The organism is Vibrio sp. CB1-14 (assembly GCF_040412085.2).
Taxonomy (GTDB): domain Bacteria; phylum Pseudomonadota; class Gammaproteobacteria; order Enterobacterales; family Vibrionaceae; genus Vibrio; species Vibrio chaetopteri.
The window spans coordinates 173,015-230,685 of the sequence record NZ_CP115920.1; the positions used below are offsets into that span (position 1 = coordinate 173,015).

Genomic DNA, 57,671 nt, shown 5'->3' on the forward strand with positions numbered 1-57,671 from the left:
GTAACGATGGCCGGCGCAAAAGAGATACGTAATAAAATCGGTAGTGTGAAAAGCACTCAGAAAATTACGAAAGCGATGGAAATGGTAGCAGCTTCGAAAATGCGTCGTTCGCAAGACGCGCGTGAAGCTTCTCGTCCATACGCTGAAACTATGCGTAAAGTGATCGGTCATTTGGCTAACGCAAACCTAGAGTACCAACATCCGTACCTAGAAGAGCGTGAAGCCAAGCGTGTTGGTTATGTCATTATTTCTACCGACCGTGGTCTTTGTGGCGGCTTGAACATTAACTTGTTCAAAAAAGCTGTCCTAGAGATGCAGGATTGGAAACAAAAAGGTGCTGAAGTTGAGCTGGCTGTGATTGGCTCAAAAGCAACGGCATTCTTTAACAACAGCGGTGCTAAAGTAGCGGCACAGGTGTCTGGTCTGGGTGATGAGCCTAGTCTTGAAGACCTAATCGGTACTGTAGGCGTCATGCTGAAGAAATATGACGAAGGCGAATTGGATCGCCTGTACGTAGTGTATAACCACTTTGTGAACACTATGATTCAGGAACCAACGATCGATCAATTGCTACCTCTGCCTAAATCTGACAGTGACGAGATGCAGCGCGAACATTCATGGGGCTACATTTATGAGCCTGAGCCAAAACCACTACTAGACGCACTATTGCTTCGTTATATCGAATCTCAAGTGTATCAAGGTGTGGTAGAGAACCTTGCTTGTGAGCAAGCGGCTCGAATGATTGCAATGAAAGCTGCAACGGACAATGCGACCAACCTGATTGATGATCTAGAGCTTGTGTACAACAAGGCGCGTCAAGCGGCTATCACACAAGAACTATCAGAAATCGTTGGCGGCGCAGCTGCGGTTTAAGCTTAGGTAAAACGAAATAGATTAGAGGATTAACGATGGCTACAGGTAAGATCGTACAGATCATCGGTGCGGTAGTCGACGTAGAGTTCCCACAGAGCGACGTACCAAGTGTATACGATGCTCTAAACGTAACGGACTCTAAAGAGCGTCTTGTTCTTGAAGTTCAACAACAGCTAGGCGGTGGCGTAGTTCGTTGTATCGTAATGGGTAGCTCTGATGGTTTACGTCGTGGCGTAACAGTAGAGAACACAGGCGCGCCAATCTCAGTACCAGTAGGTACTAAGACTCTTGGTCGTATCATGAATGTACTTGGTGATGCGATTGACGAGTGTGGTGAGATCGGTGCAGAAGAAAGCTATGCGATTCACCGTGAAGCGCCAAGCTACGAAGAGCAATCTAACGAAGTCGCTCTTCTAGAAACGGGTGTTAAAGTAATCGACTTGGTTTGTCCATTCGCTAAGGGTGGTAAAATCGGTCTATTCGGTGGTGCAGGTGTAGGTAAGACCGTTAACATGATGGAGCTTATCAACAACATCGCACTGCAACACTCAGGCCTATCCGTATTTGCGGGTGTAGGTGAGCGTACTCGTGAAGGTAACGATTTCTACTTTGAGATGCAGGAAGCAGGCGTTGTAAACGTTGAAAACCCTGAAGAATCAAAAGTAGCAATGGTTTACGGTCAGATGAACGAGCCACCAGGTAACCGTCTACGTGTTGCTCTGACTGGTCTAACAATGGCAGAACGTTTCCGTGACGAAGGTCGTGACGTACTACTGTTTGTTGATAACATCTACCGTTACACACTTGCAGGTACAGAGGTATCGGCACTTCTAGGTCGTATGCCATCTGCAGTAGGTTACCAGCCAACTCTTGCAGAAGAGATGGGTGTACTACAGGAGCGTATCACGTCAACTAAGACTGGTTCTATCACGTCTGTACAGGCGGTATACGTACCAGCGGATGACTTGACTGACCCGTCTCCAGCAACAACGTTCGCGCACTTGGATGCAACGGTTGTACTTAACCGTAACATCGCTGCTATGGGTCTATACCCAGCGATTGACCCACTAGATTCAACATCTCGTATGCTTGATCCTCTAGTTGTTGGTCAAGAGCACTACGAGGTTGCTCGTGGTGTGCAGCAAACACTGCAGCGTTATAAAGAGCTGAAAGACATCATCGCGATCCTAGGTATGGACGAGCTATCTGAAGAAGATAAGCAAGTTGTATCTCGTGCTCGTAAGATTGAGCGCTTCCTAACTCAGCCTTACCACGTAGCGGAAGTATTTACTGGCGACCCTGGCATCTACGTACCTCTTAAAGAGACTCTACGTGGCTTCAAAGGTCTACTAGCTGGTGACTACGATGACATTCCAGAGCAAGCGTTCATGTACTGCGGTACTATCGACGATGCTATCGAGAATGCTAAGAAGCTATAAGGCTAAATAGGAGGCGATATGGCAGCAATAACCTTTCACCTAGACGTAGTAAGCGCGGAGAAAAAGCTTTTCTCTGGTCGCGTAGAAACGTTCCAGGTGTCCGGTAGCGAAGGTGAACTTGGTATTTTCCATGGTCACACACCGCTGCTGACCGCTATTCAGCCTGGTATGGTGCGTATCGTTAAACAGCACGGCCACGAAGAGTTCATTTATGTCTCTGGTGGTATTGTAGAAGTTCAGCCTGGTACAGCGACTGTACTGGCTGATACGGCTATCCGTGGTGAAGAACTAGACGCAGCGAAGGCAGAAGAAGCCAAGCGCAAAGCTGAAGAATCTATTTCTAATCAGCATGGCGACATGGACTTCGCGCAAGCGGCCAGTGAACTGGCTAAAGCCATTGCTCAGCTTCGAGTAATCGAACTGACAAAAAAACGTCGTTAATCTAGCTCGATTAGATTGACCGCGATGAGAAAGGCGACCGTTAGGTCGCCTTTTTGCTTATTTTTTATCGCAAATTTGCTTATCAACATTAACTCTTGTGCTATTCACAGCTAAAATAAGGACAGTTTTTTAACGTCAATGGTTTGATAATAATGAAGTTCAGCGCAGTTGTACTCGCCGCGGGAAAGGGAACCCGCATGTATTCCAATAAACCGAAAGTCTTGCATACCCTAGCGGGTAAGCCGATGGTGAAACATGTCATCGATACTTGTGAAGGTTTGGGATCTCAAAACATCCACCTGGTGTATGGTCATGGTGGCGACTTAATGAAATCGGCTCTCGAGCAAGAAACCGTCAACTGGGTTCTGCAGGCAGACCAACTGGGTACGGGTCACGCAGTTGACCAAGCATCATCTTATCTAGCCGATGACGAGAAAGTTCTGGTGCTTTATGGTGACGTCCCTCTGATTTCAGAACAAACCATTGAAAACCTATTAGATGCGCAGCCAACAGGCGGTATTGCACTGCTTACTGTCGTGCTGGATAACCCAATGGGTTATGGCCGCATTGTGCGTAAGAATGGCCCGGTAGTGGCTATCGTCGAGCAAAAAGATGCCACCGAAGAGCAGAAGCTGATTAAAGAGATCAACACAGGTGTAATGGTTGCAACTGGTGGCGATCTTAAGCGCTGGCTATCAGGCCTTAGCAACGATAATGCGCAGGGCGAATACTACTTAACAGACGTGATTGCAGCAGCGCACGACGAAGGCCGTGCAGTTGAAGCGGTGCACCCAGCGAATCCAATTGAGGTTGAAGGCGTCAACGACCGCGCTCAGTTAGCGCGTCTAGAGCGTGCATTCCAATCGATGCAAGCGCAGAAGCTGCTAGAGCAGGGCGTTATGCTGCGTGACCCAGCTCGCTTTGACCTGTGTGGTCAGTTGCAGTGTGGTATGGACGTAGAAATTGACACTAACGTCATCATCGAAGGTAGCGTAACGCTAGGTGATAACGTGGTGATTGGCACTGGCTGTGTGCTGAAAGACTGTGAAATCGATGACAACACCATTGTGCGGCCCTACAGTGTGATTGAAGGTGCGACCGTTGGTGAGAAATGTACCGTAGGTCCATTCACTCGCCTGCGCCCTGGTGCAGATATGCGCAATGACTCTCACGTGGGTAACTTCGTTGAGGTGAAAAATGCACGCCTAGGTGAAGGTTCTAAAGCGAACCACCTTACTTATCTTGGCGATGCTGAGATCGGTCAACGTACTAACGTTGGGGCGGGTGTGATCACCTGTAACTACGATGGCGCGAATAAGTTTAAGACCATTATCGGAAACGATGTGTTTGTTGGCTCAGACAGCCAGTTAGTCGCACCCGTGACGATTGCTGATGGTGCAACGATTGGTGCGGGTACAACCTTAACCAAAGACGTAGCTGAAGGTGAGTTAGTGATCACTCGCGCCAAAGAGCGCAAGATCACAGGCTGGCAGCGTCCAGTAAAGAAAAAGTAATGACGATTACACTCTGATAGTGAAAAAGGGTCTCATTGAGACCCTTTTTGGTTTCTGTGTACTTTATTAAAACCTTTTGCATGCCGTGCTGGTGGTTAATGACTCGGGATCGCTATCCTTTTTTCTAACCAGCGTACGGCTTGAGAAACCAATAGAATCAGCACTAAGTACTCCAATACCAGGAAGGTATAGATTTCTAATGGTAAGTACTCGTTAACCACCAGCTCATTGGCACGCCTGGTTAAGTCGCTTAAGCCAATCACACTGACCAGCGAAGACATCTTTAAGATGTAGACAAATTGATTCCCCAGCGGCGGCAGTATCTGCCTAAACGCCTGAGGTAAAATCACCAAGCGCATTTTCTGCCAATAGTTGAGCCCTAATGACTCTGCCGCTTCATGTTGACCGCGAGTCACGGCTTGAATGCCACCACGAAAGACCTCGGCCATAAAAGCACTTTCAGCGATAGTCAGTGCTATCACGCCAGCCCAGAAATGGTTGAGTGAAACGTCTAGTAGCGTCGGCATACCGTAATAGACCCACAGAAGCAGAACCAGAACCGGAATAGAGCGTATTACCTCAACATAGATGCGGTTGATAGCCCGTAACCAAGGTTTATTGGAAAGAGCAGGGAAGGCAACAAGTAGGCCTATCAGCATGGCAAACACCATACTCAGCAGTGACACATAGATGGTGTCCTTAAAACCTGCTAACAAGAATCCGAGGTTGGTTTTCCCTTGTTCGGTAGAAGGATCGAGTACATACCAGCCCCACTCATAGTCAGAACAACCACTTAGTAGCGGCAGGCACAACACAACAGCAAGTAATCGATAGCTCACAATCGTCCCTAAAATCTCTGAAATTTCCATCTGTTACTGCTATGTTATCAAGGATGTACCACGAATGTTTAATAATTTAAGGGACTATTCAATGAAGAAGTGGATTCTGGGTTTTATTATTACTTTTCTCTCTATTGGGCAGGTAGCGGCAGAAACCAGTCGCCTACAAAAGATCTTAGACTCAGGTGTACTTAGGGTAGGTACCACAGGGGATTGGAACCCGATGACCATGAAAGATCCGGCGACTAACTCTTATCGTGGATTTGATATTGATGTCACTACTGAGCTTGCCAAAGATCTTGGGGTCAAGGTTGAGTATGTCGCGACCGATTGGAAAACGTTGGTTAATGGTATCACTGCCAACAAGTACGATATCACGGGAAGCGCATCGCTTAACATGTCTCGCGCTAAGGTCGCGGGATACAGCCAGCCGTATTTTTACTTAGCTTTTGTGCCTGTGGTACAGAAGAAAGATCTTGAAAAGTACGCGGATTGGGCAGATTTCAACAAGCCTGGTGTTAAGGTTGCAGCGACGCTAGGGACGGTGCAAGAGAAGATGGTTAAAGATTTCTTCCCAGAAGCCGAACATATTGTCATTGAAGCACCAGCCCGTGATTTCCAAGAGCTTTTAGCGCGCCGTGCTGACGTCTCGGTGACCTCAAATGTGGAAGCTGCGACCTTGGTGACCAAGTTTAAGCAACTAGCGATAGTGCCAGTAGAAGAGCCTCGTAAGCCAACGCCAATCTCTATGCTGTTGCCGCAAAAAGACCAAGTATGGATTAACTACGTGAACCACTGGGTAGAGCTTAAGAAGACTCAGGGCTTCTTTGATGCCACTGCAGAGAAATGGGGACTGAAAAGTCTGTAAGTCCAGTCGATAATAAGTACGGTCGATAATTAGAAAGGGCAACCCGCATACTGTGCAAGGTTGCCCTTTTTTGTCTCTATTCGTCGCTAACGACGCGAGAGTTATCTGGAATCGTTAATTCCTCAGTGACCGCTGGGTTGGCAATAAGATAGCCAATCCACATTACTGCTAAGCAGCCAAGAATCACATAGCCAACCGCAGACTGCGCCAAAACCGCAAACGCAGCCACAATGGCACTGGCTAGACTGCTTACCCCTATCTGCAGGCTATTTTGCAGACCTGCAGCCGTTGCTGAGCAGTGTGCAGCACTTGATAGTGCACGGTTCACCACGATTGGGTAGAGGGCACCGTTAGCAACCGCCAGTAGACAGAATGGCAATAGGATTGGCCATACGCTGCTGAGCTCCCACTGACAGGCTACAAACACCATCAAAATAGCCACCGTTTCTAAACCAAGAAGCTGCTTGAGTACGGCATCATCACCGAGTTTTGCCACCAGTTTTTTACCCGCGTAGCCACCCACCATAAACGCCACGGTTTGTGGGATAAAGCTAAGGCCAATGTCTTTTGCCGAGTAACCAAGTTGGCTCATGATTTCTGGCATACCGGTTAGGTACGCAAAAAATGCCGCTGATGCTACACCGTACATGATCACATTGCCCATGTACTCTCTCGATCCAAACAGACTCTTAAGATCGGCGCTAATTGACGATCGTTTCTCGATAGATTTTGGCTGATCTTTAAGTGATAAAGTGATCATTGCAAGCAGTGCACCTGTGATCGCAAGAACCACAAAAATACTGTGCCATCCCCACATTTCAGTTAGCAATACACCAAGTTGTGGTGCAAGCGCTGGAGATAACGCAACTAGCGGCATGATGGTGGCAAAAATCTGTTGGCTGGTTTTCTTATCAAATTTATCAATAACCATAGACTGCCAGATTACCGCCGGTGCACAGACACCAATTGCTTGCAGCAGACGCAGTGATAGCAGTTGCCATACTTGCTCACTCCAAGCCAGACCAAATGACGCGATAGTAAAGATGGTCAGTCCAGCAAACAGTGTTTTGCGATGACCAAAGCGATCGCTGGCCAGTCCCCATACAAATTGACCCAGACCCATACCGACGAGAAATACCGTCAGCGATAGCGCGATCTGCTCTGGTCCAGTAGCAAAGTCCTGCTCAATAAGTTTAAACGCAGGCAAGTACATATCCGTGGCAATAAAGCCCAACATCGACAGTGCGGATAAGTAGATAAGTTGAAGTTTAGAGATTTTCATTGTTATTCCTTGAAATATTTTCACAGGAATGGTTTGGCGCCAGCCCATACTGCTGATGACGGGTATTCTATTTTTGGAAAAAAGAAAAATAAAACGCTATATTTTGTGGTTATTAATCAAAATTTTTGAAAGCTAGTTATGTACTCACGTTCTTCACTAGAAATGCTCGATGTGGTTGCGCATCTGGGGAGCTTCAGCGCGGCAGCGCAAGTGCTGCATAAAGTCCCTTCTGCGATTAGCTATAGTGTGCGCCAGATAGAGCAAGAGCTTGGTGTACAGCTCTTTACTCGTTTGCCACGCAAAGTCGAACTGACGCCAGCCGGGGAAGTGTTCATATTGGAAGCTCGACAGATGTTGCGTCGTATGGATGAGCTTACTCATCAAACTCGCCGTACAGCACAAGGCTGGCAAAGTAGCTTAAAGCTGACCTTAGATAATATCGTAAAGGTAGATAAACTCTCAGAGCTCATTGAAGACTTCTATCGCGAGTTTGAGTTTGCTGAGCTGCAGATCAATATGGAGGTCTACAATGGCGCTTGGGAGGCCATATCCCAAGAGCGCGCGGATATCGTCATCGGCGCCACATCCGCCGTGCCAGTGAGTGGCGAGTACGGAGTGAAAAAGATAGGTAGCCTAGATTGGGCTCTGGTGATGTCGCCAACTCATCCTTGCGCGCTTGTGGATGTATTGGATGAGTCGATCGCAAGCCAATATCCTGCCATCTGTATTGATGACACTTCACGCGAGCTGCCTAAGCGCCATACCGAACACTATCCGCAGCAGCGCCGATTGTTGCTACCGAATTGGTTTACTGCGATTGAGTGTCTGAAAAGTGATGTAGGAATAGGCTACATGCCAAGTCATATGGCGAGACCTCTCATCGAGCAAGGTTTGTTGGTTGAGCGTGTACTTCCGGATGCCAAACTTTCTAGTGAATGCTGCATGGTTTGGAGAAAGCATGAAAACCACAAGTTACTAGAGTGGTTACTCGACTACCTTGGTGAGGAAGGTAAGCTTTATCGAGATTGGTTAGCATAAAAAACGGGAAGCGATGGCTTCCCGTTGATTTTTACTAGTCAGACTAGGACAAGAAGAACTTATAAGACGGGTTATCCGTTTCATCTTTGCATTGATAGCCAAGCTCGCGAAGGTGGGTCGAGAACTCGCTAAGATCGCTGTCTTCAAGCTCAAAACCACACAGTACGCGACCGTAATCGGCACCGTGATTGCGGTAGTTGAACAGACTGATGTTCCAATGCGTACCAAGCGTGCTCAAGAATTTAAGCAGGGCGCCAGGGTATTCTGGGAACTCAAAACTGTATAAGCGCTCTTTGAGCTGTTTAGATGGCTTACCGCCAATCATGTAGCGAATATGCAGTTTCGCCATCTCATCATCAGAGAGATCGGCAACTGGATATCCACCAGTGCGTAGATCGTTGATTATGCCATCAAGTTCATCTTGGCCGCCAACCAGTCTTACACCGACAAAGATGTTTGCAAGTTCATCGTCGTTGTAACGGTAGTTAAACTCAGTAACTGCACGCCCGCCAATGATATTGCAGAACTCAAAGAAAGCACCTTGGCGCTCTGGGATAGTTACCGCGAGTAAGCCCTCACGTTTCTCACCCAGTTCACAGCGCTCAGAGACATAGCGTAGACCATGGAAGTTGGTGTTCGCACCAGAGAGTACGGTACCCAGTTGCTTGTCTTTGAGCTGATGCTTTTCGGCAAACTTCTTGAGGCCTGCCAATGCGAGCGCACCAGATGGCTCGGCAATAGCACGAGTATCTTCAAAGATATCTTTTACCGCGGAGCAGATCTCATCGCTAGATACGGTAATGTGACCATCGATGTACTGTTGACATAGCCTAAAGGTCTCGTTGCCGATGATCTTCACCGCAACACCATCAGCAAACATGCTTACTTGGTCGAGAATGACTGGCTCACCAGCATCTAATGCAGCCTTGAGGCAAGCCGAGTCTTCAGGCTCTACCGCAATCACTTTGATTTCAGGCATCAGCTGCTTAACCAGAACGGCAACACCAGCAGCAAGACCACCACCGCCCACTGGGACAAAGATGTAATCTAGATGACCATTTTGCTGCAGCATTTCCATACCGATAGTGCCTTGTCCTGCAATCACCAGAGGGTGATCGAAAGGGGGAACAAAGGTATAGCCATGCTCTTTTGAGAGGCGCTCGGCTTCTGCTTTCGCCTCATCAAAGTTGCTGCCGTGAAGTACCACGTTGCCACCAAAACCGCGAACGGCTTCAACTTTGATATCTGGTGTGGTTTTTGGCATCACGATAGTCGTATTGATGCCGAGCTTAGTGCCTGACAGCGCCATGCCTTGAGCGTGGTTACCCGCTGAAGCGGCAATCACACCCGCACGCTTTTGCTCATCGCTGAGGTTTGCCACCATGTTGTAGGCACCGCGCAGCTTGAATGAGTGTACAGGCTGTCTGTCTTCACGCTTGATTTGGACTTGGTTGCCGATGCGAGCGCCGAGTCTTGGCATATCTTGAAGCGGCGACACCGTCGCCACTTCGTAGACAGGTGCTCTGAGAACCTGACGCAGATAATCTGCGCCAGATACGGGATGATTATCTACGTCATTCATGATTAGCCCTCGAGTTTGGACTTATCACGTACCGCACCTTTATCGGCGCTGGTGGCTAGATTGGCGTAAGCTTTCAATGCTAGAGAAACAGTACGTTCACGATCCGCAGGTTTCCAGCCTAGCTTGTCTTGCTCTGCGCGGCGAGCCGCTAGCTCGTCTTCAGAAACCACAAGCGTGATCTCACGATTTGGAATATCGATGTTGATCATATCGCCATCTTTCACCAAACCAATCGTACCGCCATTGGCCGCTTCTGGAGAGGCGTGACCGATAGACAGACCCGATGTACCGCCAGAGAAGCGACCGTCAGTCAGTAGCGCACACTCTTTACCTAGCCCCATGGATTTTAGGTAAGTGGTTGGGTACAGCATTTCTTGCATGCCCGGACCGCCTTTTGGACCTTCGTAGCGGATAACCACAACATCACCGGCTTTCACTTTGCCGCCTAGGATGCCATCTACCGCATCTTCTTGGCTTTCGAATACAACTGCAGAACCTTGGAACTTAAGGATGCTCTCATCCACGCCAGCTGTCTTAACGATACAGCCATCCAGTGCGATGTTACCTTTTAGCACCGCAAGACCGCCGTCTTGGCTGTAAGCATTTTCTTTAGTACGGATACAACCATTTTCACGGTCGTCATCGAGGGTGTCCCAGCGACAATCTTGTGAGAAGGCTTGTGTAGTACGAATACCTGCAGGACCTGCGCGGTAGAAGGATTTTACTTCTTCCGAATCCGTCAGCATGATGTCGTATTGAGACAACTGCTCCTCCATTGTCAGACCAAGTACCGTTTTTGTTTGGTTGTTCAACAGACCAGCGCGATTAAGCTCACCTAGGATGCCGATAACACCACCAGCGCGGTGTACGTCTTCCATGTGATACTTAGGTGTCGATGGTGCCACTTTACAAAGGTTAGGTACGCGGCGAGACATCTGGTCGATATCTTCCATATCAAAATTGATTTCGCCTTCTTGAGCAGCAGCCAATAAGTGAAGTACTGTGTTGGTTGAGCCACCCATGGCAATATCAAGCGCCATTGCGTTCTCAAATGCATCTTTGTTGGCAATGTTTCGAGGTAGTGCTGACGAATCATCTTGCTCGTAGCAACGCTTAGTGAGTTCAACGATGCGTTTACCTGCGTTCTTAAATAGCACTTCACGATCCGCGTGCGTCGCAAGCAGAGAACCGTTGCCTGGCTGAGACAGACCCAGCGCTTCAGTCAGACAGTTCATTGAGTTGGCGGTAAACATACCAGAGCAAGAGCCACAAGTAGGGCATGCAGAGCGCTCGATTTGCTCACTTTGCTCATCGGAAACTGTTGGATCGGCACCTTGGATCATGGCATCAACCAGATCAAGTTTGATGATCTGATCAGAAAGCTTGGTTTTACCTGCTTCCATTGGACCGCCAGACACAAAGATCACTGGGATATTAAGGCGCATTGAGGCCATAAGCATTCCTGGAGTGATCTTGTCGCAGTTTGAGATACACACCATAGCATCGGCACAGTGCGCATTGACCATGTACTCTACCGAGTCGGCGATGAGTTCACGTGATGGCAGTGAGTACAGCATGCCGCCGTGACCCATTGCGATACCATCATCCACGGCGATGGTGTTGAATTCTTTAGCGATGCCGCCCGCTTCTTCGATCTCACGTGCGACGAGCTGACCAAGATCTTTCAGGTGTACGTGACCTGGAACAAACTGAGTGAACGAGTTCACAACGGCAATGATAGGCTTACCGAAGTCTTCATCTTTAACGCCAGTAGCGCGCCATAGAGCACGCGCACCAGCCATATTGCGACCATGAGTTGTGGTGGCAGAACGATATTTTGGCATTGTAATACTTCCTTAAATTTACCTGGTGCTTACTGGTTATCTTGAGGGTAGACGTAGTCCAACCAGCCCCACTTATCTTCCGTGGTGCCGTTAAATAGGCCGAAGTATGCGTCTTGCATCACTTTGGTGATTGGACCGCGTTTGCCTTCGCCTACCTCAATCTTATCGATAGTGCGTACAGGAACGATTTCTGCTGCGGTACCTGTCATGAACACTTCATCAGCAAGGTAAAGTGCTTCACGAGCAATGTTTGTTTCACGCACTTCATAGCCCATGTCTTTTGCTAGCGTCATGATAGAGTCACGGGTAATACCAGGAAGGATAGCGCTGGTGGCAGGTGGAGTACTGATAACACCGTCTTTAATTACGAAGATGTTCTCGCCCGCGCCTTCTGATAGGTAACCGTCAACGCTTAGCGCGATGCCTTCATCATAACCATGACGACGAGCTTCACCACCAACCAATAGTGACGATAGGTAGTTACCACCGGCTTTAGCAGCCGTTGGAATGGTGTTTGGTGCCGCACGGTTCCAGCTAGAAATCATCGCATCAACGCCGTTTGCGAGCGCTTCTTCACCTAGGTAAGAGCCCCATGGGAAAGCCGCGATGATAAGATTCATGATGGTGCCCTCTGGTGGACAAACACCTAGGCCGACATTACCAACAAAACCAAGAGGACGAATATACGCTGACTCTAGCTTGTTTTGACGCAGTGTTTCACGCGTCGCTTCCATGATTTCTTCTTCAGTGAAAGGAATAGGGAAGCGATAAATTTTTGCTGAATCTTTTAGACGCTTAGCATGCTCAGGATGGCGAAATACCACAGGCCCTTTTGGCGTGTTGTAACAGCGAACCCCTTCAAAAACAGATGTGCCATAGTGCATTGCGTGAGTCAGGACGTGAACGTTCGCCTCTGCCCATGGAACCATCTCACCGTTAAACCAAATAAAATCTGCTGTTTTAGTAGCCATTTAGCAATTCCTTCCTTATGCGTTCTGTTCTTGTAGGTTGTGATTGGTCAGTTCGTTGTTGTTAAGTTCTGTGACCTCAACGGTTCTGATGTCCCAAAGTTTCTCAATTTGGTTGATCAAAGTAGTGATTGGTCGATCGCTATCTACAATGATCTCAACGCTGGCAACCTTACTCTCATGGTTTTGGGTCGCAGCCACTTGTTTGATAATAAAGCCACGGTGGCGAATCACGCGCAGTACGCGCTCAAGCAAGACAGGTTTGTCATCGGCTTTGATGTCTAGTAGATATCTGTCCATTAGGTATTCTCCAACATGTCACTATTTGAGGCACCTGGTGGAACCAAAGGCCATACGTTTTCTTCTTCATCGATCAGCACGTGCAACATGTAAGACGTTTTAGACTCCAGCATCTCTTTCAGCGCTGGCTCGACTTCTTCTTTGCGAGTGATGGTCTTGCCTGGAATATCAAAAGCTTTAGCAAGCATGACAAAATCTGGGTTGTCATCCAAAATCGTCTCACTATGTCTGCCGTCGAAGAACAGTGACTGCCACTGCCTTACCATACCAAGACGTTGGTTATTTAACAGCACAATTTTCACTGGGATTTGGCGACGCTTTAGGGTGCCGAGTTCTTGAACGTTCATCATGAATGAACCATCACCCGTGATCAGGACGGATTGGTCATCAGGACGTCCTACTGCTGCGCCCATCGCGGCAGGCAGACCAAAGCCCATGGTGCCGAGACCTGCTGAAGTAATAAAGTTCTCAGGCAGTCTTGGCTGAATGTGCTGAGCAGCCCACATTTGGTGTTGGCCAACATCGGTCGAAACGATGGAGTTTTCCGGCATCATGTCTGAAAGCTGTTTTAACAGCAGTGGAGCAAAAATCAGATCGCCCGGGTGGTCGTAGCGCCACTTGAAGCCACTGCGCAGGCTTTCACTGTGATGTGCCCAAGCGTTAATGTCTTTTGATAGTTCAAGCTGAGGCAAGATGACATTGATGTCACCACGCAGCGCTGCATGCGCTTCACGCAGTTTGTTGAATTCTGCTGCATCGATATCGATGTGAATCACCTTTGCGTGTGGCGCGAAGGTATCCAGTTTACCAGTCACACGGTCGTCAAAGCGTGCACCGACCACGATGAGTAGGTCACACTCTTGCACTACCAAGTTCGCGGCTTTGGTGCCGTGCATACCCAGCATGCCGAGATAGTGAGGGTCGTGTCGGTCAATCGTGCCAAGACCTTTTAGTGTGCTGACACTTGGCATAGGGTTGATGCGCAGGAACTCGCGAACGGATTCAGTCGCATCTGCTAGCTGTACACCACCACCGACATACAGTACAGGGCGAGAGCTTTCATCAAGCAACTGCTGCGCGCGTTTAACTTGTTGCTCATCGGCAACAGGAATTGCAGGCGGTGTAAATGTAGGCAGCTCATCCACCGGAGCATTAGCAAGTTGGACATCTTTAGCGATATCAACGATGACAGGGCCAGGTCTGCCTGCTTTAGCAACTTCAAATGCTTCGGCTAGAGTGGGAGCGAGTTCGTTGATGTCGGTCACGAGGTAGCTGTGTTTGGTACACGAGAGTGACATACCGATCACATCCATTTCTTGGAAGGCATCAGTACCGATATGTGAACTAGCAACTTGGCCAGTGATAGCAACGAGAGGGATAGAATCGAGGAAAGCGTCAGCAAGACCGGTAACAAGGTTGGTGGCTCCAGGGCCTGAGGTTGCCATACAAACAGCAACATCTTTGGTGGCTCTTGCCATTCCGATGGCTGCCATTGCAGCGCCTTGTTCGTGTCGGCAAAGGATATGTTCCACACCACCGTCATACAAAGCATCGTAGATGGGCATGATGGCTCCACCAGGATAACCAAACACGGTCTCGATACCTTGCTGCTTCAATGCGGCTACAACTAATTCAGCACCTGTCATTATAGCCTCCTTGAGTGCCACGCTTATCGTGACGATTTGTCGTTCGCTTGCACATGTTGTGCTCCATTTCTTCCTGTCATCTCAGCCTGTGGGCTTTCAATGAGTGATCACTATCAAATTACTATTATGAGTTTGTAAAAAAACCCCCGGACTTTTCAGTGCGGGGGTTTTTAAAATCTTGTGGCTATTTAACGCCCACATGCCCCCGTGCGGTACCAATCAGGACCACAATAATCAGGCTAATCAGAGTGTGAGAGTGTGCGTTAAAAGTCATTATCTTGTTTATAAATCGTTGCGTTGTGTCTAACGAAAATGTTTGCGTCCCTAGTGGTATCACAAATTTCTGTTAGCTGACAAGCAAAAAATCATACTTTTGTCACATTTACTCAGCATTAAATGTTGAGATATAACATAAGGTATGTATAAAAATCTGACTTTTAACCGTTGAGCAAAGAGAAGTCGGAATAAAAAAGGGATTTTATGGGATTATCTATTATTTACAGCCGTGCCAGTGTTGGTGTGGAGGCACCTCTAGTGACAGTGGAAGTGCACATCAGCAATGGCATGCCAGGCTTTACGCTCGTCGGACTTCCCGAGACGACAGTCAAAGAATCTAAGGATAGAGTTCGTAGTGCGATCATCAATTCTCGGTTCGAATTTCCCGCCAAACGAATCACAGTCAATCTCGCCCCCGCCGATCTCCCCAAAGAAGGCGGCCGCTTTGATTTGCCGATAGCGTTGGGAATACTGGCGGCCTCCGATCAACTGCCTCACGATAAACTTCTGGTGCATGAATTTGTTGGAGAGTTGGCATTGTCAGGGGAACTTAGATCAGTGAAAGGCGTATTGCCTGCCGCACTTGCAGCCAATAAAGCGCAGCGCTGCTTGTTAGTACCTGAAGATAATGGCGATCAAGCTGCCTTGGTTGGTAAAGATAACCACAAGTCAGCGTCCTCATTGTTGGATGTGTGCAGTTACTTAATGGGGCAGCAGACTCTTTCATTGGTGACCAGCAAGCCCGTTGTTCAAGTCGCGAAAAAGGGCCGAGACCTGCAAGATATTATTGGACAGCAGCAAGGAAAGAGGGCGCTGGAAATCGCGGCGGCCGGTAATCACAATTTACTTTTTCTCGGTCCGCCTGGCACAGGGAAAACTATGTTGGCCTCTCGACTTTGTGATTTGTTACCTGAGATGAGCGAAGATGAAGCCATGGAAACGGCCTCGGTGGCCTCACTCACTCAACAAGAAATTAATGAGAGCAATTGGAAAACCAGACCCTTTCGCGCGCCCCATCATTCAAGCTCAATGGCTGCACTCGTGGGTGGCGGTTCTATTCCTAGACCGGGAGAAATCTCTCTGGCGCACAACGGATTGCTGTTCTTAGATGAGATGCCGGAATTCGAGCGCAAAGCACTAGACTCACTGCGCGAGCCATTGGAGTCTGGTGAGATCATTATTTCTCGCGCGCAAGGAAAAACCCGCTTTCCAGCTCGTTTTCAATTGGTTGGTGCGTTAAATCCAAGCCCAACAGGTTATTACGAGGGCAATCACTCCAGAACCAACCCGCAGCTTATCCTGCGCTATTTGAGTCGTTTATCTGGGCCGCTACTCGACCGATTTGATATGTCTATAGAGATCCCCTCACTGCCCAAAGGCACCTTAGCTGAAGGCGGAGATCGAGGAGAAACGACGCAAACCGTGAAGCAGCGTGTGTTGGTTGCAAGAGAGACGATGTTATTGCGCAGCGGCAAAGTGAATGCCTTGTTGCAAAGCCGCGAAATAGAGAATTACTGCCGCTTAGAAAAAGCCGATGCTGAGTTTTTAGAAAATGCCTTACATCGACTTGGCTTGTCGATTCGTGCTTATCACCGCATCATTAAAGTCGCACGAACGATTGCCGACCTTGCCAATGAGCCCTCTATACAGCGAGCTCATATTGCAGAAGCGCTTGGTTATCGCGCCATGGATCGGCTACTCAAGCAGCTCACCGCGCAAGCGGTGTAGTTAGAAGGTGAAGTTCACGCCGATAGAAGTTATCCAGTCAGCGGAGTCGTAGAATGCGATAGAGGAGTCTGTCGCGTTGTAGCCTGAAAGTGAGACAAGCGACAAAGATTCCAGTGCAAGGTACTCATAGGCGAGGAATGCACTGTACTTGTCATCAATACGGCCTGACTGTTCGAAGATGGCGTTTTGGCCACGATACTCATGATTCATGTAGCTCATGGTTGCCGCAATACTATGTTTTTTATGAGCATACAGAGCGGTTAGCTCACCGCCGGCACCTTGGTTATTCATCGCTTCACCTTTGGCGTCATCAAGCAAGTAAATGAGTGAAGGAAACAATGTCCAAGCATCACTCATCGCAAGGGTGTAGGAACCTTTGGCGTAATACATATCGCTGTTTCTGTCGTACTGGTTAGACAGGTTACTGTTGAGGTTGGTCGCAGAGCTTTCACCAGTCACCTCGCGGTTGCCGTACGCCATATCGAGCGTGAACAATGAGCCAGCAATATTCTCGATCTGTAGACGGTAAGCTTCGCCTTTGGCCTCAGTCTCTTCAAGCTGGTCAGCACCGACGTAGGGGTTTTTCCAGATAGGCTCTCCAATGACGGTTGGAAGGTAGGAGACACTCCAAATGGAACCATCTTCTAGCTGCTGACGATATCCACCTTCGAGTACAAAGGTGCCGACCGCTATGTCATTGCGCGATGTGCCGATAAACCATTCTTTATCTCGCTTCGCACCATAGGTGTATTTGACCATGCCTAGCGGCATCCAGAATTCATCATAGGCCTCTTCGGCACTGCTGATTTTCGGATCAGAACTGGCGACGAAGTTGGATTTGTCACCGATCTGCGCATTACTGATAGAGATCTCGCCACTAAAGCCGGATTCTGGCGCCAATGCTGCGATGGCGGATTGGCTAATAACAGTCAACAGGGCTGTGGAAACGAGGGGCTTAAACGTGGTCATACAATATCCGTCAGTAGGCTCATTAGAGTGCTTAATCCAAACACCTATATTTTATGCGGATACTTTAATGACAAAAAATGGCTTAACAACATGTTTTGTTAAGCCATGTATTGATAGTTTCAATGCTTAGCGTCGGGTTCTATTAGAACTCCCAATTTAGACCTACAGAGGTGATCCAATCCTTCTCATCATAGAAGGCGATGTTAGAGCTGCTGTTGTTCACACCACCAAATGCGACCAAAGAGAGGTTGTCTGCATAGAAGATGCCCGGATACTCATAAGCTAAAAACGCTTTCCACTCATCATCTTTACGAGTGATGTTGTCAAACACTGGATTGGCGCCATCGTATTTACGGTTGAGATAAGTCACGGTGAAAGCGAATTGGTGATTGCCAGCGGAGACAAATGATGAAATTTCTGCACCATAGGTGTTGCTCTTCATCGCGCTGCCATTAGCATCTTGTTGGGTGTAAATGAGCGCAGGGAACAGTAAAACCCCTTTGTTGACTGGCAGCATCATTTTGAATTTGCCGTAGAAAACATCGGCGTTTCTGTCGAGTGTCGCCATTTGCGCTGCGGTTAAGTTCGCGCCAGAGCCAGATAGTTCAGTGTCCAACTCACGCTTTCCATAAGCAAGGTCGAGGCTAAACAGTGAGCCAGCGATATTATCGATCTGCATACGATAGGCTGTGCCTTTCTCGTTGGTAGTGCTTCTAGCTTGATTTTCAAGGTAAGGATCACGCCATACCTCACCTTCAAGAATGGTTGGCAAAATCGCTAGGCTCCACTTAGTTCCATCTTGAAACTGATAGCGGTAGCCGGTTTCAAGCGCCAGTGTACCCACAGCAACGTCGGCTCGAGAGGTACCTAAGAAAACTTGGTGGTTGGAACGTGAACCCCAGGTGTATTGAACGTTACCCAGTGGCAGAACTAAGGCGCTGCTGTTCTCTTGCGCCTCACCGGTATAGGTTCGAAATTCATCGTCGGTGTTGCTAAGGTTTGACGTTTTGCTCGCGTAAGCGGCGTTTAGTGCGATTTCACCACTAAAGCCATTACTTTCTCCTAATTTAGCTACAGCACTATAAGAGACAACACTCAGTGACACTGCTAAGACACTCCATGCCCTTTTCATAACGATTCCTTATTACATTCTGATTATTGAGGTAACGGTTGTAATTATATGTTTATGTTATGTTATTGGTTCACAATAAGTTTGTTTTTTGCAAGTTACAACACAAATCAGACCAATTAATTAATCTTTGCGCAAGGCGTCTCTCCTTGTACAATTAACCGCCATAAAACTGTTACAAATACTTCATAGAACATTAGATATGCTTGGATACCTAATTTTTGTAATGAGTTCGTCGCTCGTCATCCTCAATACCGCATTTTGTTCGATCCCCATTCTAGGTTTTGGGCTGATCAAGCTGGTGCTGCCGTTTAAGCCTATTCAGGCATTGTGTACCGCGCTTGCGAATAAATTTATGTGGCTATGGGCAACGATTAATCATGGGATACTTCGATTGATAAACCCTAAGCTTGAATGGGAAATAGAAGGCATTGAAGCGCTGCGAAAAGATGGCTGGTATTTAATGATCTGCAATCACCTGAGTTGGACGGATATCGTCGTGCTGTGTAGCGTCTTTAAAGATCGCATTCCTATGCCTAAGTTCTTTCTTAAGCAGCAACTTTTGTATGTTCCTTTTGTCGGTATGGCGTGCTGGGCGCTCAACATGCCATTTATGAAGCGCTACTCCCGTGAATATTTAATAAAGCATCCAGAAAAACGTGGCCAAGACTTAGAAACCACACGTCGCTCTTGTGCCAAATTTAAAGATATGCCAACAACGGTGGTGAACTACGTAGAAGGCACGCGCTTTACCACAGAGAAGCAAAAGCGAAGCAAGGCGGGTTATCAGCACTTGCTACAACCTAAGTCAGGCGGTATCGCGTATACGTTGGCCGCGATGGGTGAGCAGTTTGATAGCATTGTCGATGTCACCTTGGCCTACCCAGAAAATAGAGTAGAGCCTTTTAAAGCGGCGTTAATGGGTAACATGACCAAGATAGTGGTAAAAGTGCGTACGTTGCCCATTGATGAAAACGTATCGGGAGATTATTTCAACGACAAGCCTTATAAGCGTTGTTTCCAGCAATGGCTTGGGGATGTCTGGCAGCAAAAAGATGATGTGTTAAAAGAGATTCACCGCAAATAAAAAAACCGAGCCTGATATTACTCATGGCTCGGTTTTTCGCTTTTGGGTTGGATTACTTTTTCAGTAGGAAGTTAACCAACTCAAAGTACTCATCGAGAGAGGTAATGCCACCCGCTTCAACTAGGTACTTGTTGTTAACGATAACCGCAGGAACACCCGTTAGGCCGCTATCTTTAAATTGCTTATCAAACCGACGAACCATGGAATCAACAGCAAAGCCGTTGAAAGCAGAATCGAACTTCTTAGCATCCACGCCCTCATCAAGGAAGATTTGGCGCAGTTCTTCATCATTCTTAGGTGGCTTCTGTAGGTTGTGAATGCGGTTAAACATCACAGGCGTCATCTTGTCTTCAACCTTCAATGCAATCATCGTCGCGTAGGCTTTACTCATCGAAAGACCCATTGAGCCACCCATAAACGAAACATGGTTCTTCTGGAACTTAGCATCAGCAGGGATCTTCTTTTTCAGCTGGGCAATGATAGGTTCAAAGCTGTTACAGTGAGGGCAGTAGAATGAGAAGAACTCAGTCACGATTGGCTTCGAGGACTTTTCCAATTCCAACACTTTGTAGTGTTTACCTTCTTCAAACTGAGCGGCACTGACGCTGAGGCTGACGAGTAGCGTCGCAAAAAGTGCGATGATTTTTTTCATTATTTTCTCCATGTGTAAAACTCAAAATCCTATTGATGGATTTCGACTAGTTTGTCACCACTGCGGTTGCAATGAAAGTGGCTTTTCGTTAAGAGCGGCAATTTGCTCTTTAAAACCAAGTACCTGACCTTCCCAGTATTTCGCATCATTAAACCAAGGAAACGCTAGCGGGAAAGCCGGATCGTGCCATCGTTTGGCGAGCCATGCCATGTAGTGCACCATACGTAGACCGCGCAATGGTTCAATAAGTTTCAATTGACTGCTTGGCAGTTCACTGAATTCTTGATAGCCCTCCAATAACACGTCGAGCTGCATCAGTTTGTCTTGACGATCGCCGTTGAGCAGCATCCATAGATCTTGAATTGCCGGGCCGTTGCGCGAATCGTCAAGATCGACAAACAGCGGACCATCGCGCCATAAGATATTACCTGGATGGCAATCGCCATGCAGTCTAATGGTCTCAGCTGGTTGCCAGTGAGTTTCAATTTGACCGATCAGCATATCCAAGTCACTAAAGAAGGCATTTTCTAGATGAGAGGGAATAAAGCTAGAGTTTTGCAGTAACTTACGAGGCTGATACAGGTATTCTTCCAGTCCTATCGTTGGGCGATGCTCAAAAGGCTTGCTGGCGCCGACTTTATGGATGCGACCTAGGAAGCGTCCTACCCACTCAATTTGCTCAAGGTTATCCACCTCAAACTGCCTGCCGCCTTCGCTAGCAAACAGGGTAAACAGATAGCCTTGATATTCATGAATGCTCTGGCCGTTGATTATTAATGGCGCAGAGACAGGGACTTCGTGCTCCAGCAGCTCATGAGCATAATCATGTTCTTCTTGGATTTGAGCTTGGCTCCAACGCTGAGGGCGATAGAACTTAACCACGTAGCGTTTACGCTCTTCATCGGTGAACTGATACACACGGTTTTCATAGCTGTTGAGAGGAAGTAAGCCGGATTCGGCTCTGACACCAATGCTTTCAAGGGCGTACCACATGAAATCGGGAGTGAGGGCGTCAAAGTTAAACGCAGTATCTGTCATCGTGATGATAAAAGGGCTCGTTGCCGAGCCCTTTCCTATTATTGGTTGCTGCTAGAGAGCTAGAGCTTTTTGATAAATCGACTTTCCACTTGTACGGAGAAGTCGTTGCTGTCACTCAGTATAAACTGAATTGTCGAGACAGGTGAACTTAGCGCATCCGGATCGGCGCCAAGGCTCATTGGCAGGTTATACACTTCACCCGGTTCAACGGTAATGGTTTGTCTGCCATACCAAGTTGCATCTTTTATACCAGAAACACTTAACGTGTACTGTTGCTCTTGCTGGGTTTTATTGATGACTTTTAGGGTGTAGGTATTCTCAACTAAGCCATCACTGTTTACTCGGAATAACTGATTGCGATCGCGCAGTACACTGAGACCTGCAGGGTCGACCGCCGATACTTGAACAAAGAACAAGGCAATCATGACCAGCAGTACCGCGCCGTAACCGAGTAGCTTTGGTCGCATTACCTTAGTGTGTTTGCCCGATAAGCGGTGCTCGGTGGTGTAGCTGATCAGTCCCTTGTCGTAACCCATGCGATCCATGGTTTTGTCACAGGCATCGATACAAGCGCCGCAGTTAATACATTCGTATTGCAGACCGTCGCGAATATCGATGCCTGTTGGGCAGACCTGCACGCAGAGATCGCAGTCGATACAGTCACCCAATCCAAGCTGTTTCGGATCCGCCTTGCGAGAGCGAGGCCCCCGCTTTTCACCGCGCTTAGTGTTGTAACCGACGATGAAGGTGTCTTTGTCGAACATTGCCGACTGGAAGCGAGCATACGGGCACATGTGGATACACATGATCGAGCGCATCCAGCCTGCATTGGCGTAAGTACATGCGGCAAAGAATACGACCCAGAACACAGGCCAAAAGCTGGCGTTGAAGGTGAAGAAGTCGCTGACCAGTGGACCAATGGGTACAAAGTAGCCGGTAAAGGTAAAGCCTGTGGCAAGGGCAATCGCTATCCAAGCTGCGTGCTTGAGGCCTTTGCGTGCGATGAGGTTACCCGTGAGCTTGCCGCTATCTTGCTTGCGGCGCTTGTTGGCACTGCCTTCGAGCTTTTCTTCAAACCAGATGTACATAAAGGTCCAAACGGTTTGTGGGCATAAGTAGCCACACCATACGCGACCTAAAAAGGTGGTGATAAAGAATAGACCAAACGCGGCGACCATAAATAGCAGCGCAAGTAGGGTGAGATCTTGCGGATAAAGGGTGGTACCAAAAAAGTTAAACTGCTGATTACCGATATCGAGCAGTACCGCTTGTCTCTCGCCATAAGGTATCCATGGCACCAGGGCAAATAACACCAGTAGGAACCAGCCGCCATAGCGTCTTAATTTCTGAAAGGTACCTTTACTCTCTCGAACATAGATTCGGTTGCTTGGGTTGAATCTGTCGCCGTTGCCTTTGTGGGTTTTGGGGTTGAACGTTTTAGGCGTCACATCCTTTACGTCGATTTTGTCCTGACTCATTGTTGAGTGTCCTTCTTGGGCTGACGGTGCGTTTCGTACACACTCTATCTTTTCCGACATTGCAGTAACTGTGTACTGTGCCATGCCACATTATTTGGCAGTGCTATTCAGTACGCAGTATGAAAACCCAAGGATTATAACCTTGATAACAATTTCATTTCTTTAAGGCTATCAACCTTTAACAACAAAATGAGCGAGCGGTCATAGAAAAAACGACCCTATAAAGGGTCGTTTTTATAACTCATGGTTATTTGATGATACCGCGAGCCTTGAGCAACGCAGTCTTGAAATCATCTTCTTGGTCTTTGGCAAGACCCGGGATCATCTCGTCTTTTTTGCTGTTACGCATCTTTAGATGATAGATAAGTACATCATCAGTTAGCTCTTCGAGTTTGCCTTCATAGCCAGCTTCTTTAGCGAGCTTAACTAGGAATTCAAGCAGATTGAGGTCGGAATCTTTTTGCCATTCAGGGTGAATGAGCTCGATCAGTTCGTTGACGCGGTGACACTTCATAACTTTCTCCACAAAATTTATAGGTATTTTTGAGTAAAAGTATCAAAGATCATTGAGAATACCAATATGTGGTGAAATAGAAGACAAAAAAAAGCGCAGACAGACTGTAATGCTTGTAAGTTAAGAAGCTAACACCTTTTAGAAGGCCTAGTCGCATAGCGACTGGGCCTTCTTTTTACCGCTCTTGGATAGCTCCTATCTCGCCTTTCTGGCAACGTAAAACTCTCAGCCATATCTAGGATATAGTTCATCACCTCCGGGATTCTTCCAGGTGCGACGGCAGGAAGGAGTTGTAACTGTCCTATTAAGAACAACGAAGCTTGTTTAAAGCCTATCTGGTAAGGCATTACCTTGTTTTGGTCGTAGGCCATTTGGCACATTAAGAACCGAAGTAAGTTATAGGCCAACAGCATCCCCCACAGTTCTTGTTCTATTAGTTCGGGCTTTTTGCTTCTTAGAGTCAGGTTGTTTTGAAGCATATATTGTTTCATCTCTCGATAACCCAACTCTATCTCCCATCGATGTCCATAAAGCTCTGAGATGTCTTTTCCTGGGTAGCGCAAGGGGTCAGTCATCGAGGTTAACAACCGTACCTCCTTACCCTTAATAGTCTTAGTTATCAATCGAGCTTCCAGTGTTTCTGGTGCATCGTGCCACTTTTCCTAGCTTGAGGGGATAGCTTTAATTCGACCAACTCTTGCCCACGCCCTAACTTGCGAAGCATTGTGTATTGAGCTCCTTTACGCATTGGAATAAGCCAATGCCTCTCTACCCTGTTGTCTGCCAACGGTGCAATAGTCCTAGAGCGTAAAAACCTCTATCGAAGATAGTTAGGCTATGGTCGGGAGAGCGCTCAATGAGCTCCGTAGTTAAGTCCACTTCGCTCTTTGATGTAGAGTCGAACGATGCACTATTTAGAAGGTGACTTGTCAGCTCCATATGGCAGACCATTCGGACCTGAGGGTATTCGGACGAGCACTTTTGATTCCGAGTTCGACTGAAGCGCTCATCATTGTCTTTAGTATCAGGGGTTCGCCAGACTACACCGTCGACCGCATGAAGTGTTAAACCATGCCAGTCTGGGTGGGGCGTTTTGTCATTCCATAGTTTCTGCGTTTGAGTAAAGACGGATTTCATGACATCGGAGCCCAGCCTTTGTCTTGCCTGAATTACTGCACTCGGAGCAACAAATGGCTTCTTACCTGGGAGAAGAATATCCAGCTTCGAGACGACCTTCTCCATGGACAAATGGCGATACAGAGACATCCCAACAACACTCCAAACCATCATTTCCATTGGTAACCTTCGTCTGCGAATAGTCGTAATTCCTGTATCTTCCAAACACTGGGAAATGAGTTCTGGAGAAAGCAGATCAGATAAACCCGAAAGTTGCTCTGCAGAGAATTGATGAACTTGGTTAAGAGCCTGTCTTAAAAACATAAAAAAAATCCGAGTGCATTGAATACACTCGGATTTTGACACTTTGAATGGATCGTTCAACCGATCATTTAGTTGTTAACTGATCGGCATTACAGACAGACTGCGCTTTTTATTAAGCTGCCTTAACAACGCTTGTTGGCGTTGATGTCATTCGGACACCTTGCTCAACTAGGGTCATTGAAGGAGCGACTTTTTTCGCGACAGGTGCAGCGACAAAACCACTGCGACGACGCATTAACGCACTACGGTTAGCCGAGTACGAAAACCTGACGGGTGTTGGGCGCATATTGTTGTAACCTAACAAGTCAGGCAATTCCGTTGCCAAATACATGGCCTGATCACCTATGAGAAACACTGAATAGACTCCCAATGTCGCTCTTTTTTGACTGATGCCACTCCAAATAAGTAATCAGGAATAACGGTGTGCATGCACACCACGCATAGAATAGCAGTAAGCGTCTGGATATTCGATAGATCTCATAAAAAAAGTGGTTATTTTTTCTTCACTGACTCTGTGCGCGTAACGTTTGTTTTCTCTCGCGATTTACGATACAACACTAGCTGTGTCTTCGGTTATAAAGGGAACTAAGTATGTCTTTTTTCACAAAAACCTTAGCAAGTTTTGGAATAGGGGCAGCCAAAGTTGACTCTGTTCTGTATCAAGAGTTTCTGCATCCTGGAGAAACCGCAAAAGTGACCATTCATGTTTATGGTGGTAAAACCGCGCAAACAGTAGACAACATCAAGCTCAAGCTCTGCTGCCGTTACATCGACGAGGTAGCGCAAAACCAAAACGACAACAGTAACCATCCCGGGGCGCCAAAAAAGAAAGTTTCCAAAACCTATGAATTGCAATCTTGGACGCTGCCGTATGCCTTTACTATAGAACCTGGTGAAACTCGTGACTTCGATGTTGAACTGGATGTGCCCTGGAATACTCCGGTGACAATCGGTGATTCACGTGTGTGGCTAGAGACCGGCCTCGATATTGCCATGGCAGCGGATCCGAAAGACAAAGATATGCTGACCGTTCGCCCCGATCCTCTCATTGATGGCATTTTTGTCGCGCTTGAAGATCAAGGGCTGCGCATACGCCAAGTGGAATGCGAAGCAGCGAAAGGCTTTGCGATGCCTTTTGTTCAAGAGTTTGAGTTTGTGCCGACCACAGGTCCCTATCACGGCCGCTGGCGAGAGTTAGAGATCATTGCGTATCGAAGTGAGGATGAACTTAAGTTATGGTTCGAGATTGACCGTAATAAAGAAGGGGTCAAAGGTATGTTGTCTAGTTTGATTGGCCTTGGCCAGCTTAAACGCGAGCTCACTTTGCCAAGTTCTCTTTCTGGTGAAGAAGCGGGCAAGCAAGTACTGGACTACCTAGAGCAAACAACCTAACTTTGAGCTAACACATGTTCGCTGACTGTGGCATACTCTGATTTTGTCACCAAAATCAGAGTATGCGGGTATGTCGATGATCACTTCCCACTACAGCGCACGTGAAGAGTGGGCTAACAGTGTTACCCATGGCATTGGTATCCTGCTGTCGATCGTAGGTTTGGTATTGCTGCTGCAGCGCTCACTGGCCGCAGATGCCGATGTGATGACCATAATCAGTATGAGTCTGTATGGCGGCAGCATGATCACCTTGTTCTTCGCCTCTACCCTGTATCACTCTATTCCGCACCCCAGCAGTAAACGTTGGCTCAAGACCTTTGATCACTGCGCTATTTTCTTACTGATCGCGGGTAGCTATACCCCATTTATGCTGGTGAGTTTACGCACGCCACTTGCGATTGGATTGATGGTGGTTATTTGGGCGCTTGCTGTAATTGGCATTATCATGAAGCTGTTTTTTGTCTATCGCTTCAAGCGCGCGTCATTGATTACTTATCTGGTGATGGGGTGGTTATCGCTAATCGTAATTTACCAGCTTGCCAAACACCTTGACCCTTCTGGTCTAATTCTACTAGCTGCCGGCGGGGCAATTTACACACTGGGCGTGGTGTTCTACGCCAACAAGCGCATACCTTTCAACCACGCCATCTGGCATCTGTTTGTGTTAGGGGGGGCTGCGTGTCACTTTTTTGCCATATATTGGTACGTGACACCGGTGTAACTGAGATAACGCCGCGAATTAGCGGCGCCAGAATGCAGGGAAGAACAGTACGATCAGCGTGAGGATTTCCAAGCGCCCCATTAACATACCTAAACTCAGTAACCATTTTGCCGCATCGGGCAGCGGAGCGAAGTTCCCTGTAGGGCCAATGATTGAGCCCATTCCCGGTCCCACATTAGCAACAGCGGTAATCGCACCAGAGATACTGGTGGTAGGGTCTAAACCCATCGCGCTCAGTGCCCCAGCAAGGGCGATAATAGTGACAAAGAACATCAAGCCAAATGCCACCACTGAGCGAACAATGTCATCGTTCACTGGTCGCTGGTTGTAACGTTGTACGAATACACCAGAAGGGTGAATAAGCTTCATCATTTGTTTGTGCAGCAGGGTCACCGCAATCTGAAAGCGGAAGATTTTAATGCCACCAGATGTTGAACCGGAACATGCCCCCACCATCATCATAAACGCAAACACCACTGACGGTAGTGGTCCCCAAGCGGTGAAGTCTTCCAAGCCAAATCCGGTCGTCGTGACCACTGAGACGATGTTGAACATAGAGACGCGAAAGGCATCATCTAAGGCATAGCCGTCCTCGAAAAACAACCAAAGAGCCACAACCGTACTGGCTATCAAGAACAAATAACCAAAGCCGCGCACTTGAGCGTCATTGAACAACACTCTAGGGTCGCGCTTCGACAGTGCGGCCACAAATAACAAGAAGGGTAAACCACCTAAGAACATAAATACGGTACCCACCCAATGTGACCCTTCTGAGAAGTGGTTCATTGAGCCATCAGAGGTGGAGTAGCCGCCAGTGGACAACGTGGTAAACGAGTGGTTAATGGCATCGAATAGATTCATGCCTGTAGCAAGATAGCCGAGTAAGCACAGCCCGGTTAGCACTAAATACACCACCACGATATTTTTCGCGACGGTCTTCGCTCGCGGACTGCTTTTATCAGACCAGTCAGAAGACTCGGTCTGGAACAGTCGCATCCCGCCGACGTTGAGCATTGGCAAGACAGCGACTGCCATCACAATAAAGCCGATGCCGCCGAGCCACTGTAATATTGAGCGCCATAGCAAGATACTTGGTGCCATGTTGTCTAGTCCACTGAGCACGGTCGAGCCAGTGGTGGTGATGCCTGACATGGTTTCAAAGTAGGCGTCGGTAAAACTAATGTGGTTGATGAACACAAAAGGCAGCGCCGCAAACGCGCTGGCAATGGTCCACACCAAACTGGTGATCAAGAACATGTCTCGAACACCCAGCTTAAAGTGTTTGGTTCGGCCGATGGATAGGCACAGGAAAGCCGCGATATGAGTAATGATGACAGCAAGACCAAAGTCCAGAAAGCCATCAGTACCAGTAAAGAAGGCGACTAGAGTCGGCACGTACATAAATAGGGCGAGCTTAGAGAGCACCAACCCTATAACGAACGAGACCGGACGGGCGTTAACCATAAAATTGCCTTACAAGAAGAACGCGCTCGGCTGGAATAATGCCTCAACATCAGGCACGTATTTCTTATCAACCAAGAACATCACCACGTGGTCATCTTGCTCGATAATGGTTCGGTCGTGGGCAATCAATACTTCTTCACCACGCACAATCGCGCCAATAGTGGTACCTGGTGGTAGTTTGATTTCGCCAATGGCTTTGCCAACCACTTTGGATGTGGTTTCATCACCATGCGCAACGGCTTCAATGGCCTCAGCAGCGCCGCGACGCAGTGAAGACACGTTAACGATATCTGCACGACGAACGTGAGTAAGTAGAGCTGAAATCGTCGCTTGCTGCGGTGAGATTGCTACATCAATGGTGCCGCCTTGTACCAGGTCAACATAAGCGCCGCGCTGGATAAGTACCATCACCTTTTTTGCGCCCATTTTCTTCGCCAGCATCGCCGACATGATGTTGGTTTCATCTTCGTTGGTGAGCGCAATAAATACATCGACTTGATCGATGTTTTCCTCTGCAAGCAACTCTTGGTCAGCGGCATCACCACAGAAGACAATAGTGTTTTCTAGTTCTTCAGAGAGCTTCTCTGCACGCTGATAGCTGCGCTCAATCAGTTTAACGCTGTAGTTTTGCTCTAGGCGTTTGGCAAGACTGGCACCAATGTTACCCCCACCCACAATCATGATGCGGCGATAAGGTTTCTCTAGGCGCTGCAGTTCACTCATTACTGAGCGAATGTGGTTGCTTGCCGCAACGAAGAACACTTCATCATCGGCTTCGATAATGGTGGTGCCTTGTGGACGGATAGGTCGTCCTTGACGGAAAATCGCTGCTACGCGGGTGTCAATGTGCGGCATGTGCTCACGCAGAGTCGATAGGGCATTACCCACTAGCGGGCCGCCGTAGTAAGCTTTTACCGCGACGAGGCTGACTCGCTCATCGGCAAAACTGACAACTTGCAGCGCGCCAGGATATTGGATCAGTCGTTCGATATAGCTTGTGACGAGCTCTTCAGGGGCAATCAGGTGGTCAACTGGAATTGCACCAGAGTTAAACAAGCTCTCTTTTTCAATCAAGTATTCACGTGAGCGAATACGCGCGACACGGTTAGGGGTGTTGAATAGCGAAAATGCTACCTGACAAGCCGCCATGTTGGTTTCGTCCATATTGGTTACGGCGACCAACATATCGGCATCTTGCGCGCCCGCTTCTCTTAGCACATCTGGGTGACAAGCGTAGCCATTGACGACACGCAAATCATACTTATCTTGCAGCTCTCTTAAACGGTCGCTGTCGCGGTCGACGATAGTGATATCGTTGTTTTCCCCCACCAGGTTCTCCGCTAGGGTGCCACCAACTTGACCAGCTCCAAGAATGATGATTTTCATAACATTTCGCTCTTTTGTTTTTTATAAACTCGTTACGTCAATAGCATAGCCATCAATAAGTTAGCATGCTATTGATTTTTAAGTTCCCTACACAATGCTCGATTACTGCGTCTTTTGTAGCACTGCGTAATAGAAGCCATCCATATCATGCTCACCCGGAAGAATCTGACGTCCAGGGTTCTCTTTATCTGAGCCAATCAGTTCAGCGTTTTCTGTGCGAGCCAAGAACGCAATCACTTGGTCTTTATTTTCTTGCGGCGTGATAGAGCATGTCGCATAGACTAGCGTGCCGCCGACTTTCAACTGCTGCCACATTGCATCAAAGATCTCGCGTTGCAGCTCTGCAAGCGCCTCAATGTCATCCGCGCGTCGTAGCCATTTGATATCAGGGTGACGACGAATAACGCCAGTCGCAGAACACGGTGCATCCAACAAAATACGGTCAAACTGCCCGCCTTGCCACCACTCTTGCGGCGTTCTTGCATCACCACACACGACTTTCGCCTGTAGGTTGAGGCGTTTCAGGTTGTCGTGGACACGCTTTAGTCGCGTCTCGTCACAATCAATAGCCACCACTTGGCTGCCTTTGGTGCGCTCAAGAATGTGGGCGGTTTTACCACCTGGCGCTGCACAACAGTCTAAGATCAGCTCACCATCTTGTGGTTGCAAATAATTGATCGACAGCTGCGCTGCGGCATCTTGAACCGATACCCAGCCTTTCTCAAAGCCCGGAAGCTTGGTCACGTCACAAGGAGCGGCCAATTTTAGGGCATCTTGTGCTTCTGGGTGAGGGGTGGAATCTATGCCTTCATTTTTGAGAAGCGCTTGATAATCGTCACGAGGTAGGTGTTGGTGGTTCACACGCAGCCACATCGGCGCTTTCATGTTGTTGGCTTCAACAATACTTTGCCACTGTTCTGGGTAGCTTTGCTGAAGTAGTTTCAGTAGCCAGCTTGGGTGACCGTATTTACCCGCATTGTGGCTGACCGACTTTTGATCTAACTCTTCTTGATTGCGTTGGTAGTTTCGTAGTACAGCGTTGATTAAGCCGCGCAGTTTTGGGCCTTTCAGCGTTTTGGTCGCTTCCACCGTCTCGCCAACGGCAGCGTGAGCCGGAATGCGCATATGACCGATTTGGTAAAGACCCACCAAAATCAAATGATGAAATACGCGCTGTTTTCCCTTGAGTGGCTTATCCATTAATTCGGATGCGACAGATTCAAGGCGAGGCAGAATTCGAAGTGCACCAAAACAGATTTCTTGAAGCAGTGCTTGGTCGCGAGGTTTCACCTGCTGCTGACCCAATGGAAGTGCACTCGAGAGCGATTGGCCTTTATCAACCACTTGGAAAAGGATATTAGCCGCGACAGCGCGAACGTTCATGTTAGTTACCTAAATTTGTTGCTATGAAAACAAACTAGGGCCTGTACTGGTTAGTACTGGCCCTAAATATCGTATGCGGTGTGTATCACTAACCTAGGATACTGCCGACTTCAAACCAGCTGGCTTTGGAATTGAGTACATCGCTCACTGGCATCGCTTTTTTACCTGGGATCTGGATTTGCTCTAGAACCAAGGTGCCGTTACCCGTTGCAACGTAAATTCCTGTTTTATCAGCCTTAAGGATAGTCCCCGCAGGCGCCTCTGTCGCACTCGCTTCAACGCGAGATTGCCAAACCTTGATGTTGTTCTCTTCAACAGAGAAGAAACTCATCGGCCATGGGTTAAAGGCACGCACACAGCGCTCGATAAACGCGGCGTCTTGTGACCAATCGATCTTAGCTTCGTCTTTGCTCAGCTTGCTGGCGTAATTGGCTTGCTCATCGTCCTGTTTGACAGGCTTTGCCTTGCCTGCGGCGATATCACCAAGACAATCAACCAGAGCTTCTGAGCCTAATTCGGCAAGCTTGTCATACATGGTGGTGCTGGTATCGGTGGCTTCAATTGGCAATGTGGCAATTTTTAGCATGTCACCGGTATCAAGGCCGATATCCATCTGCATGATGGTCACGCCAGTCTCGGCATCACCCGCCCAGATAGAGCGCTGAATGGGTGCTGCACCACGCCAACGAGGCAGGATAGAGCCATGCACGTTGATGCAACCCAGCTCTGGAGTGTCCAGCACAGCTTGTGGAAGTAACAGGCCGTATGCTACGACAACCATGATGTCGGCGTTGAGATCTTTTAACTCTTGCTTTGCCTCGTCAGACTTGAAATTGACCGGTTGATAAACCGGAATGTCATGCTCAAGCGCGATGTTCTTTACAGGACTTGCTGTGAGTTTTTTACCACGACCTGCAGGGCGATCTGGCTGAGTATAAACCGCGATAACCTCATGCTCCGAAGACAATAACGCCGCCAAGTGACGGGCGGCGAAGTCTGGAGTACCGGCAAACACAATACGTAATGATTGGCTCACACTGACCTCTCTTAACTTAAATTCTTATTCGTTGGCTTATTGCTTGGCGTTAAAGCGCTTAATTTTCTCAAGCTTTTCTTTAATACGCTTACGCTTTAGAGGGGATAGGTAATCAACAAACAGTTTACCCTCTAGGTGGTCAAGCTCATGTTGAACACAGATAGCCAACAGGTCATCCGCATCGAAAGTGAACTCTTCACCATCGCGGTTTAGCGCTTTTACAGTTACTTCTGCAGCGCGAGAGACTAATGCGCGAGCGCCAGGAACAGAAAGGCAACCTTCTTCGATACCGTCTTCACCACGTTTTTCCGTGATTTCAGGGTTGATCAGTACCATAGGCTCGTCGCGAGTATCTGAAATATCAATCACAACAATTCGCTGATGAACGTCAACTTGGGTTGCTGCCAGACCGATACCTTCTTCGTCATACATGGTTTCAATCATGTCATCGACGATTTTTTGGGTTTCCGGCGTTACCGCTTCAACGGGCTTTGCTACCGTTCTTAGGCGATCATCCGGGAAAGTTAATACTTGTAATACAGACATATACACTCAAAATGTTGAACTGTGCCGAATAGGCTTGGACTTCGTTGGTTCAATTCTAGACATTTTCCAACCTAAATGACAGCATCCCTTGAAACAAAGCGAAGGATTGCGGTGTATGAAGCGGGGAAATGTGCTGGTATTGAAGGTTTACATTGTTGTTACCACACTCGCTCTGAGCTTTGCCTCTTTCGCTGATAATCCGCTCACTATTAAAGAGACTGTCCCTGCTGTTTATCAAGTAAAGCAGGGTGATACCTTATGGGGCATTTCTAGTCTGTATTTGCACTCTCCATGGCGTTGGCCTGAGCTTTGGAACCAAAACAAACACATTGGTGATCCTAACCTTATTTATCCTGGTGACAAACTGATGCTGACGTGGGTTAACGGTCAACCGCGCTTGGTGCGTAAAGCGACGAAAAAACTGTCGCCGACGATTCAAGTGACCACCAAAGCCCCTATCGCTGCCATTAATGCCCTAACCCAAGCTCGCTATACTCAAAGAGAGGGCTTGGTACTAGAGAGTGAGCTGGCAAAATTCCCGAAAGTGATTGGCTCAAGTGATGGGCTCAACTACGTGACCGCTGAAGATGATGTCTATATTGATTACCGAGGTGAGGAGACTGAGTGGGCTATCTACCGCGCTAGCCAGCGCTTTGCTGCGCCGCAGCCAGAATACAGCATGCAGCAAGTCAGAATGGTGGCGAAAGCGCGCAGTCAGTCGCAAGCCGATGGCGTGACGACCCTTGTGATTGAAAGGTTTATCCATGAAATTAAGCAGGGTGATGTCGCCATTCCTCTCTCGGCAATACAAACACCCGAGCAAATCAATCACTTTCAGCCTCATGCTGGCCCTGCCATTGATAATCTCAGCATCGCGGGAATGATGGATGCGGTGAACTATGTCGTCAGAGGGCAGGCGGTGGTGCTTAATCGCGGCTATGTGTCTCGGGTAGAGCAGGGCGGCAGTTATGCGTTGGTGAAACCAGCTCATGGCTTTCAATTTTCAGAGGGGGAATTTGGGCTAGTGGAAGGGAATAAAGAAGAGACCTCGCTGGCGATGCCGACGATTGAGGTGGGGCAGCTTGTGGTGATACGCAGTTATCCATTTTTTAGCATTGCGGTAATCATCGAGGCAAGTGAGCCAATTACCCAGCAGATGCTGGTAGCTTCCCCTTCTAAACGTGCAAAAAGCTAATGGGCGCCTTCATGGATGACAGTAATGCCTTAGCGTGGCTGCGACTTTCGTTATGTCCAGGTATTGGTCCTGTGACCTTCTATAAGCTGCTCGCAGTGGATGATCCACGGAATATCGTTGAATCAGATGAGCAGACATTATCAGCAATTGGACTTAAGCCCAATCAGGTCAGTTTTATTCGTAAGCAGTCTGTTGAGCTCGCAGAGCGAGCCTTCGCTTGGCGAGAAAATGCGAATAATCACATCCTTCTTCAGCAAGGTGACGACTATCCGCCGCTGTTACGAGAATCTAAAGGCTGTCCGCCAATACTTTTTGTACAAGGTGACGTGGCGTTGTTATCAGAGCCGCAAATCGCCATGGTTGGCAGCCGAAACGCCAGTTCTGGCGGTTTGGAAACAGCGCGCAGCTTTGCTGCGGAATTCGTTAACTTTGGCTACTGCGTAACAAGTGGATTGGCACTGGGTATCGACGGTCATGCCCATCAAGGAGCGCTTGAGGCAAATGGCAAGACCATCGCTGTGTTGGGGGCTGGGCTGGATTCAATTTATCCCGCTAGGCACAAGTCACTCGCGCAGCGCATCGCTCAGCAAGGTGCGCTCGTCAGTGAGCATTTACCTTGGATCAAACCGAGAGCGGAACACTTTCCAAGACGAAACCGAATTGTCAGTGGCTTGTCGTTGGGCGTTGTTGTGGTGGAAGCTGCGGAGAAAAGTGGTTCGTTAATTACAGCAAGGTATGCGGCAGAGCAGGGGCGTGAGGTGTTTGCTGTGCCAGGTTCGATTCGTCATGCTTATCATCAGGGGTGTCATTCATTAATACGAACCGGTGCCTGTCTCGTACAAAAGGTGGAAGATGTACTATGTGAAATAGAATCTCTATCGAACTGGTCTAAAAAAGTACAACCAACACTTTTCGACCAAGTTATTGATAAAGAAGAATTGCCATATGCAGATCTGTTGGCTAACGTAGGAATAGAGGCAACGCCGGTTGATATTTTGGCTCAAAAGACCCATATTCCTGTTCAAGAGGTCATGCAACAGCTTTTAGAGCTCGAGTTACTGGGCCATGTTGTTGCGGTTAACGGTGGTTATATTCTTAAGGGGAGAGGCTAGCTATGATGATGGACATACTGATGTACCTGTTCGAAACCTACGTGCATAGCGATGCAGATCTGCAGGTAGACCAAGACGAACTTGAGGATGAACTACTTAGAGCAGGCTTCAAGCAAAAAGATATCTACAAGGCACTAGAGTGGCTTGAGGATCTTGCTGAGCTGCAAAACACCGATGAGCATTCTGCGATTGCGATGAGTGCCGCGACCTCTACGCGAATCTATACCCAGCAAGAAATGACGCGTATGGATGTTAAAAGCCGAGGCTTGCTGATGTTCTTAGAGCAGATCGGCGTCTTGACTACCGAAACTCGTGAGATGGTCATTGACCGTGTTATGGGGCTCGAAACCAACGATTTTGAACTCGATGACCTCAAATGGATCATTTTGATGGTCTTGTTCAATGTTCCTGGCAACGAAAACGCGTACACTCTCATGGAAGAGCTTATCTACACCGCTGAAAGAGGTGTGGTGCATTAATCCTCCCAGCCCAACCCAGTGGGCTGCTTGCGTTAAGAGAACACCATGAGTGGTAAAATCGACAATCAACTTTTCTCGGCTCATGAACACGCCTTAGATCATGAGTCTTGCCCCCAATGCCAACCTGGTAAGCTGCTTCTCAAAAATGGCAAACATGGCACTTTTCTAGGGTGTGACCAATATCCGAGCTGCGACTATATTAAACCATTGCATCAAAACGATGGTCATATCGTCAAAGAGCTAGGTGTACCCTGTCCGGATTGTGGCTCTGAGCTGCTGCTGCGCCAAGGACGCTTTGGAATGTTCATTGGGTGCAGCAACTACCCGGAATGCCACTTCATTCAATCACCGAACAAGCAAGAAGAGCCAGAGCAAACCGATCAAACCTTGGTCTCTTGTCCTGAGTGTGCCAAAGGGGCACTCAAAGAGAGAAAATCTCGATTCGGCAAAACCTTCTACGCTTGCGATCAGTATCCAAAGTGCAAGTTTGCGGTCAATCACCCTCCTGTCGCGGGTCACTGTCAGTTTTGTGGATTTGAGCTGCTGGTGGAAAAGAAGCGAGCATCTGGAACCGTACTCGAGTGCGCCTCAAGGCGATGCCATAAAATACAAGATACCGAATAAATAAAAATGGCTCCTTTGGGAGCCATTTTTTAAAGCTTTACGCCCAGCTTAAAGGGCTTCAGCTGCTGGCTTCAGCGCGGGAAAAGCCGCTTCATCAAGTAGCTCAGACAAGGCAACTAGCTGCGCCTTAAGCGCCGCTTTGTCATTGGCCGTGACATTGATGTGACCCATCTTACGACCAGCACGCTTGTCTTTGCCATACCAGTGAACGTGGCAGCCAGACAGGCTATGCACCGCTTCTGGCAACGTATCTTCGCCTAAAATGTTCACCATAGACGTGGCACGAATGGCTTGTGTTGAGCCAAGAGGCATATCACATACCGCGCGCAGGTGGTTTTCAAACTGACAAGTGTCCGCACCTTGCTGTGTCCAGTGCCCTGAGTTGTGCACGCGAGGTGCAATCTCATTCACTAGTAGCTGGCCATTCACATCGAAGAACTCAAGTGCAAGCACGCCAACATAGTCCAAAGACTCGGCTACAGCGGTAAACATTTGTGCCGCTTGAGCTTGCAGTTCTGGTTCATCAATCGCTGTTGATAGCGTCAGTACGCCATCGGTATGCACGTTTTCAGCCAGTGGGTAGATAGCAAGCTCACCTTGCTTGTTGCGCGCACCAACCAGTGATACTTCGCGTTGGAAAGGGACAAACTCTTCAGCAACGATCGCTTGGCTTTCTGATTCTGCAATACACTCGGCCATTTCTGTCCAAATTGCGTCGACATCATCAAGCGTTTTTAATCGCCACTGACCTTTTCCATCGTAGCCACCCAATGCGCTCTTAAGCACCATAGGCAGACCAACGTGCGCAATTGCCGCATCAAAATCTGTACGAGTATTGATGACTGCGTATTTGGCGTTTTTCACCCCCGCACTGTCGAGAAGGCCTTTTTCAATGCGGCGATCACCACCGGCTTTGATAGCGTCTGTCGATGGGAGGAACTTGCCACTTTTCTCACAGATTGCGAGTACATCGAGTGGAATGTGTTCGAACTCAGCCGTGATAACGTCAGCTTCCGCAATCGCATGCTCTAAACCGTTACCTAGCACTTCAAGTGTCAGTGGGTGAACGATATTCTCACTGCGCACATCAAATGCTGAGATTTTGATATTCAGAGGGGCGCCGGCTAGTGACATCATGCGCGCCAGTTGGCCTGCTCCAAGAACCAGTACGTGTTTCATCATTAGTCCTTAGAAGGATCTGGGTTAGCAAGTACAGTTTCTGTTTGTTGGCTGCGGAACGCTTCAACCTTTTCCATTACGGCGTTGTCGTGAACACCAATGATCTGCGCCGCCAGGATACCCGCGTTCGCGGCGCCTGCTTCACCGATAGCCAGTGTGCCCACCGCGATGCCTTTAGGCATTTGTACGATAGACAGTAGAGAGTCCATACCTTTAAGCGCGCGGCTTTGAACAGGAACGCCCAATACAGGAACACTTGTGAACGCTGCCGCCATACCTGGAAGGTGCGCAGCGCCGCCAGCACCGGCGATGATGACTGAGATACCGCGTTCTTTCGCAGAAGTCGCGTAGTCAGCGAGTAGTTGCGGTGTGCGGTGAGCAGAAACGACCTTGGTTTCATAATCCACACCAAACTGATCCAGCATTTCTGCTGCTAGTTTCATGGTTGGCCAATCTGATTTTGAACCCATAATAATGCCGACTTTCATCCGAAGCTCCTTCAAGGCGTGTGGAAATGGACTAATTTGCGCGCATTATACGAGGATTTTTTTCTAAGGAAAACGTTTGCGTGAGTGAATTTTGTGTTTTTTTCTGGATTCTCACTCGGGTTTTAAGCATAGTGCCGTAGAAATGTAAAATATTTGTTTAGCTTTTAATAAAAGGAAGTCTCGGTGGATAATTTTCAAACCACAGTTGCGGCGCTTCAATCCGGTGAAGTAATTGCTTATCCAACGGAAGGAGTATTTGGCGTGGGTTGTGATCCAGACGATGCGCAAGCTATTGAAAAGCTTCTTGCTGTCAAAGAACGTCCGGTTGAAAAAGGACTCATTTTGATCGCTGCGAATTTTGAGCAGCTTCGCCCTTATATTGATGAGGCTCAACTGACAGAGCAGCAGCTAGAAAGTGTTCAGCAAACTTGGCCTGGCCCATATACCTGGATCATGCCAGCAAGCTCACGTGTTTCCCCTTGGCTAAGTGGCGCGTTTGATACTATCGCTGTGCGTGTCACGGATCATGAGTTGGTGCAAAAATTGTGTTTGGCCTATGGCAAGCCAATTACGTCCACTAGTGCTAATTTATCAGGTATGCCATCTTGCATGACAACCGAAGAAGTTAAGCAGCAACTGGGTACTCGTTTGTCTTCAGTCCTTGAAGGCGAGACGGGTGGCCGCAATAAGCCGAGCGAAATCCGCGACGCTCGCACCCTTAAAGTACTACGACAAGGCTAAGGAGTTCCCGTGCAGCAAGTCGATAAACACCAAGTAAAAGCGTTCCTTCTTCAGCTTCAAGACGATATCTGCCAAAAACTCGAACAACAAGATGGTGTCGCGACCTTTCAACAGGATGAGTGGCAGCGTGAGCAAGGTGGTGGTGGCCGCAGCCGCGTTATGAAAGATGGTCAGGTATTTGAGCAAGGCGGGGTGAATTTTTCCCATGTGTTTGGCGACAAGATGCCGGCATCAGCTACCGCGCACAGACCAGAACTCGCTGGGCGCAAGTTCGAAGCTATGGGGGTATCGCTAGTGATTCATCCCAAGAACCCTTATATCCCAACATCACATGCCAATGTACGTTTCTTTATCGCTGAGAAAGAGGGCGAGGATCCGATTTGGTGGTTTGGTGGTGGGTTTGACTTAACGCCATTCTATCCATATGAAGAGGATTGCCAGCATTGGCATGATACGGCGAAGCAGGTTTGTCAGCCATTCGGTGATGAGGTGTATGCAGAGCATAAAAAATGGTGTGATGACTATTTCTTCTTACCACACCGTAACGAAACGCGCGGTGTTGGTGGCTTGTTCTTTGATGATTTAAATCAGTGGGGCTTTGAACGCTCGTTCGCTTACATGCAGGCGGTGGGTAACGGCTACACCGATGCATATCTGCCAATCGTCGAAAAGCGCAAAGCTGAGCAATATGGTGAGCGTGAGCGCAACTTCCAGCTCTATCGTCGTGGTCGTTATGTTGAGTTCAATCTCGTTTACGACCGAGGCACGCTATTTGGCTTGCAAAGTGGTGGTCGTACGGAGTCCATTCTTATGTCAATGCCGCCATTGGCTCGCTGGGAATACAGCTATGAGCCACAAGAGGGAAGCGAAGAAGCGCGCCTCTATAGCGACTATCTAAAACCGAGAGAGTGGTAACCTAGCCAACAGCCTTTGTTCAACTTGGCGAATGTGTGCCGAAGTGATAGTGTCGAACTATACATTTCGGTACCCATTAGCAAGGACAGTAGGCATAAACATGAGCAAGCCCGATCAGTACGTGGTGTTTGGTAATCCCATCTCGCAAAGCAAATCACCGTATATCCATACTCTCTTCGCAAGACAAACTTCGCAAAATCTTGAATATGCTAGTCAACAGCCAGAGCCAGATGCGTTTAAGCAGGCTGCCACCGAGTTTTTCCAATCGGGTGGTAAAGGTTGCAACATTACCGCACCCTTTAAAGAAGATGCTTTTCAGTTTGCGGGTCGCCTGACCGAGCGTGCTCAGCTTGCGGGCGCAGTTAATACCCTCAAGAAGCTGGATGATGGCGAAATCATTGGTGATAACACCGATGGTGAGGGTTTGGTTCAGGACTTACTGCAACATCAAGTTCAACTAGAAGGCGCTTCTATATTAGTGATTGGCTCGGGTGGTGCGGCGCGTGGTGTACTGAAGCCGTTGCTCGACCAAAAACCTGCCTCTATTACCATTACCAATCGCACGTTTGAGAAAGCGCAGCAGCTTGCTGAGCTATTTAAGCCTTACGGGCAGATTAATGCGGTACCTATGAGTGACGTTTCTCGTGCCTATGATGTGGTGATTAACTCCGCTTCAACCAGTCTGTATAAACAATTGCCTGACATCAGTGATGCAATCTTTGCTGACCACACTGTGAGTTATGATATGACTTATGGACAGGGTTTGACGACCTTCAATCAATGGGCGAAAGAGTCAGGTGCTAGGTTGGCCTATGATGGTTTAGGTATGCTGGTGGGTCAGGCGGCAGAAAGCTTTATGTTATGGCGCGGCCTAAGACCGGGCACGAAGCAGATATTACGTGAGTTAAGAAAGAATCTAGAAGGCCTATAACATGAACCAGTCAATTTTGTTTTCAGATCAGCTTGAATGGAACCAAGAGCTAGGCGTGGTTGAGTTTCACGCGCAGCAAGCAGGGATGTTGATTGTGTGTCTTGTTGGGTTGGAGAAACTTGCTAGGCTAAATGATTTAAATGTCGTTACTAAGGAGCTGGCATTCGAGTGCTTTGAGGCTGTTCGTTTTGATCTTGAAGAAATAGCAGAAAGCCTCATAGAGGATGAGGCTTTCGATGAACAGGGTCGCGTTATTGTTAACTAACCGATGATTAACTAGCGAATGACGTGCACATATTGCATGTAGTCATTTTTATTCTGCACATAGTTATTGGCGGAGCGAAGTAAAAAGGCTCTTTCTTTTTCGGTAAGAGGACGAGCCTGTTTTACCGGACTGCCCACATACAGATAACCACTTTCCAGTACCTTGTTTGGTGGCACTAAGGAACCCGCGCCAATCATCACATCAGATTCAATAGTGGCGCCATCAAGCACAATACTACCCATGCCGACAAGAACGCGATCTCTTATGATGCACCCGTGAAGCATCACCTTATGGCCAATGGTGACATCATTACCTATTAGTAGAGGATAACCTTCGGGGTTGTCAGCGTTTTTATGGGTAACGTGTAACACGCTGTTGTCTTGGATATTGGTGCGCTCGCCAATCTCTATATGGTTAACATCACCGCGCGCGGACACGAGTGGCCATACACTGGCATCTTTGCCAAATCGAACATCGCCAACAATCACACTGGTTTTATCTATATAGACAGAGTCATCCAGCTGTGGGGTAATGCCCTTGTAACTACGAATTGAAGTCATATCAGTCTCTAAATCTATGGAACAAAGCTATTTTGGCGAGTTATTGCGGTAATTTACAGCGCCAAAGCACAAAAACTAACCACACAAACAAAAAAAGCGAAAAAACTGGTTTTTGGGTATTGCCAATGTGATTTCGATCTCTATAATGCCCCCTCGCTGACACGGGAAAGGACAACGAAATCCCCAACGAGTCAGAAGGTCACAAGCTTCTAAGAAGCTTAGCAAAATAAGTTAAAAAAAGTGGTTGACACGAAAACTTATCTCGCTAAAATGACCGTCCGTTTCAAGGGAAGCTTTGAAACAAGCTCTTTAACAATATAAACCTATCAATCTGTGTGGGCACTCGTTGATGATAATCAAATTAGATACCTCGGTATCAAATTAGGTTTTCAATGAACTGAGTGACCAATCGAGATTACTTTCTTGTAAAAGAACTTAGTCTTGGCACAGTCAATTCATTATCGTTCTGTTGGAACGATAATAGCTTTAAAATTACTTCTTACTTTTGAGTAAGGATGAGTTTTGAAGTCAGTATTCATTGAGCCGACAAAATCTTAAATTGAAGAGTTTGATCATGGCTCAGATTGAACGCTGGCGGCAGGCCTAACACATGCAAGTCGAGCGGAAACGAGTTAACTGACCCTTCGGGTGACGTTAACGGCGTCGAGCGGCGGACGGGTGAGTAATGCCTGGGAATATGCCTTGATGTGGGGGATAACCATTGGAAACGATGGCTAATACCGCATAATGCCTTCGGGCCAAAGAGGGGGATCTTCGGACCTCTCGCGTCAAGATTAGCCCAGGTGGGATTAGCTAGTTGGTGAGGTAATGGCTCACCAAGGCGACGATCCCTAGCTGGTCTGAGAGGATGATCAGCCACACTGGAACTGAGACACGGTCCAGACTCCTACGGGAGGCAGCAGTGGGGAATATTGCACAATGGGCGCAAGCCTGATGCAGCCATGCCGCGTGTGTGAAGAAGGCCTTCGGGTTGTAAAGCACTTTCAGTCGTGAGGAAGGTGGTGTAGTTAATAGCTGCATCATTTGACGTTAGCGACAGAAGAAGCACCGGCTAACTCCGTGCCAGCAGCCGCGGTAATACGGAGGGTGCGAGCGTTAATCGGAATTACTGGGCGTAAAGCGCATGCAGGTGGTTCGTTAAGTCAGATGTGAAAGCCCGGGGCTCAACCTCGGAACTGCATTTGAAACTGGCGGACTAGAGTACTGTAGAGGGGGGTAGAATTTCAGGTGTAGCGGTGAAATGCGTAGAGATCTGAAGGAATACCGGTGGCGAAGGCGGCCCCCTGGACAGATACTGACACTCAGATGCGAAAGCGTGGGGAGCAAACAGGATTAGATACCCTGGTAGTCCACGCCGTAAACGATGTCTACTTGGAGGTTGTGGCCTTGAGCCGTGGCTTTCGGAGCTAACGCGTTAAGTAGACCGCCTGGGGAGTACGGTCGCAAGATTAAAACTCAAATGAATTGACGGGGGCCCGCACAAGCGGTGGAGCATGTGGTTTAATTCGATGCAACGCGAAGAACCTTACCTACTCTTGACATCCAGAGAACTTAGCAGAGATGCTTTGGTGCCTTCGGGAACTCTGAGACAGGTGCTGCATGGCTGTCGTCAGCTCGTGTTGTGAAATGTTGGGTTAAGTCCCGCAACGAGCGCAACCCTTATCCTTGTTTGCCAGCGAGTAATGTCGGGAACTCCAGGGAGACTGCCGGTGATAAACCGGAGGAAGGTGGGGACGACGTCAAGTCATCATGGCCCTTACGAGTAGGGCTACACACGTGCTACAATGGCGCATACAGAGGGCAGCCAACTTGCGAAAGTGAGCGAATCCCAAAAGTGCGTCGTAGTCCGGATTGGAGTCTGCAACTCGACTCCATGAAGTCGGAATCGCTAGTAATCGTGGATCAGAATGCCACGGTGAATACGTTCCCGGGCCTTGTACACACCGCCCGTCACACCATGGGAGTGGGCTGCAAAAGAAGTGGGTAGTTTAACCTTCGGGAGGACGCTCACCACTTTGTGGTTCATGACTGGGGTGAAGTCGTAACAAGGTAGCCCTAGGGGAACCTGGGGCTGGATCACCTCCTTATACGAATAGATTATTGCGATGAGTGTTCACACAGATTGATTAGGTTTGTAAAGATAAAGAGATTTTGTTTTTGCTGAAAAGCGAAAACAGAAAATAGTAAGTGCCCAACACTTACTGCTTAGTGTCCCGTTCGTCTAGAGGCCTAGGACACCGCCCTTTCACGGCGGTAACAGGGGTTCGACTCCCCTACGGGATACCATTGGGTCGTTAGCTCAGTTGGTAGAGCAGTTGACTTTTAATCAATTGGTCGCAGGTTCGAATCCTGCACGACCCACCATTCCTTCTTTGAAGGAAGTCTCAAGACATGGGGCTATAGCTCAGCTGGGAGAGCGCCTGCCTTGCACGCAGGAGGTCAGCAGTTCGATCCTGCTTAGCTCCACCATTCTTGAACATTCCACGGAATGACTTTCGTGGGCGATTAGCTCAGTTGGGAGAGCACCTCCCTTACAAGGAGGGGGTCACTGGTTCGAGCCCGGTATCGCCCACCATCTTTAAGCGCATTTCTTTTAGAAGAAAGGCTTTAAGTGCTCTTAAAAATGGTTTCGAAAGCTTTATTGCTGTAGAAAACAAGCTCTTTAACAATTTGGAAAGCTGACGAATAACATTTGATTAATGTTATTCATTTAAAAGTTCTCAAATCCTAGATGATTTAATCATTTAGGTACCAACACACATTCAAGTGTTCTTGGAAGTGACGAAAGTCCACTTTTTGCCTCTGCTTTTTCTTAAAAAGCGGAAACAAAGAGTTATTTGAGTCCGGCAAAATCGAGTCTGCATCATGTATAAAAATTGCAGACAACTTTGGTTGTTTAACGACAATCTCGAGGTTTCTTTGAAACTCTTTGGGGTTGTATGGTTAAGTGACTAAGCGTACACGGTGGATGCCTTGGCAGTCAGAGGCGATGAAAGGCGTAATAACTTGCGATAAGCCCAGATTAGGTAGTAATAACCTTTGAGTCTGGGATTCCTGAATGGGAAACCCAACTGCATAAGCAGTTATCGCTGAGTGAATACATAGCTCAGCGAGGCGAACCGGGGGAACTGAAACATCTAAGTACCCCGAGGAAGAGAAATCAACCGAGATTCCGAAAGTAGCGGCGAGCGAAATTGGATTAGCCCTTAAGCTTTTAATGAGACAGACGAAGGCTCTGGAAAGTGCCGCAGTAAAGGGTGATAGCCCCGTAGTCGACATCTCATCATCAGTGAAATCGAGTAGGGCGGGACACGTGATATCCTGTCTGAATATGGAGATTCATCCTCCAAGGCTAAATACTACTGACTGACCGATAGTGAACCAGTACCGTGAGGGAAAGGCGAAAAGAACCCCTGTGAGGGGAGTGAAATAGAACCTGAAACCGTGTACGTACAAGCAGTAGGAGCACCTTCGTGGTGTGACTGCGTACCTTTGTATAATGGGTCAGCGACTTATATTCAGTGGCAAGGTTAACCGTTTAGGGGAGCCGTAGGGAAACCGAGTCTTAACTGGGCGTTCAGTCTCTGGATATAGACCCGAAACCAGGTGATCTAGCCATGGGCAGGTTGAAGGTTGAGTAACATCAACTGGAGTGATCGAACCGACTAATGTTGAAAAATTAGCGGATGACTTGTGGCTAGGGGTGAAAGGCCAATCAAACCTGGAGATAGCTGGTTCTCCCCGAAATCTATTTAGGTAGAGCCTCGGACGAATACTACTGGGGGTAGAGCACTGTTAAGGCTAGGGGGTCATCCCGACTTACCAACCCTTTGCAAACTCCGAATACCAGTAAGTACTATCCGGGAGACACACGGCGGGTGCTAACGTCCGTCGTGGAGAGGGAAACAACCCAGACCGCCAGCTAAGGTCCCAAATTATAGCTAAGTGGGAAACGATGTGGGAAGGCTTAGACAGCTAGGATGTTGGCTTAGAAGCAGCCATCATTTAAAGAAAGCGTAATAGCTCACTAGTCGAGTCGGCCTGCGCGGAAGATGTAACGGGGCTAAGCTATAAACCGAAGCTGCGGCAATGACTTAGGTCATTGGGTAGGGGAGCGTTCTGTAAGCCGTTGAAGGTGGACTGTAAGGTCTGCTGGAGGTATCAGAAGTGCGAATGCTGACATGAGTAACGATAATGGGGGTGAAAAACCTCCACGCCGGAAGACCAAGGGTTCCTGTCCAACGTTAATCGGGGCAGGGTGAGTCGACCCCTAAGGCGAGGCCGAAAGGCGTAGTCGATGGGAAACGGGTTAATATTCCCGTACTTCTTACAATTGCGATGGGGGGACGGAGAAGGCTAGGTGGGCCTGGCGACGGTTGTCCAGGTTCAAGTGCGTAGGCTTGAGGGTTAGGTAAATCCGGCTCTCTTTAAGGCTGAGACACGATGTCGAGCTACTACGGTAGTGAAGTCATTGATGCCATGCTTCCAGGAAAAGCCTCTAAGCTTCAGATTGTAAGGAATCGTACCCCAAACCGACACAGGTGGTCGGGTAGAGAATACCAAGGCGCTTGAGAGAACTCGGGTGAAGGAACTAGGCAAAATGGTACCGTAACTTCGGGAGAAGGTACGCTCCTCGCGGTGAAGTCCCTTGCGGATGGAGCTATGGGGAGTCGCAGATACCAGGTGGCTGCAACTGTTTATTAAAAACACAGCACTGTGCAAAATCGTAAGATGACGTATACGGTGTGACGCCTGCCCGGTGCCGGAAGGTTAATTGATGGGGTTAGACTTAGGTCGAAGCTCTTGATCGAAGCCCCGGTAAACGGCGGCCGTAACTATAACTGGTCCTAAGGTAGCGAAATTCCTTGTCGGGTAAGTTCCGACCTGCACGAATGGCGTAATGATGGCCACGCTGTCTCCACCCGAGACTCAGTGAAATTGAAATCGCTGTGAAGATGCAGTGTACCCGCGGCTAGACGGAAAGACCCCGTGAACCTTTACTACAGCTTGGCACTGAACATTGACCCTACATGTGTAGGATAGGTGGGAGGCTTTGAAACGAGTACGCCAGTATTCGTGGAGCCGTCCTTGAAATACCACCCTTGTAGTGTTGATGTTCTAACGTTGGCCCCTTATCGGGGCTGCGGACAGTGCCTGGTGGGTAGTTTGACTGGGGCGGTCTCCTCCCAAAGAGTAACGGAGGAGCACGAAGGTGGGCTAAACACGGTTGGACATCGTGTGGTTAGTGCAATGGCATAAGCCCGCTTGACTGCGAGAATGACAATTCGAGCAGGTGCGAAAGCAGGTCATAGTGATCCGGTGGTTCTGAATGGAAGGGCCATCGCTCAACGGATAAAAGGTACTCCGGGGATAACAGGCTGATACCGCCCAAGAGTTCATATCGACGGCGGTGTTTGGCACCTCGATGTCGGCTCATCACATCCTGGGGCTGAAGTCTGGTCCCAAGGGTATGGCTGTTCGCCATTTAAAGTGGTACGCGAGCTGGGTTTAGAACGTCGTGAGACAGTTCGATTCCTATCTGCCGTGGGCGTTGGAAGATTGAAGGGGCTGCTCCTAGTACGAGAGTGACCGGAGTGGACGAACCTCTGGTGTTCGGGTTGTCATGCCAATGGCATTGCCCGGTAGCTAAGTTCGGAATCGATAACCGCTGAAAGCATCTAAGCGGGAAGCGAGCCCTGAGATGAGTCTTCCCTGGCACTTTAAGTGTCCTAAAGGGTTGTTCGAGACTAGAACGTTGATAGGCAGGGTGTGTAAGCGTTGTGAGGCGTTGAGCTAACCTGTACTAATTGCCCGTGAGGCTTAACCATACAACACCCAAAGGGTTTTGATTGGACTCAAAGCAAGAACAAATTGAATGTGTAGAGAACGCATTAACAGCTTTCCGGATTTATTGTTTTCAGATTTTCAGAAAATCTGAAGGCAAAACAGAATTTGCTTGGCGACCATAGCATTGTGGACCCACCTGATTTCCATGCCGAACTCAGAAGTGAAACGCAATAGCGCCGATGGTAGTGTGGGGTTTCCCCATGTGAGAGTAGGACATCGCCAGGCTTTGAATTTTGGACACTTGCAATAGCAAGTATGCCACTGCGGAGTGGTAGTTCAGTTGGTTAGAATACCGGCCTGTCACGCCGGGGGTCGCGGGTTCGAGTCCCGTCCACTCCGCCACTTATTAGAAAACCCGATGCGAAAGCGTCGGGTTTTTTATTATCTAAAACTTAGGTAACTTCCTTTTCAAGGAAGTCGAGTCCCGGTTGGATGCAACCCCAGCCACTCCGCCACTTATTAAGAAGCCTCGTCTAACGACGAGGCTTTTTGCTATCTGCAATATACTTCTTCTCAGTCTAGCTTTTCCATTCGTGAGCTTAGGTTTTTTAGCTCCAATCTTCTTTTCGTTTTAATTCGCGAACTAATTGTTGATTACAGTCTAAAAAGTGACGCATGTAACTTTTTAAATTTACTCGACAGCCAGATAGATTATCCGTTGGATTTTGTGGTTAAAAATGTGATGTTGGGTCGAATTTATTCGTTGTTGGTATATTATTACCTTTTCAATTCATAGTTTGGGATTAGGTGATGGGGCAGTTTTCAGTTTTAGGTTTTATTGCATTGGGCGGTGCTGTCGGGGCTTGTTCGAGATATTTGATATCAGAGCTTTGTGTTGCACTTTTCGGTCGTGGTTTTCCTTACGGTACGTTAACCGTCAATGTGGTTGGCTCGTTTATTATGGGGCTATTGATTGCAGCATTCGAAGCTGAAATTTTTGCGCCTGATCCATGGCGTCAAATCATTGGTCTTGGCTTCTTAGGTGCACTTACGACATTCTCTACGTTTTCTATGGATAACGTACTCCTGATGCAGCAGGGGGCGTTTCTGAAGATGGGACTAAATATATTGCTCAATGTTGTTTTGAGTATCTCAGCTTGTTGGATTGGTTTTCAGATGCTGACCAAAAGTTAAACGAAAAACTTCCATGTCCTGTTGATGTATTAAAACTAATTCCTTTATAATCGAGTCAATACTTGTCGGAGTGCCCATAGGGCTGAGACCGTTAATTCGGGATCCGTTGAACCTGATCTGGTTAGTACCAGCGAAGGGAACAAGAGAATAGAACTAGCATCATATTCTATTTATCAAATAGCGCACGCTATTGTGGTTGATACCTCTTGTATTCACACATCCGTCAAGCATTTATCTTTTATAACTATATGATATATAAGGAAATGCTATGTCGACACGCAAGCAAAATAGGCTGGAAGCAAAAAACTTTATCGATACATTATCGGTAACGCCTTACCCCAATTCTCAAAAGACATATATCCAAGGTAGCCGAAGCGATCTGCAAGTACCAATGCGTACAATCTCTCTTGCAGACAGCTTAATCGGTGGTAACCAAGACAATCCAATCCATGAGCCTAACGAGCCCATCAACGTGTATGACACGTCTGGTGTCTATACCGACCCAGAGTACTCTATCGATTTGTACTCAGGTTTACCAAAGCTAAGAGAAGCCTGGATTGATGAACGCGCTGATACCGAAGTATTGTCAGGCGTCAGTTCAGAATTTGCTAAGCAAAGACTTGAAGATGACACGCTTGATGAGCTTAGATACGGGCTATTACCTCGTATCAGGCGTGGTGCTGAAGGCGCTTGCGTCACGCAGCTTCACTACGCACGCCAAGGTATTATTACCCCTGAGATGGAATACATCGCGATTCGAGAGAACATGGGACGTCAAAAGCTCAAAGACGAAGTGCTCACTCAGCAGCATCCAGGTCAGCACTTTGGGGCGAACTTACCTAAAGAAATCACACCCGAATTCGTGCGTAAGGAAGTCGCTGAGGGTAGAGCTATCATCCCTTCAAATATCAATCACCCAGAATCTGAGCCGATGATCATTGGCCGCAACTTCCTCGTTAAGGTCAATGCTAATATAGGCAACTCATCGGTCACCTCTTCAATTGAAGAGGAAGTCGAGAAGCTTGTCTGGGGTACTCGATGGGGTGCCGATACAGTTATGGATCTGTCGACTGGACGAAATATCCACGAAACGCGCGAATGGATCTTACGTAATAGTCCAGTGCCGATCGGTACAGTACCTATGTATCAAGCATTAGAGAAGGTTAATGGAGTCGCCGAAAATCTGACTTGGGAAGTAATGCGAGATACATTAATTGAGCAAGCAGAGCAGGGTGTAGACTACTTTACTATTCATGCTGGCCTTCTACTTCATCACATCCCACTCACCGCCAAGCGCGTCACGGGTATCGTTAGCCGTGGTGGCTCTATCATAGCTAAGTGGTGTTTGGCACACCATGAAGAGAGTTTCTTATATACCAACTTTAGAGAGATCTGTGAAATCTGTGCACGTTATGACGTGGCCTTGTCCCTCGGTGATGGATTGCGTCCAGGCTCTATTGCCGATGCCAATGATGAAGCTCAATTTGCAGAGCTTAGAACCCTAGGCAAGCTAACCAAAATTGCCTGGGAATACGATGTTCAGGTCATCATCGAAGGTCCTGGTCACGTACCGATGCACATGATCAAAGAGAACATGGAAGAGCAGCTTGAGCACTGTCATGAGGCACCTTTCTATACGCTTGGGCTACTGACCACTGATATTGCACCTGGCTATGATCATATTACCTCTGGCACTGGTGCTGCAATGATTGGCTGGTACGGTTGTGCGATGCTGTGTTACGTGACGCCAAAAGAACACCTTGGCCTACCAAATAAAGAAGACGTTAAGACAGGGCTCATCACCTACAAGCTCGCTGCTCATGCAGCAGACTTAGCGAAGGGACACCCAGGGGCTCAAATTCGTGATAATGCACTTTCAAAGGCTCGCTTTGAATTTCGCTGGGAAGACCAGTTTAACCTCTCTCTAGATCCTGATACTGCGCGTCAGTTCCATGATGAAACACTTCCTCAGGAGTCTGGCAAGGTTGCCCATTTCTGCTCGATGTGCGGTCCAAAGTTCTGTTCGATGAAGATCTCACAAGAGGTACGAGAGTACGCTAAAGAAATACAACAAGGCGACAGTATTGCTATCACAATGCTTGATGACCCTTTAGAGGGGATGTGTCAAAAGTCTGAAGAGTTCAGAGCAACGGGTGCTGAGTTGTATCACCCAGCTGTTACTGAAGAATAACTACCATAATCTAAGGAGCTTCCGTTGAAACTCATGCTGCCCATTGGCGCAGACGCTTTGAATCGTCATATTCATCGTGTTCTCGGCCTAGCAAAACAAGTCGGCTTCTCAACCGAAAACATCGTCGTCTCATCTTCTGAAGAAGGTGAAGCGGTCATTATCCAGCACGAAGAAAGCGCCCGTTATATTTCGAGTGACGTTTTCGGCTCTACTTTCCGTTTGGGAGATAGCGCTATAGATAATGATATCCGTGTAAGGTATTTGCACAACATGGATGAAAATCATCTTTCAGCCTCACTAGCTACTGCCACACAAGGTGATGTCTATGTAGCAGTAGCAAGTGGCTCTCGATGGCTCGATGTTTGGTCTTGTAGAGAAAACGTCATCAAGGCTTCTGCGGCAGCTTCTTTGATTACAGACCACACCGAGCATTTGGCTTGGCTCGTAGTAAGTATTGCTCTCGACTTTCCTCTCGAAGATGCGGTTATGCTCGCCAGAGCGGGATGTGTTTCACGTGAAACATGGCCAAGTCACTTAGACCAGTTCCCCGTTCCAGTCATAGAAAATACGAATTTAGGTATACGTGTTGGCTGGGCAGTTGAGGCATCGACTCTACCATTTCCGACTGTAATTAAATCAAAGCTTGGGCTCTATCCTGTTGTCGATAATGTTGATTGGGTAGCACGATTACTAGAACTGGGCACTAAAACGGTACAGCTTAGAATCAAGCAGCCTGACCTGCCTAACCTGGAACAGCAGATTGAAAAAGCGATCGAGCTTGGTCGAAGACATGATGCTCAAGTGTTCATCAATGACTATTGGCAGCTAGCGATTAAGCATGGTGCTTACGGCGTTCACTTAGGTCAAGAAGACATTGAAGTGGCAAATCTCAAGAGACTTGCAGAAAAAGGAATTGCGCTTGGTCTATCTACTCACGGCTATTATGAGTTGCTGCGCATCGTTCAAATTCACCCTAGCTACATTGCGCTCGGCCACATCTTCCCAACCACAACCAAAGACATGCCTTCAAGACCGCAAGGTTTGATACGACTGGAGCTCTATCAGCGACTGATTGATTCGATACCTTACGGTCAGGAACTGGGATATCCAACAGTAGCCATTGGTGGCATTGATTTGAAGACTGCAGCACCAGTTTGGAGTTGTGGTGTGACAAGTTTGGCAGTAGTACGAGCAATCACATTGGCTGATGATGTACCCGCCGTTATTCAACAATTTGAGTCAATCATGGATGGTCGTCTTGATGGTTAATGATGGCCAATTTAAGCAGTATCTGCGCCAAATCAGTCTTCCGAACATAGGTGAAGAAGGGCAGAGCAAGTTGCTCAAGGCCAATGTGCTTATTGTTGGCTGTGGGGGACTTGGAACCGCAGCGAGCATGTATTTAGTAGGGGGCGGAGTAGGCAGTGTAACTATTGCTGACGATGATGCAGTTGAGATTTCTAACTTACCTCGACAGGTAACTTATCACGCGAAAGATGTTGGATTCGCTAAAGTCGAATGTTTGAAGGCCAGCCTGAAGCAACAGAATCCAGATATTAGAGTGCGAAGTATTAACAAAAAGCTTGATGGCAATCAGTTGTTATTAGAGATCACTTTAGCGGATGTTGTGGTTGATTGCTCAGATAACCTAGCAACTAGACATGCCATAAATGCTTACGGTAAACAAAGTAACACCGACCTCGTTAGCGCAGCAGCAATCGGTTGGGACGGGCAACTCAGTGTTTTTCCGTTCTCATCGACTCGTGAGATTGCCTGTTATCGGTGCTTGTATCCCTTTGATGAAATCAAAGGCAGCAGCCGATGTTCAGAGTCATCTGTCATGGGGCCAGTGGTTGGCATGATGGGACTTTACCAAGCTCTAGAAACGATAAAGTTGCTTGCAGGTGTCCACCCTCAGGTTACCCAGAAAAAAACACCGACATTGAAGTTATTCGATGGACTAAATGGTCAATGGCAAACACTACAGATTGCTCGTGAGCAAACTTGTACGGTTTGCTCCACCGACTGAGTACACCATGGTGTGTAGTCACAGATTTTGCACGCGAGAACAAAAATGATTCAAGTAACAGTTAATAACACATTACAGAATACGAAAAGAGACAGCCTACTCGAGGATCTTATTAAAGGTCTCGATATCGATACCCATGGGTGTGCCATTGCGGTCGATGACCAAATTGTGCCACGAACTGAGTGGTCGACGTTTGTCGTCAAAAATGACATGTCCATTAACATCTTCCAAGCCATTGCAGGGGGCTAATTCATGCTAACAATTGCCAATAAAACTTTTGAATCACGTCTGTTTACTGGAACCGGAAAGTTCTCGGATCAGTCTCTTATGGTTCAGGCTATTGCGGAAAGTGGTTCACAGCTAGCGACGATGGCGCTCAAGCGCGTAGATCTACAAGGTCAGGATGACAACATCTTACGACCATTGATTGAGAACAAGATTAATCTGTTGCCTAACACTTCAGGCGCTAAGAATGCCAAAGACGCCATCTTCGCTGCACATCTTGCTAGAGAAGCATTGGGCACGAATTGGCTGAAGTTAGAGATTCACCCAGATCCGAAGTACTTACTACCAGACCCGATCGAGACGTTAAAAGCTGCCGAGCAGCTAGTTAAAGATGGATTCGTCGTTCTGCCATATTGTCATAGTGATCCAACGCTATGTAAGCATCTTGAGGAAGTAGGGTGTGCCGCTGTGATGCCACTTGGAGCTCCAATAGGAAGCAACAAAGGCATCGTCAGTAGAGACTTTTTAGAAATTATAATCGAACAAGCGAACGTTCCGGTTGTGGTTGATGCAGGTATCGGGGCACCATCACATGCAGCGCTTGCGATGGAAATGGGGGCTGATGCTGTCTTGGTCAATACCGCTATCGCTGCTGCCGCTGATCCGGTTGCTATGGCTAAAGCGTTTAAGCTAGCAGTAGAGTCAGGAAGACTAGCATACGAAAGTGGTCTAGCAGGTACCGTAAATCATGCCGTGGCCTCGAGTCCGCTAACCGCGTTTCTAGATTCAGAGTAGGAGAGCAAAATGAGCTTTGTTCAGGAGCATGCTAAGTATAACTGGGATGATATTCGTCTTTCTATTTATGCGAAATCGGCGCGTGATGTAGAGCGAGCACTGTCTAAACCGCGACTCGACTTAGAAGACTTTAAGGCACTTATTAGTCCTGCCGCAGAACCCTACTTAGAACAAATGGCTCAGCGTTCATATGCATTAACTCGAAAGCGATTCGGGTACACCATGTCCATGTATATACCTTTGTACCTTTCCAACTTGTGCGCCAATGCTTGTACCTATTGCGGTTTTTCAATGGAAAATCGCATTAAACGAAAGACGCTCAGTACTGAAGAAATAGAGCGTGAGTGCGACGTAATCAAACAGATGGGTTTCGACAATATTCTTTTGGTCACAGGTGAGCACGAGAACAAAGTAGGTATGAAATACTTCCAACAAGTGTTGCCAGAAATCAAAAAGCACTTTAGCTATTTGGCGATGGAAGTTCAGCCTTTGGATACCCAAGAGTATGCGTCCCTAAAACAGCACGGCCTCGATGCTGTCATGGTTTATCAGGAAACGTATCATCGCTCTACATATGCGCAGCACCATCTTCGCGGCAATAAAATGGATTTCAACTACCGACTTGAAACGCCTGATAGATTGGCACAAGCAGGAATCGACAAGATCGGCATTGGTTCACTAATAGGATTAGAAGAGTGGCGCACCGATTGTTTCTTTGTTGCAGCCCACCTTCAGTACTTAGAGAGCCGTTATTGGAAGACACGATACTCAATTTCTTTTCCGCGACTTCGACCTTGTGAGGGCGCATTACAACCGAAATCGGTGATGACAGATAAGCAACTAGTGCAGCTTATCTGCGCCTACCGCTTGTTCAACAATGAAGTCGAACTCTCACTGTCGACTCGTGAATCCGCGACCTTCCGCGATCAGGTTTACCCACTAGGTATCACGAGTATTAGTGCAGCATCAAAAACTCAGCCAGGTGGCTACGCGGATGACCAAGAAGAGCTAGAACAGTTCGCAATCAGTGATGAGCGCAGTGCTGCTATGGTTGCTGAGTCGGTGAAACGTGTTGGTATGGAACCGGTTTGGAAAGACTGGCATCAGTCCTACTCAGGTTAGATGTCTAACCATGTTTCACGTGAAACCAAAAAGGCGCTGGAATTCCAGCGCCCTTTTATTTCTTCGAGCCTAACGAGCTAGAGCGGTTGGCAAGCTGTTTCCAGCCAAGCTAGTGCATCACAGGTAACTAGTGGTGAAACGTCATTCCACACTTTTTGGTGATAGTCGTTCAACCAAGTGATTTCTGTTTCCGTTAGCATATCAGCCACGATGTTGCGCTTGTCGATAGGGCATCGAGTAAGTGACTCGAAACCAAACATAGAACTATCACCAGCTGTTGCTTTCTCAACGACCAACTCAAGGTTCTCGATACGAATACCGAACTCATCTGCACGGTAGTATCCTGGTTCGTTTGATAGCACCATACCAGGTACTAGCGGCGTATTGTTTACGGCTTTCGCGATGCGCTGCGGTCCTTCGTGAACACTCAGGAAGTGGCCGACACCATGGCCAGTGCCATGGTCATAATCAAAACCATTTGCCCACAAATGTTGACGAGCTAGAACGTCCAGTTGATGACCACAAGTACCCTTCGGGAATAGTGCGGTAGCCAGACCAATGTGACCTTTTAGTACCAATGTAAACTGGCGCTTCATCTCATCTGTTGGGGTACCTATCGCAATGGTACGCGTGATGTCAGTGGTACCATCGAGGTACTGGCCACCTGAATCAACCAAGTACAAGGTATCTTGAACTAGCGATCCAGGAACCTCTTGATTCGCATGGTTGTAGTGACACATGGCCGCGTTACCTGCGGAGGCAGAAATAGTATCGAAACTAAGATCTATCAAAGTTGGATCAACTCGGCGGAATGCTTCCAACTTGTCACTGACTACTGCTTCATCAGAAAGGTTGCCTTTAGCGACTTCACTATCGAGCCAGCTTAAAAAGTTAACCATTGCTGCGCCGTCGCGCACATGGCTGCTACGCATGCCTTCAACTTCAACGCTGTTCTTGGCCGCTTTTGGCATTAAACATGGGTCAGCAAGGTCGAGAAGTTTGGCACCATATTGCTCCAACTTTAGCTGAAACCAAGCATTACTTGTCGCTGGGTCTAGGGTGACTTTTTTGCCTTTCAACGATTCTAGTTCAGTCTCCAAAGACGATGGAAGGCAGACTTCAACACCTGCACCTACATGGTCGGTAAATTCGTTCATGTCATCGATGCGCGTTGGGTCAATAAAGAACTTAGTTGAGCCATCTGAGTAAAGGATCGCGTGAGCCAGCAATACAGGAAGACGTGAAACATCAAGACCGCGGACATTTAAAAGCCAGCAAATTGAATCAAGCTCAGTAATGATAGCGGCATCAGCGCCACTGCTTGCTAGGTTTTGTGCTAGCTGGGTACGTTTATCTAGGCTTGATTGGCCGACCTTGTCTAGTGGCATTAAACGAACGTTACTTAATTGAGCAGCTGGGCGATCGCTCCAGAAAAGATCAATTGGGTTATCGTTAACAGCAACCAGTTCGTAGCGACCTGCAAGTTTTTCTAGTGCATTCTGGTACCAGTTACCTCTATGCATGCGAGGGTCTACACCGATTCGAGCACCGAGCTCAAGAGTTTCAATCGACCAATCCAGCGGTGGCTGCTCGATAAGGTGACAGTATTCAAAACTATCTGCTGGAACTTGCTTACGAACTTGAACCGTGTAGCGACCATCGACAAAAATAGCGGCTCTATCTCGCGTGACAACAGCAGCACCCGCAGAGCCGGTAAATTGAGTTAGCCAATGAAGACGCTCGTTATGAGCGGGTACGTACTCGCCTAAGTACTCATCTTCATGAGCAACAATAAACGCATCGAGGTCGTTGTTAGAAAGCCAAGATTGAATCTGTTCAACACGGCCAGAAATATGTTCCTGCATCTGTAGTTCCTTTGTCATGGCGAAATAGGTCACCTTGCTATTATTTTGGTCTATAAGCTAGCGCTTTTGTGGACGATATACAAACGATTCTGCGAGTCGGTTAGCAGGCTCTGCGTGTCGCCTAACGTAAGTGAAGCGTCTTTTGTCGAATGATGTCGATAAGCCAATTGAGCGCCGGATCGCGATCTCTATCTTTGTGCCAAAATAGAGTGTAAGCCATTGGAGGAAATTCGAGTGGCAATGGAAGCACACGCAATCCCATTTGCTCGGCAACAAGATGAACAAAATGCCGAGGAGCGGTAAACACAAAGTCAGTGTAACTGCACAGCGCAGCAGCATTGTTGAAATCAGGTACAGTGATAGCGATATCGCGTTCCTTTCCCATGTCGGCGAGTTTGTAATCTAGAAGCCAGCGATCGCTACCATCGCAGCGCACCTGTACATGACGCATTGACAGATAGGTTTCAAGATCCCAAGGTTTAGTGAGTACAGGATGATCGGTTCGTACTAAACACATTTGATTATCCCGGTAGACTTCTAACTCCTGAATGTCTTCTGGCGGCAGTAGGGTTCTCTGAGCATCACGGATGTCGATGTCTTTGCCGGTGATCCCTAAATCTAGTTCGCCTTTTTGCATTTGCTCGAACGTGGCTTCATTCCATGCATGAGTGCTTATGCTCAGGTTAGGTCCTTGGCTAAATATTGCAGGGAGAAAGTGAGGCATGATGAGAGGATAAACGCTTTCTACCGCAGCTATGTGAAATCGGTATTCACTTGACGTTGGGGAAAACTCTGGCGGTGCAGTGATGGCCTGCATATGAGCCATTAGCACATCTAACTTGGGCTTAAGTTGCAGCGCGCGAGCTGTCGGAGATAATCCGTGGGCGTGGCGAGTGAAGAGTGGATCGTCAAACAGTTCACGCAGTTTCGATAATGACTTACTCACCGCGGATTGCGTTAGGCATAACCGACTCGCAGCGCGGGTCACATTGCATTCTTCAAGTAGCACTGACAGGCACAAGAGTAGGTTGAGGTCGATCCGACTTAGCTTTTCTAGGTTCATCGTGTGAAATTCCTCGT

At 47.9% G+C, this 57,671-nt stretch carries 49 protein-coding genes, 5 tRNA genes, 3 rRNA genes, 1 pseudogene and 1 riboswitch; of the genes and pseudogenes, 33 read left to right on the forward strand and 25 right to left on the reverse strand.

Annotation, left to right across the window (positions count from 1 at the left end):
- The first annotated feature begins 6 nt into the window (after nt 1–6).
- The 4 genes from atpG (at nt 7) to glmU (ending at nt 4,267) form a co-directional block, all read left to right on the forward strand.
- A complete protein-coding gene (atpG, locus tag PG915_RS00825; RefSeq protein ID WP_042478116.1) occupies nt 7–873 on the forward strand; it encodes a F0F1 ATP synthase subunit gamma in 867 nt (288 codons plus the stop codon).
- 35 nt (nt 874–908) lie between these two features.
- A complete protein-coding gene (atpD, locus tag PG915_RS00830; RefSeq protein ID WP_063604564.1) occupies nt 909–2,312 on the forward strand; it encodes a F0F1 ATP synthase subunit beta in 1,404 nt (467 codons plus the stop codon).
- An 18-nt stretch (nt 2,313–2,330) separates the two neighbouring features.
- Nucleotides 2,331–2,753 carry a F0F1 ATP synthase subunit epsilon gene (locus PG915_RS00835; protein WP_042478114.1) on the forward strand — a complete coding sequence of 141 codons (423 nt, stop codon included), beginning with the start codon at nt 2,331–2,333 and terminating at the stop codon, nt 2,751–2,753.
- Between the two features lie 152 nt (nt 2,754–2,905).
- Nucleotides 2,906–4,267, forward strand: coding sequence for a bifunctional UDP-N-acetylglucosamine diphosphorylase/glucosamine-1-phosphate N-acetyltransferase GlmU (gene glmU / locus PG915_RS00840; RefSeq protein ID WP_353497485.1), 1,362 nt, complete (start codon nt 2,906–2,908; stop codon nt 4,265–4,267).
- 95 nt (nt 4,268–4,362) lie between these two features.
- On the opposite strand, the gene PG915_RS00845 is transcribed toward glmU, so the two are convergent.
- A complete protein-coding gene (locus PG915_RS00845) occupies nt 4,363–5,106 on the reverse strand; it encodes an amino acid ABC transporter permease (protein WP_353498629.1) in 744 nt (247 codons plus the stop codon).
- A gap of 91 nt (nt 5,107–5,197) precedes the next feature.
- Here PG915_RS00845 and PG915_RS00850 point away from each other — a divergent pair, with 91 nt between their 5' ends.
- Nucleotides 5,198–5,974, forward strand: a complete 777-nt coding sequence (locus tag PG915_RS00850; RefSeq protein WP_353497486.1) for a transporter substrate-binding domain-containing protein — start codon at nt 5,198–5,200, stop codon at nt 5,972–5,974.
- A 76-nt stretch (nt 5,975–6,050) separates the two neighbouring features.
- On the opposite strand, the gene punC is transcribed toward PG915_RS00850, so the two are convergent.
- Complete coding sequence (gene punC / locus PG915_RS00855; RefSeq protein ID WP_353497487.1) at nt 6,051–7,256, reverse strand: purine nucleoside transporter PunC; 1,206 nt, start codon at nt 7,254–7,256, stop codon at nt 6,051–6,053.
- Between the two features lie 138 nt (nt 7,257–7,394).
- On the opposite strand from punC, the gene punR reads away from it, so the two are divergent.
- Entirely contained in the window at nt 7,395–8,294 is a 900-nt protein-coding gene (gene punR, locus PG915_RS00860; RefSeq protein ID WP_353497488.1) for a DNA-binding transcriptional activator PunR, read from the forward strand.
- A 43-nt stretch (nt 8,295–8,337) separates the two neighbouring features.
- Here punR and ilvA read toward each other — a convergent pair whose 3' ends face one another.
- The 5 genes from ilvA to ilvG are packed head-to-tail and all read right to left on the reverse strand — an operon-like array spanning nt 8,338 to nt 14,634.
- Nucleotides 8,338–9,876 carry a threonine ammonia-lyase, biosynthetic gene (gene ilvA / locus PG915_RS00865; protein WP_353497489.1) on the reverse strand — a complete coding sequence of 513 codons (1,539 nt, stop codon included), beginning with the start codon at nt 9,874–9,876 and terminating at the stop codon, nt 8,338–8,340.
- A gap of 2 nt (nt 9,877–9,878) precedes the next feature.
- Complete coding sequence (gene ilvD, locus PG915_RS00870) at nt 9,879–11,720, reverse strand: dihydroxy-acid dehydratase (RefSeq protein ID WP_353497490.1); 1,842 nt, start codon at nt 11,718–11,720, stop codon at nt 9,879–9,881.
- Nucleotides 11,721–11,749: 29 nt separating this feature from the next.
- A complete protein-coding gene (locus PG915_RS00875) occupies nt 11,750–12,691 on the reverse strand; it encodes a branched-chain amino acid transaminase (RefSeq protein WP_353497491.1) in 942 nt (313 codons plus the stop codon).
- 15 nt (nt 12,692–12,706) lie between these two features.
- Nucleotides 12,707–12,988 (reverse strand): acetolactate synthase 2 small subunit, encoded by a 282-nt coding sequence (ilvM, locus tag PG915_RS00880; protein ID WP_353497492.1) that lies wholly within the window; start codon nt 12,986–12,988, stop codon nt 12,707–12,709.
- Nucleotides 12,988–14,634: an acetolactate synthase 2 catalytic subunit gene (gene ilvG, locus PG915_RS00885; RefSeq protein ID WP_353497493.1), complete on the reverse strand. Its 1,647-nt coding sequence runs from the start codon at nt 14,632–14,634 to the stop codon at nt 12,988–12,990. Before ilvG ends, ilvM begins: the two co-directional genes overlap by 1 nt.
- 480 nt (nt 14,635–15,114) lie before the next feature.
- Here ilvG and PG915_RS00890 point away from each other — a divergent pair, with 480 nt between their 5' ends.
- The gene (locus PG915_RS00890; RefSeq protein WP_353497494.1) at nt 15,115–16,638 is read left to right on the forward strand and encodes a YifB family Mg chelatase-like AAA ATPase; all 1,524 of its coding nucleotides are present in this window, start codon (nt 15,115–15,117) and stop codon (nt 16,636–16,638) included.
- On the opposite strand, the gene PG915_RS00895 is transcribed toward PG915_RS00890, so the two are convergent.
- Nucleotides 16,639–17,607, reverse strand: coding sequence for a DUF2860 family protein (locus PG915_RS00895; RefSeq protein WP_353497495.1), 969 nt, complete (start codon nt 17,605–17,607; stop codon nt 16,639–16,641).
- Between the two features lie 142 nt (nt 17,608–17,749).
- Nucleotides 17,750–18,739 (reverse strand): DUF2860 family protein, encoded by a 990-nt coding sequence (locus tag PG915_RS00900; protein WP_353497496.1) that lies wholly within the window; start codon nt 18,737–18,739, stop codon nt 17,750–17,752.
- 199 nt (nt 18,740–18,938) lie between these two features.
- Between PG915_RS00900 and PG915_RS00905 the strand changes: the two genes are divergently transcribed.
- Complete coding sequence (locus tag PG915_RS00905; protein ID WP_353497497.1) at nt 18,939–19,823, forward strand: acyltransferase; 885 nt, start codon at nt 18,939–18,941, stop codon at nt 19,821–19,823.
- A 52-nt stretch (nt 19,824–19,875) separates the two neighbouring features.
- Here the strand turns inward: PG915_RS00905 and PG915_RS00910 are convergent, their stop codons facing one another.
- The 6 genes and pseudogenes from PG915_RS00910 to PG915_RS00935 all read right to left on the reverse strand — a co-directional run bounded on the left by PG915_RS00910 (nt 19,876) and on the right by PG915_RS00935 (nt 25,300).
- Nucleotides 19,876–20,475, reverse strand: a complete 600-nt coding sequence (locus tag PG915_RS00910) for a thiol:disulfide interchange protein DsbA/DsbL (RefSeq protein ID WP_353497498.1) — start codon at nt 20,473–20,475, stop codon at nt 19,876–19,878.
- 54 nt (nt 20,476–20,529) lie between these two features.
- Nucleotides 20,530–21,513, reverse strand: a complete 984-nt coding sequence (locus PG915_RS00915) for a serine/threonine protein kinase (protein WP_353497499.1) — start codon at nt 21,511–21,513, stop codon at nt 20,530–20,532.
- A gap of 59 nt (nt 21,514–21,572) precedes the next feature.
- Nucleotides 21,573–22,991, reverse strand: a complete 1,419-nt coding sequence (gene ccoG, locus PG915_RS00920) for a cytochrome c oxidase accessory protein CcoG (RefSeq protein ID WP_353497500.1) — start codon at nt 22,989–22,991, stop codon at nt 21,573–21,575.
- A gap of 247 nt (nt 22,992–23,238) precedes the next feature.
- Nucleotides 23,239–23,505, reverse strand: a complete 267-nt coding sequence (locus tag PG915_RS00925) for a YihD family protein (protein WP_353497501.1) — start codon at nt 23,503–23,505, stop codon at nt 23,239–23,241.
- A gap of 128 nt (nt 23,506–23,633) precedes the next feature.
- Nucleotides 23,634–24,945 (reverse strand): annotated as a pseudogene (locus PG915_RS00930) (IS4 family transposase).
- Between the two features lie 112 nt (nt 24,946–25,057).
- Nucleotides 25,058–25,300: a hypothetical protein gene (locus tag PG915_RS00935; protein WP_353498747.1), complete on the reverse strand. Its 243-nt coding sequence runs from the start codon at nt 25,298–25,300 to the stop codon at nt 25,058–25,060.
- A 236-nt stretch (nt 25,301–25,536) separates the two neighbouring features.
- Between PG915_RS00935 and PG915_RS00940 the strand changes: the two genes are divergently transcribed.
- Nucleotides 25,537–26,337, forward strand: a complete 801-nt coding sequence (locus PG915_RS00940; RefSeq protein WP_353497502.1) for a sporulation protein — start codon at nt 25,537–25,539, stop codon at nt 26,335–26,337.
- 76 nt (nt 26,338–26,413) lie between these two features.
- Nucleotides 26,414–27,058, forward strand: coding sequence for a PAQR family membrane homeostasis protein TrhA (gene trhA / locus PG915_RS00945; protein ID WP_418642305.1), 645 nt, complete (start codon nt 26,414–26,416; stop codon nt 27,056–27,058).
- Between the two features lie 18 nt (nt 27,059–27,076).
- Here trhA and PG915_RS00950 read toward each other — a convergent pair whose 3' ends face one another.
- From PG915_RS00950 to def, 5 genes are all read right to left on the reverse strand, one after another.
- Entirely contained in the window at nt 27,077–28,522 is a 1,446-nt protein-coding gene (locus PG915_RS00950) for a TrkH family potassium uptake protein (protein ID WP_353497503.1), read from the reverse strand.
- A 9-nt stretch (nt 28,523–28,531) separates the two neighbouring features.
- Nucleotides 28,532–29,908, reverse strand: a complete 1,377-nt coding sequence (gene trkA / locus PG915_RS00955; protein WP_353497504.1) for a Trk system potassium transporter TrkA — start codon at nt 29,906–29,908, stop codon at nt 28,532–28,534.
- A 102-nt stretch (nt 29,909–30,010) separates the two neighbouring features.
- Nucleotides 30,011–31,291 (reverse strand): 16S rRNA (cytosine(967)-C(5))-methyltransferase RsmB, encoded by a 1,281-nt coding sequence (gene rsmB / locus PG915_RS00960; RefSeq protein ID WP_353497505.1) that lies wholly within the window; start codon nt 31,289–31,291, stop codon nt 30,011–30,013.
- Nucleotides 31,292–31,379: 88 nt separating this feature from the next.
- Entirely contained in the window at nt 31,380–32,327 is a 948-nt protein-coding gene (gene fmt, locus PG915_RS00965) for a methionyl-tRNA formyltransferase (protein WP_353497506.1), read from the reverse strand.
- Nucleotides 32,328–32,363: 36 nt separating this feature from the next.
- A complete protein-coding gene (def, locus tag PG915_RS00970; protein ID WP_353497507.1) occupies nt 32,364–32,873 on the reverse strand; it encodes a peptide deformylase in 510 nt (169 codons plus the stop codon).
- Nucleotides 32,874–32,988: 115 nt separating this feature from the next.
- On the opposite strand from def, the gene PG915_RS00975 reads away from it, so the two are divergent.
- Genes PG915_RS00975 through PG915_RS00990 form a run of 4 tightly spaced genes read left to right on the forward strand, consistent with a single transcriptional unit; the run spans nt 32,989 to nt 36,283 of the window.
- A complete protein-coding gene (locus PG915_RS00975) occupies nt 32,989–34,068 on the forward strand; it encodes a LysM peptidoglycan-binding domain-containing protein (protein WP_353497508.1) in 1,080 nt (359 codons plus the stop codon).
- Between the two features lie 11 nt (nt 34,069–34,079).
- Entirely contained in the window at nt 34,080–35,180 is a 1,101-nt protein-coding gene (gene dprA, locus PG915_RS00980; protein ID WP_353497509.1) for a DNA-processing protein DprA, read from the forward strand.
- 2 nt (nt 35,181–35,182) lie between these two features.
- Complete coding sequence (locus PG915_RS00985; RefSeq protein WP_042502388.1) at nt 35,183–35,659, forward strand: DUF494 family protein; 477 nt, start codon at nt 35,183–35,185, stop codon at nt 35,657–35,659.
- Nucleotides 35,660–35,704: 45 nt separating this feature from the next.
- Nucleotides 35,705–36,283 carry a type I DNA topoisomerase gene (locus tag PG915_RS00990; RefSeq protein WP_353497510.1) on the forward strand — a complete coding sequence of 193 codons (579 nt, stop codon included), beginning with the start codon at nt 35,705–35,707 and terminating at the stop codon, nt 36,281–36,283.
- Nucleotides 36,284–36,331: 48 nt separating this feature from the next.
- Here the strand turns inward: PG915_RS00990 and PG915_RS00995 are convergent, their stop codons facing one another.
- Entirely contained in the window at nt 36,332–37,462 is a 1,131-nt protein-coding gene (locus PG915_RS00995; protein WP_353498631.1) for a 5-(carboxyamino)imidazole ribonucleotide synthase, read from the reverse strand.
- A gap of 2 nt (nt 37,463–37,464) precedes the next feature.
- On the reverse strand, nt 37,465–37,950 hold the full coding sequence (purE, locus tag PG915_RS01000; RefSeq protein ID WP_353497511.1) for a 5-(carboxyamino)imidazole ribonucleotide mutase: 486 nt from the start codon (nt 37,948–37,950) through the stop codon (nt 37,465–37,467).
- Between the two features lie 183 nt (nt 37,951–38,133).
- Between purE and PG915_RS01005 the strand changes: the two genes are divergently transcribed.
- From PG915_RS01005 to PG915_RS01020, 4 genes are all read left to right on the forward strand, one after another.
- Nucleotides 38,134–38,691: an L-threonylcarbamoyladenylate synthase gene (locus tag PG915_RS01005; protein WP_353497512.1), complete on the forward strand. Its 558-nt coding sequence runs from the start codon at nt 38,134–38,136 to the stop codon at nt 38,689–38,691.
- Between the two features lie 9 nt (nt 38,692–38,700).
- Complete coding sequence (gene hemF / locus PG915_RS01010) at nt 38,701–39,606, forward strand: oxygen-dependent coproporphyrinogen oxidase (protein ID WP_353497513.1); 906 nt, start codon at nt 38,701–38,703, stop codon at nt 39,604–39,606.
- Nucleotides 39,607–39,706: 100 nt separating this feature from the next.
- Nucleotides 39,707–40,537, forward strand: coding sequence for a shikimate dehydrogenase (aroE, locus tag PG915_RS01015; RefSeq protein WP_353497514.1), 831 nt, complete (start codon nt 39,707–39,709; stop codon nt 40,535–40,537).
- Between the two features lies 1 nt (nt 40,538).
- Nucleotides 40,539–40,802: a DUF1488 domain-containing protein gene (locus PG915_RS01020; protein ID WP_353497515.1), complete on the forward strand. Its 264-nt coding sequence runs from the start codon at nt 40,539–40,541 to the stop codon at nt 40,800–40,802.
- Between the two features lie 11 nt (nt 40,803–40,813).
- Here PG915_RS01020 and PG915_RS01025 read toward each other — a convergent pair whose 3' ends face one another.
- On the reverse strand, nt 40,814–41,362 hold the full coding sequence (locus PG915_RS01025; RefSeq protein ID WP_353497516.1) for a gamma carbonic anhydrase family protein: 549 nt from the start codon (nt 41,360–41,362) through the stop codon (nt 40,814–40,816).
- A 556-nt stretch (nt 41,363–41,918) separates the two neighbouring features.
- Here PG915_RS01025 and PG915_RS01030 point away from each other — a divergent pair.
- From PG915_RS01030 to thiH, 15 genes are all read left to right on the forward strand, one after another.
- A 16S ribosomal RNA gene (locus tag PG915_RS01030) occupies nt 41,919–43,470 on the forward strand.
- A gap of 123 nt (nt 43,471–43,593) precedes the next feature.
- Nucleotides 43,594–43,669: transfer RNA gene (locus tag PG915_RS01035), tRNA-Glu, on the forward strand.
- 2 nt (nt 43,670–43,671) lie between these two features.
- A tRNA-Lys gene (locus PG915_RS01040) sits at nt 43,672–43,747 on the forward strand.
- Between the two features lie 29 nt (nt 43,748–43,776).
- Nucleotides 43,777–43,852, forward strand: a tRNA-Ala gene (locus PG915_RS01045).
- 30 nt (nt 43,853–43,882) lie between these two features.
- Nucleotides 43,883–43,958, forward strand: a tRNA-Val gene (locus tag PG915_RS01050).
- A 366-nt stretch (nt 43,959–44,324) separates the two neighbouring features.
- Nucleotides 44,325–47,211, forward strand: a 23S ribosomal RNA gene (locus PG915_RS01055).
- A 127-nt stretch (nt 47,212–47,338) separates the two neighbouring features.
- A 5S ribosomal RNA gene (gene rrf / locus PG915_RS01060) occupies nt 47,339–47,455 on the forward strand.
- The 16S, 23S and 5S rRNA genes sit together here with 5 tRNA genes alongside, the layout of an rRNA operon.
- Nucleotides 47,456–47,495: 40 nt before the next feature.
- Nucleotides 47,496–47,572: transfer RNA gene (locus PG915_RS01065), tRNA-Asp, on the forward strand.
- A 408-nt stretch (nt 47,573–47,980) separates the two neighbouring features.
- Complete coding sequence (gene crcB / locus PG915_RS01070) at nt 47,981–48,364, forward strand: fluoride efflux transporter CrcB (protein ID WP_112478769.1); 384 nt, start codon at nt 47,981–47,983, stop codon at nt 48,362–48,364.
- Between the two features lie 56 nt (nt 48,365–48,420).
- Nucleotides 48,421–48,520: riboswitch (TPP riboswitch) on the forward strand.
- 112 nt (nt 48,521–48,632) lie between these two features.
- On the forward strand, nt 48,633–50,555 hold the full coding sequence (gene thiC / locus PG915_RS01075) for a phosphomethylpyrimidine synthase ThiC (protein ID WP_353497517.1): 1,923 nt from the start codon (nt 48,633–48,635) through the stop codon (nt 50,553–50,555).
- A 33-nt stretch (nt 50,556–50,588) separates the two neighbouring features.
- Entirely contained in the window at nt 50,589–51,824 is a 1,236-nt protein-coding gene (locus PG915_RS01080; RefSeq protein ID WP_353498632.1) for a thiamine phosphate synthase, read from the forward strand.
- Nucleotides 51,817–52,584, forward strand: coding sequence for a HesA/MoeB/ThiF family protein (locus PG915_RS01085; protein WP_353497518.1), 768 nt, complete (start codon nt 51,817–51,819; stop codon nt 52,582–52,584). Before PG915_RS01080 ends, PG915_RS01085 begins: the two co-directional genes overlap by 8 nt.
- A gap of 45 nt (nt 52,585–52,629) precedes the next feature.
- The gene (gene thiS / locus PG915_RS01090) at nt 52,630–52,833 is read left to right on the forward strand and encodes a sulfur carrier protein ThiS (RefSeq protein ID WP_112463160.1); all 204 of its coding nucleotides are present in this window, start codon (nt 52,630–52,632) and stop codon (nt 52,831–52,833) included.
- A 3-nt stretch (nt 52,834–52,836) separates the two neighbouring features.
- On the forward strand, nt 52,837–53,604 hold the full coding sequence (locus PG915_RS01095) for a thiazole synthase (protein ID WP_353497519.1): 768 nt from the start codon (nt 52,837–52,839) through the stop codon (nt 53,602–53,604).
- Nucleotides 53,605–53,613: 9 nt separating this feature from the next.
- Nucleotides 53,614–54,726 carry a 2-iminoacetate synthase ThiH gene (thiH, locus tag PG915_RS01100; RefSeq protein WP_353497520.1) on the forward strand — a complete coding sequence of 371 codons (1,113 nt, stop codon included), beginning with the start codon at nt 53,614–53,616 and terminating at the stop codon, nt 54,724–54,726.
- A gap of 77 nt (nt 54,727–54,803) precedes the next feature.
- Here the strand turns inward: thiH and PG915_RS01105 are convergent, their stop codons facing one another.
- Together PG915_RS01105 and PG915_RS01110 are read right to left on the reverse strand one after the other, a co-directional pair.
- Nucleotides 54,804–56,591 (reverse strand): aminopeptidase P family protein, encoded by a 1,788-nt coding sequence (locus tag PG915_RS01105; protein ID WP_353497521.1) that lies wholly within the window; start codon nt 56,589–56,591, stop codon nt 54,804–54,806.
- 121 nt (nt 56,592–56,712) lie between these two features.
- Complete coding sequence (locus PG915_RS01110) at nt 56,713–57,654, reverse strand: LysR family transcriptional regulator (protein WP_353497522.1); 942 nt, start codon at nt 57,652–57,654, stop codon at nt 56,713–56,715.
- Nucleotides 57,655–57,671: the final 17 nt, after the last annotated feature.

Excerpts from the sequence above, each read along its gene's own strand:
- atpG (WP_042478116.1), top strand. The coding sequence starts at position 7 with ATGGCCGGCGCAAAAGAGATACGTAATAAAATCGGTAGTGTGAAAAGC.
- atpD (WP_063604564.1), top strand. The coding sequence starts at position 909 with ATGGCTACAGGTAAGATCGTACAGATCATCGGTGCGGTAGTCGACGTA.
- PG915_RS00835 (WP_042478114.1), top strand. The coding sequence starts at position 2,331 with ATGGCAGCAATAACCTTTCACCTAGACGTAGTAAGCGCGGAGAAAAAG.
- glmU (WP_353497485.1), top strand. The coding sequence starts at position 2,906 with ATGAAGTTCAGCGCAGTTGTACTCGCCGCGGGAAAGGGAACCCGCATG.
- PG915_RS00850 (WP_353497486.1), top strand. The coding sequence starts at position 5,198 with ATGAAGAAGTGGATTCTGGGTTTTATTATTACTTTTCTCTCTATTGGG.
- punC (WP_353497487.1), bottom strand. The coding sequence starts at position 7,256 with ATGAAAATCTCTAAACTTCAACTTATCTACTTATCCGCACTGTCGATG.
- punR (WP_353497488.1), top strand. The coding sequence starts at position 7,395 with ATGTACTCACGTTCTTCACTAGAAATGCTCGATGTGGTTGCGCATCTG.
- ilvA (WP_353497489.1), bottom strand. The coding sequence starts at position 9,876 with ATGAATGACGTAGATAATCATCCCGTATCTGGCGCAGATTATCTGCGT.
- ilvD (WP_353497490.1), bottom strand. The coding sequence starts at position 11,720 with ATGCCAAAATATCGTTCTGCCACCACAACTCATGGTCGCAATATGGCT.
- PG915_RS00875 (WP_353497491.1), bottom strand. The coding sequence starts at position 12,691 with ATGGCTACTAAAACAGCAGATTTTATTTGGTTTAACGGTGAGATGGTT.
- ilvM (WP_353497492.1), bottom strand. The coding sequence starts at position 12,988 with ATGGACAGATATCTACTAGACATCAAAGCCGATGACAAACCTGTCTTG.
- ilvG (WP_353497493.1), bottom strand. The coding sequence starts at position 14,634 with ATGACAGGTGCTGAATTAGTTGTAGCCGCATTGAAGCAGCAAGGTATC.
- PG915_RS00890 (WP_353497494.1), top strand. The coding sequence starts at position 15,115 with ATGGGATTATCTATTATTTACAGCCGTGCCAGTGTTGGTGTGGAGGCA.
- PG915_RS00895 (WP_353497495.1), bottom strand. The coding sequence starts at position 17,607 with ATGACCACGTTTAAGCCCCTCGTTTCCACAGCCCTGTTGACTGTTATT.
- PG915_RS00900 (WP_353497496.1), bottom strand. The coding sequence starts at position 18,739 with ATGAAAAGGGCATGGAGTGTCTTAGCAGTGTCACTGAGTGTTGTCTCT.
- PG915_RS00905 (WP_353497497.1), top strand. The coding sequence starts at position 18,939 with ATGCTTGGATACCTAATTTTTGTAATGAGTTCGTCGCTCGTCATCCTC.
- PG915_RS00910 (WP_353497498.1), bottom strand. The coding sequence starts at position 20,475 with ATGAAAAAAATCATCGCACTTTTTGCGACGCTACTCGTCAGCCTCAGC.
- PG915_RS00915 (WP_353497499.1), bottom strand. The coding sequence starts at position 21,513 with ATGACAGATACTGCGTTTAACTTTGACGCCCTCACTCCCGATTTCATG.
- ccoG (WP_353497500.1), bottom strand. The coding sequence starts at position 22,991 with ATGAGTCAGGACAAAATCGACGTAAAGGATGTGACGCCTAAAACGTTC.
- PG915_RS00925 (WP_353497501.1), bottom strand. The coding sequence starts at position 23,505 with ATGAAGTGTCACCGCGTCAACGAACTGATCGAGCTCATTCACCCTGAA.
- PG915_RS00940 (WP_353497502.1), top strand. The coding sequence starts at position 25,537 with ATGTCTTTTTTCACAAAAACCTTAGCAAGTTTTGGAATAGGGGCAGCC.
- trhA (WP_418642305.1), top strand. The coding sequence starts at position 26,414 with ATGATCACTTCCCACTACAGCGCACGTGAAGAGTGGGCTAACAGTGTT.
- PG915_RS00950 (WP_353497503.1), bottom strand. The coding sequence starts at position 28,522 with ATGGTTAACGCCCGTCCGGTCTCGTTCGTTATAGGGTTGGTGCTCTCT.
- trkA (WP_353497504.1), bottom strand. The coding sequence starts at position 29,908 with ATGAAAATCATCATTCTTGGAGCTGGTCAAGTTGGTGGCACCCTAGCG.
- rsmB (WP_353497505.1), bottom strand. The coding sequence starts at position 31,291 with ATGAACGTTCGCGCTGTCGCGGCTAATATCCTTTTCCAAGTGGTTGAT.
- def (WP_353497507.1), bottom strand. The coding sequence starts at position 32,873 with ATGTCTGTATTACAAGTATTAACTTTCCCGGATGATCGCCTAAGAACG.
- PG915_RS00975 (WP_353497508.1), top strand. The coding sequence starts at position 32,989 with ATGAAGCGGGGAAATGTGCTGGTATTGAAGGTTTACATTGTTGTTACC.
- dprA (WP_353497509.1), top strand. The coding sequence starts at position 34,080 with ATGGATGACAGTAATGCCTTAGCGTGGCTGCGACTTTCGTTATGTCCA.
- PG915_RS00985 (WP_042502388.1), top strand. The coding sequence starts at position 35,183 with ATGATGATGGACATACTGATGTACCTGTTCGAAACCTACGTGCATAGC.
- PG915_RS00990 (WP_353497510.1), top strand. The coding sequence starts at position 35,705 with ATGAGTGGTAAAATCGACAATCAACTTTTCTCGGCTCATGAACACGCC.
- PG915_RS00995 (WP_353498631.1), bottom strand. The coding sequence starts at position 37,462 with ATGAAACACGTACTGGTTCTTGGAGCAGGCCAACTGGCGCGCATGATG.
- purE (WP_353497511.1), bottom strand. The coding sequence starts at position 37,950 with ATGAAAGTCGGCATTATTATGGGTTCAAAATCAGATTGGCCAACCATG.
- aroE (WP_353497514.1), top strand. The coding sequence starts at position 39,707 with ATGAGCAAGCCCGATCAGTACGTGGTGTTTGGTAATCCCATCTCGCAA.
- PG915_RS01020 (WP_353497515.1), top strand. The coding sequence starts at position 40,539 with ATGAACCAGTCAATTTTGTTTTCAGATCAGCTTGAATGGAACCAAGAG.
- PG915_RS01025 (WP_353497516.1), bottom strand. The coding sequence starts at position 41,362 with ATGACTTCAATTCGTAGTTACAAGGGCATTACCCCACAGCTGGATGAC.
- crcB (WP_112478769.1), top strand. The coding sequence starts at position 47,981 with ATGGGGCAGTTTTCAGTTTTAGGTTTTATTGCATTGGGCGGTGCTGTC.
- thiC (WP_353497517.1), top strand. The coding sequence starts at position 48,633 with ATGTCGACACGCAAGCAAAATAGGCTGGAAGCAAAAAACTTTATCGAT.
- PG915_RS01080 (WP_353498632.1), top strand. The coding sequence starts at position 50,589 with ATGCTGCCCATTGGCGCAGACGCTTTGAATCGTCATATTCATCGTGTT.
- PG915_RS01085 (WP_353497518.1), top strand. The coding sequence starts at position 51,817 with ATGGTTAATGATGGCCAATTTAAGCAGTATCTGCGCCAAATCAGTCTT.
- thiS (WP_112463160.1), top strand. The coding sequence starts at position 52,630 with ATGATTCAAGTAACAGTTAATAACACATTACAGAATACGAAAAGAGAC.
- PG915_RS01095 (WP_353497519.1), top strand. The coding sequence starts at position 52,837 with ATGCTAACAATTGCCAATAAAACTTTTGAATCACGTCTGTTTACTGGA.
- thiH (WP_353497520.1), top strand. The coding sequence starts at position 53,614 with ATGAGCTTTGTTCAGGAGCATGCTAAGTATAACTGGGATGATATTCGT.
- PG915_RS01105 (WP_353497521.1), bottom strand. The coding sequence starts at position 56,591 with ATGCAGGAACATATTTCTGGCCGTGTTGAACAGATTCAATCTTGGCTT.
- PG915_RS01110 (WP_353497522.1), bottom strand. The coding sequence starts at position 57,654 with ATGAACCTAGAAAAGCTAAGTCGGATCGACCTCAACCTACTCTTGTGC.